Here is a 57,671-nt window from a genome sequence, read left to right on the forward strand (position 1 = left end):
CGCCCTTCGCGGTTCAGTTTTACTGCAAGGTCCGCCAGGGATTCGACTTTAACCGCCACGAATGCATGGGAAGCGCGCAAAGTGCGCAGCGTCCTAAACCCCCGCTCCGCAGCATTTCACCGCGACCTTTGCGTATTCTTCGCGCCCTTCGCGGTTCAGTTTTACTGCAAGGTCCGCCAGGGATTCGACTTTAACCGCCACGAATGCATGGGAAGCGCGCAAAGTGCGCAGCGTCCTAAACCCCCGCTCCGCAGCATTTCATCGCGATCTTCGCGTGTTCTTCGCGCCCTTCGCGGTTCATATTTTACCACAAGAAGCGCAAGCACCCCACAAGGTCAGGCTGATAGCTCCTTATTGTAACGCTTCTTGTATTCAAAAGGCGTCATACCGGTAAATTTCTTAAAATGGCGGTAAAAATTGGACACATTATTAAATCCGCATTCATAGCAGATCATAGCAATGGGATACCGGTCTTCAATGATCATCCGGCAGGTATGACTGATCCTTACTTCTGTAAGAAAATCTAAATAGGTTTTATTGGTCACGGTTTTAAAATAACGGCAGAAGGAAGTCACACTCAGGTTGCCGACCGCAGCTACCTCCTCAAGGGATATTTCCCTTTTAAAGTTGGCCAGCGTAAAAACCAGCACGTTGTTCAGTCGCGCCGATTCATGCTCACTGGGTTTGTAAAATGCATGCGCGGATGCAATGGTTGTAAACTCCTCCCGTTCACTGATCACCTGTAATATCTGCAACAGGAGCAGCACCCGCTCAAAACGGGTTGCGGTTACAGACTGGTACATCAACGCCTTTATGAGCTCCGCCGAGGTCCCGTGAAAAAGCAAGCCCTTCTTTGCCAGCTCAAAGATCCGAGGCAGTAAATAGGCTTCCGGTAACTGAAAGAATTCCCGGCCCAGGCAATCGGTCGAGAACTGGATTACGATGGCTTCCACCCAGGATGCATCCATTACAGCTCCGGCTCCGTTCTCCTTTCCTCTCCAGGCGTGCGGCAGGTGTTCGCCCAAAAGGATCACCTCCCCTTCTTTAAAATGGGCCACATTATCGCCGATTAAACGGATCCCCTCGCCCTTAATCGTAAAATGCAATTCCAGCTCGGGATGATAATGGAGTGGTTTCCCAAAATTGGGTACCCGATCGTGCCTTATCGAAAATGAATCCTGCATCGGCACCGGCACTTTGTGAAAGTGAAGTTTCATAAACGGCAAACGTTAAGCATTTAAACAGGCAAACCGCGCAACAACATATTTATACAAAATTACCAGGAAAAACCATCGTTGTTATTGCATCTATCGATACGAATATAAGGCTAATTTCCGCGAAAAACCAACTTATTCAGCCATAAAAAATCATCATTTCCATCAAGGCACTTTCTATGCACAAGATGATAAGATCGTACAACAAACAGATAATTTGCGCAAAGAACGGTTACTGCTTAACACCGTAATGCATGAAACTACGGGTATAAAAACCGCAGGCGTTGCAGATGGAGGCATTTATCTTTTATACTCCTTTGCAGGTTTATCTTAAAACAAACCGCAGTGCTGTATCCCTGCCAACGCCATCATAATACAGCAATTGCCATTGGTCTTAAAAAGCAATACCCCATATAACAGCTAACGGCAGGATAAGGCAGGTTTTTCATTTCCCTGTTTCAGGTGCAATGAGCACGACAATATCTCTCAGATCAAAAAGTTCCTTTCTATTGTCTTTTTGCGCTCATCGTTTCCCGAGCTTTGAAGGGTCGATAACTACAAACTTTATACACTTCCGGTTCCAGGTATACGTGATATATACCAGGCCATCCCTGCCCTGGATGATCGCAGGATAGGAGAACTCCCCATTTTCGTTTTCGAGGGTAATTATACTGTTCCAGCTCAACCCATCTTTGCTCACTGCAAGATTCAACGGCGAACGTTTGCCACCCCACTGGTTCCCGGTTTTGCCTACATGATTATAAACCAGCAGCTGCATTCCGTTGCCGAGTGTAACCGCATCCGTTCCGGAATTCGGGTTGGGCAATACTTCCTTTTCCAATGCAGACCATGTTTTTCCATTGTCATCGGACCAGCTGCTCACAACCCCATCATCCATACTCCGGGCAAGCAATTGCAACCGTCCGCCTTTATGAAACAACACGCTTGGCTGAATCGCATTCACAGGCGATGCTGTATCAATCTTTTCGGTAATGCTCCAGGTTTTACCTCCGTCCTTCGTCATCTCAAAATGCATACGCCACCCGCTGCCCGAAGTCACCTCAGTACTTGAAGCACATAACAGTGTACCATCCTTTAATAAAACCGGTTTATTTTTTACGGGGCCCAAAATATCTTCCGGAAGGCGCCGCGGAGCCGACCAGGTTTTGCCATGATCCTTTGAGGTTATGAGCTCACCCCACCAGGCCTGGGGGCTTGGTCCCACTTTATAGAACAGCATCAATTCGCCGCCCGGAACCTGGTACAGGACCGGGTTCCAGCAGGGATACCGTTTTTTTGTATGCTGGATCCCGTTGGCTACGGAAACAGGTGCCGTCCAGCGGTCCTTCACATTGCGTTGTACCCATATTTCCACATCCGGATCCCTTTCTTTTGTTCCACCAAAATAGGCAACCACCAAACCCGCGGGTGTACTGGCAATCGTTGAAGCATGACATTCCTTAAACGGCGCTTTATCAAAAAGGAGCTGCTGCTTCAACACTGCTTTTTCCTGGCCCTGCACCAGGGAACTAAAAAAACAGAAGATAATACCTGTCGTAAACTTCATAAACGTTGATTTTATTAGCCGGATTTGCGATCCATTTAATTGAAACCTTGGTTGCTATTGCCCCTGCAGAATGGACGTTAACCCCCAAAGGGTCATCCGTTCACAACAGGTGCGGCCTTTTTCGTGATCAAAAAGCACCGAGGCATACGGTCGTTATTTTACAGCTACCGTCATGATCTGCAGATACTGTTGCGGGCCGGCAGGCCGGTACTGGTTATATACCAATAAATGACCATCCGGCGAAAATGAGGGTGCGCCTGCTATTTTAAGGTCGCCCGGTTCATTAAACGTCAACCGCATGTTCGCATGCTTCAGCAGGTCATACAAATAAACATTGTTATCCGTTACATAAGCGATCCGGGTTCCCTCTTTGTTCAGGTTAAACGAATAATCTATCGGGGTCGCATTTTTTGTAATATAAGTTGCCTGGCCACCGCTCACCGCATAACGTACCACCTGGGCAATACCCTTATCATCCGGAGCCAGTGCATAAATAAAGCGTCCATCGGGCGAAGACCGGAGCCAGTGTCTTACATGCGACAACCCTCTTCCGGTTCTACTGATCCGTTGTACCCTTACTCCCTTTGGAACGTGTGGTCTTTCCCCGGCAATACCAACGGCCGCGGTATCTTTCAGAATCTCTTCGGGATCAAGATCTGCAATAAACAGTTCGGTAATGGTCTCCCCTTTTTTATTTACGGTGTTTCCCTGAAAGGCAATGGCATAAGGGATCCGGCGGCCGGCCCCGTCGGTATAGCCGTCCTTACCCACCCAGCATTCATCAAATGCCTTACTGATTTCGTCGGATCCCGATTGCGGATGTGCCACCACATCAGCAACCACAGCCGCATACAACTGTCCGCTGTTATTCCCATCAAACGCATTTACTAAAACCGGACGCCCCGCGTCAAACATCACCCCTACCGTTCGAAGCTCCGGTTCTATCAGTGCATCGTTATAGGTAAAGCTGATCATGTGCCCGTCTCCGCTCCAGCAATGAGAATGCGTGCCCCCTCTTAAGGCACCCGGTGTATAGGGCGCCGTTATATCTCTTGCATCCATAAAAACCGGCTGCAACGGACGTTCCAGATCAATGGCCACGCCGGTTCGCCGGGATATGTCGTACGGTTTTTCTTTATCCGCATTGGCCAGCCCGTGAATAAATATAACCCGGTCTGCTACCGGACTAAACGAAGCCGCGCCCACCCCCGGCCCATATCGGGTAGGATTTTTCGTTTGATAGAGTTCCTTCTCTTCGCCCGTTTTTACATGCACCACTCCAATCACCGATGTTTCCCCGATCTTGGTATCGTCATTCCTGCCATCAAAAACAATCCACTGACCATCTGGTGAAAAAACATTGTTGTGATGAAGGGTATGTCCGCCGGCCGTGTGTGTTAATTGCAGGACGGTATTTTCCTCCTTTCCCGATGCACAACTATTCATTGTCATAAAAGTCCCTATTATTGCCCATACAAAAAAACGATTGCTTCTTAACATTGCAGTAATGATTCATTTATAAGAATCGGTCTTCATAAATCCATTGCATTCAAAAATACTATGTTGTTCTGTTTTTTTGCCCACCTCTTTGCCTCCCCGTTGTACGATCCATGCCTGATGCTACTTCCTGAAATTTTTAATGCGGTGAAAGGTTAAGAAATTGGCATCATGATTATTGTGTGCGTTTTCCTTTCCGTCAAAATACGCGGTACGGCATAATACAATCATATCATTGCCTTCAAACGACCAGTCTACATACTGAAATCCGTGACGCAATACATCATTATGCTCCAGGATTGTTTTCACATCCTCCCAATGAACCAGGTCAGCCGATCTCCGCAGTACCAGCACATTCCGGAACGAGGCAGGATTGCGCGTAGGGTACTGGTTGCGGTACTTTTGGGGAATCGAATTGGTTAATGTGTAATAATAATGCGAAACGCTATCATACCTGATTACAAATTTCTTGCTGCCCCCGTCAAAAGGAATAAAGCCTTTTCCCGGATCAAAGCGCAGCTGCTTACCATCAGAAGACAGCGCCACCATGGCCGCCTTTTCATCAAGGCTGGCCTTGTTATCTACCCGCAGCATATCCCATAACTGTCCGTTCTTATCCACTACAAAATTGCCTTCCAACCAGCCACCAAAATTACCATCCAGGTATGTGCTATCGTAATACATTACATTGCTGGTGCTCCAGGATTTTGCGTTCAGCAGATCTGCGTCCACCGGTGCCGACATTACCATGGCACCATAGCGTTTTCCCCATTGCAGTATGGGGCCATGCGCTGTTTCCATCGGCCGCCATAACCGGCCATTGTACTCCACTACGGGCATGGGCGCACAATGAAACATCCCCTGGAGCAACAGCCCGTTGCCTGCTCCCGTAGGCTTTGTCCATGTGGCTCCGCCATCGTCCGACCTGCGGATCAGCACCGTACCATGATGACGATCCGGACCTAAAAGGTAAAGAGCGCCTTTATGCACAAACAAACTGGACCAAAACGCACCAGATATCTCCCCCACCTGTTTCCAGGTTTTTCCTTTATCCGCTGAGCGAAAGACCCTGCTAACCGCCTGTACAAACTCGGAACTATTGGGGCCAAAAAAATCATGCGAAGCCACATAATCCCCGTTGGGGAGAATGGCCAGACTGGGCGATCCGATGTATTGCATACTGCCGGCAGGGCTATACGTAACAATGGTACCCGGCACCTCCTTAAACATATGTTGCTGCGCACAAACAGCTCCATATAAGCACAGGAACAGGGGAAGCAGATAAAAGCGATTCATTTTAAAATACTGGTTATTATTATTTGATTTTTTGGTCACCGATAAAACGCTTCCCCAAAAATACGTGGAAGCAACAGATCCGAACCTATAAAATGTTACCCTGTTTTTATGATTTCTTAGCATGCCCAACAAGGCCTGTATATCCCCGCCTGTTTTCAACGGATCCGTCATCGGATAACCACTCCCGATATCTGATCCGCCAGATCGCGGCACCTGCGTTCCAGCTGGTCCATATTATTTTTTATTTCGTAAGACACCTGACCATTTCCGGATTCCCGGGTAAAAACCGAGATGTTCATTCCCTTTTTCCACAGGTAGTATTTGGCGGATTTGGGATAATCCTTATGCATCACTTCCATTTCATCCCTGAAGAATTGCTGCACCAGGGCCACTTCCCGTTCCATACGGGGTTTATTATAATTGCTGCACAGCCACACGACCAGCTCCGGAAAATAATTTCCCTGGATACAGGAAAGCCCCGCAGAACCGGACCGGAGGGATGCAACGGCATGCACCATATAGGCATCGTATAACCCAAAGAATGGTGCCCCCGCACAAAGCCGGTTCTTCTCCCCTACGCGTTCTATATCGAGGCAGGTATCCTTGTGATAGATCACCCTTCCGGTGCCCGCAAATTTTGCCAGCAGCTCCGGTGCCAGCAATCTTTTATATGGCACCGGACATTCGTAAAAACCAAGCGGTATTGACCCTGTTAAGGCAAGCAGATCTGTGATCCGTTGCTCCAAAACAGTGTCTGATTCATCTTTGTGCGCCAGCAAACCGGTTAATGCAATTACCGCCTGAACACCGGTATCATAAACGGTCTTTATAAATCGGGCCTGGTGCTGAATGGAGTCTCCAAAATTGCCGGCCGCAACTACCGGTACCCGGCCGTTCGCTGTTTTCAACACCTGTTTTATTACCTGTATCCGTTCCCTTGGTGTCAACTCAAACATTTCACTGGACTGGCAATTGGCAAAAAGTCCCCTGGCGCCGGCATCCAGGTAACATTCCGTAAGTGCCGCCAGCCCCTCAAAGTCTACCGACCCGTTTTCTTTAAACGGGGTCAGCATTACCGGCACAAAGCCTTTTTCATTCGTTGTCATATTTATTTTAACCTTTTATCCCTAAAAAAACAGCAACACCTTTGTTCTATAGCAAGATGTATCCACAGGCCATAAAGAGTCCTTATGATCACGGATCATTTTTACCAATCCCTTTTTGAATGACCGGGAACGGGATACCGGATTGTACATGAACCCGGCACGTAACGCCGCATCAACGCAGTATCCTAATGCTCCTTTTTTTGAAAGCGGGTGAACAGCAATCCCGTCAAGAAGATCACCAGGGTTCCTACCACAATGATCATATTCGCGTGCAACGCACTTTTTACATAATAATATTTTTCCGGGATCCAGGCAGAGAAGGTCATCCACAGGATCACAATGATGCCGGTGATGGTAGCCAGCAACGCCGCGGTATTGCCTGTTCTTTTGCTGATGATTCCCAGCAGGAACAGGCCCAGCATGCCTCCTGCAAAAATGCCGGAGAGCTGCCACCAGATATCCAGTACACTCTTAACCCCAATCATCAGCACACCGGCAATCATCCCTAAAAGGCCAAATACAACGGTGGCAATATGCAATAACCGCAACCCCTGCTTATCATCTACATTCTGCTTAAAATATCGTTTATAAATATCCTCTGCAAATACGGTAGCAGACGCGTTCATACCCGAACTGATGGTGCTCATACCGGCTGATAATATCGCGGAGATGATCAGCCCTACCAATCCCGCGGGGATCATGGTTACCATAAAATGCGGCATTACCTTATCGCCGTAATCAGCCGGCGCCAGGCTGGCGGCCAGTGCCGAAACCTGTCCGGGGGCAGCACCCTGCCCCAGCCGCTCTGCAGCCACCTGTAATTTCACTACATCCAGCAACGCCGGATTCAACTGGTAATAGGCATAGAGGCAGGTGCCAATAATAAAGAACAGCAGCGATGCCGGGATATAGATCCATACACAAAGCCAGATTGATTTTGCGGCTTCTTTTTTTGAAGTAGCCGTATGATAACGCTGCACATAATTCTGGTCCATCCCAAAATTATTGAGATTGATAAAGAAGCCATATAGGAGCACCACCCAAAAACCGGAGCTGGTAAAATCCAGCGCCATTCCACCCAGGCTGAACTTATGATCCGCCTTCCCGATCTCTATGATCCTGCCAATGCCACCGTCCACGTTTGAGATCACCAGGTACACAATCAATATCGCCCCCAGCGTTTTCAAAACACCCTGTACCACCTCCGTCCAGATCACCGCCTCAATACCCCCCATAACCGTATACAGGATGATACAGGCCCCGGTGATCAACATAATGACCTGCATATTGTACCCCGTAAGCGCCTGGAGGGTGAGTGACAAGCCAAAAAATATGGAGCCCATGCGGGCGATCTGCGTCAGCAAAAAACAAATGACGGCATAGGTACGCGCCCAGGGGCCAAACCGTTTTTCCAGGTTGGTATAGGCAGATACGGATCCTTCATTCCGGTAAAACGGAACAAAATACTTTGCTGCCACCCAGGCTGCCAGGGGCATGGAAAGACTGAATGCAAAAGCATTCCAGTTGCCTCCAAATGCTTTTCCGGGCACTCCAAGGAAGGTATTGCTGCTTAAAAAAGTAGCATAAATAGAAAGTCCCACTGCCCAGCCCGGTATGCGGCCGGATGCCGTAGTGAACTGATCTGCATTTTTATTCTTTCTTGAGAACAGATACCCCACCAGCACCATGGCCACCAGGTAAAGCAGGATCACACTTAAGTCAATCAAAGGCAATGTCTTCATTTGTAAAATTTATCGCTCATTGGAAGCTTGCTCGCTCAGAATGTAAAAGTATCACAGTAAACGTACCCGGCAATTTAAATATTTGTCCATTTTTTATACGATCCTGCCCTTACCGGCAAAAAAACCGCTTCTTCCAACCCAAGCGGCGGGTTCCTGGTCTGCGGTGAAACAGCCCTCTCGCAAACACGGATATTTCCATTGCGTGCACTAACCGTTTTTATCTCGTCCCCCCCAAAAAAATAGGTGGCCCAATGCCACCCATTACTATCTGCTTGTTAAAAAATGATCCGTCTTACTCCCAACCCGGGTTCTCGGTTACCAGCGGTTCCAGGCTCCGGATGGTTTGCCCGATGGGAAACAACAGCAGGTACTGGCCTGCTTCTTTTCCCTTTAGCGAGGGTACCATCTTAAATGCCTGGTCAAAACGCACCAGGTCCCACCAGCGTTTGCCCTCCGTACAAAGTTCCAGTAAGCGCTCTTTAAGGATGGCAGCGTCGTTGCTTTCTTTTGAGCCGTTCACAAATATATGTGAGGGATAGCTGGTTCCGTACGCCCGCTGCCGCACACTGTTTATTTCAGCAGCAGGATCCTGTCCCAACGCATTCTTTGCTTCGGCAATCAGCAGCAACACATCCGCCAGGCGGTATAAGATCACATCGGTAAAAAAGCTGCGGGCGCCTCCATCCACAACGCCTCTTCCCTTCATGGTAATGGCCGCATAATATTTATTATCCTTATCAAACACTTCATAGAACGTGGCCGCACGGCGCTGATCATCGGATGTGAACATGCGTCTTACGGTATCCGCAATCTGCATTACACTGCCATTACCACCCTGTACGCCCACCACTGACTGTATGGGTGCGGGGAGCCCGCTCAGGTTGATGATGTACATATTGGTGTAATAGTTATTGGGTGCCTGATCCAGTAACTGAAAGCGTACCGACATCAGGATCTCGGCATTGTTCTTATTGGTATAACTGAATATATCCGCATAGTTGGGCAACAACTGAAGATCGGCGCCTTTAGCATCATTCAGGGCGGTTAGCGCCGTTGTAAAATCGGCTGCACCGCCATTCATCCGTTTGCCCGTCCACAGGTATACCTCACCTTTCAGCGCGTTAGCCGCCGGCTTATTCCAATAAGAACGGTTACTGCCAAAGGCATTATCCGGGTACAGTGAAAGCGCCTGATCCAGGTCCTGTTTAATAAGCTTGAACACATCCTCTGCGCCGGACCGGGCCACCTGGATGGTAGCAGGATCATATTTCTCCGTAGGCTCCGTGCGGATGGGTACCCCGCCCCAGGTTCTTACCAGTGAAAAATAAACAAAGGCCCGCATCGTATATGCCTGTGCCAGGGAACTTTTTTTTACGCTCTCTGATGCAAACGATATATCCGGCGCATATTTCAGGATCAGATTGGCCGTGTTGATCACGGTATACAGACTCATCCAGTTAGGCCCCGGGTTGGTCACATTGAGGGTGTTGTTATAATACCTGTCGAACCCCAGGGTTCCGGCTGCTGCTCCCCGTAATACATCACTTCGGCCTTCGCCCATAAAGTACAGATCACTGGACGCCGGAATGCGCAGCTGGTAATACATACCCCGCAGGGCACCCGCCACATCGTCCTGGGTTTTGAAGAATGTTCCCGGGGTAATGATACTTACCGGGTCTGTTTCTATTCCTTTTTTGCAACCGGTGGCTAAGATGAAACCGGTGATGATCGTGATCAGAAATTTCATTTTCGTCATTGTCGTCCTGATTAAAAAGTTGCACTAATACCCAATGTATAATTCCTTGTAATGGGATAATGACCATTGTCCTGGCCGCCATCTTCAGGATTGATACCGGTGAATTTTGTAAAATAATGCAGGTTGTTGCCCGACAGGAATACCTTCAGGTTCTTCAGATGGGCTTTACGGATGAAATCGGGAAAAACATAGCTTACAGCCACCTGTCGCAGGCAAAAGAAGTCTCCTTTTTCATAGTAATTGTTATTCCCTCTGAAGATATTTAACGGCTGGTCCTGCCAGGTATAACGGGGCGTATTGGTAATATCACCCTGCTGCTTCCACATTTTGTCGATATAACTCTGGAAGGGCAATGCATCTCCCTGCGCCTGGGCATTGGCGAAGGCTGCGGGATAATTATAGATCGTATTGCCCAGTGTAAAATCGGTCCGGATGGAAAGCCCGAATCCTTTGTAGGTAAAATAATTATTAAACCCACCGGTCCAGTCCGGGTAAGGGTTGCCTACATAGATCCGGTCGCGGTTGTCGATGAACCCGTTCCCATCAAGGTCGGCCCATTGCACATCTCCCCCACGCTTGAACTTTTCTGCAGTGGAAGGCACTCTATCCGGCAGGGCTTTGGCAGCTTCTTCATCGGTGGCATAAACACCTACCTGTTTGTAAGCAAACATATCGCCAAGGCGCCCGCCTTCCTGTAATCCGCCCAGGTAAGCATAGTCTCCTATGGACGCATCCCATACATACTCGCCGCCTATCCGGTTCCTGGCGATTCCGTTATCCGGCAGCTTCAGGATCTTATGACGGGTATAGCCGGCATTAAGGGATACGTTCCATTTAAATGCCGATGCAGCAGGGAATACATGTCCGTTTAGCTCAATTTCAAAACCCTTGTTCTGCAAACTTCCCAGGTTGGTAAAAACAGCGGTAAAGCCCGTGGATGCCGGCAGGCTCACGGTGGTAAGCAGATCGTCGGTGGTACGGTTATATACATCAAAGATGATGCTGGCCCTCCCGTTCAGGAACCCGATGTCCGCTCCCAGGTCGATGGTTTTGGAGCGCTCCCAGCGCAGATCCTGGTTAGGCAGTATATCTGCACGGATGATAGACTGGCCGCCATATAAACCGCCGGTGGTGATGTAACTGCCATCCGGCTGAAAATCGCCCAGCCCGGATATATTCCCGTTCACCCCGTAGCTGGCTCTCAGTTTTAACTGCAATACATCTGCAACAGACTGGAAGAATTTTTCCCGGTCCACGTTCCAGCCCAGCGATACCCCCGGGAAGAAACCGAATTTATTATTCTCGCCAAGATTAGAGGCGCCATCATAGCGGGCATTGACAGACAACAGGTATTTTCCCTCATAATCATAATTGATCCGGGAAAACAGGCTTTGGATCGCCAGGTCGGATATGGTGCTGCTGACTCCGGTTGGAGTTGCAGCACTGTTTAATGTGGAGATCAGGTCTGTGGCCGCATTCTGGCCGCTGGCAGAAAAAGTGGTATTCCTTCTGAAATAGTGCGAGAACCCGCCCTTTGCTTCTAAGCTGTGTTTACCGGAAAATACATTGGCATAGGTCAACACGGCATCTGCCTGGTACTGCGTGTTCCGGGTACTGCTGGCAGAAGTATTGCGCGTGGTCACCATCGGGCCGATTCCATTGAGCATGGCCGCCGGCTGAAAACTGTAGGTGGGCACAAGATCCCTGTTGAGCGACAGCAAGGGTTCAAATACCAGTTTTTTGGAAATATCCCATTTTGCCCTCAACGAATAGGTTGAGGTTTCAAATTCCGTATTGCCCTTGGGTGCATATGTTCCTTTAAAATAGTAATCCGGGTTACCGATGGACTGGTTCTGTCCCGGAGCCATGGTACCATCTTCAAATTTGTACTTTGCCGTACCCGGTAATGAGGCTGAGCGGTAGAACAGGTTGGCCAGGCTGGATACGGTACGGGTATCCCGGTTGGTATACTGAACGCCACCCAGTATCTGGAGATTGTCCAGTATTTTATAACTGGCATTGATATTCAGACTTAGCCGGTTGTAATCCGTGATGGTGGCGGTGCCCTGCGATTTTGTATAGCCCAGTCCTGCATAAAACGACGCCTTATCATTGCCGCCCGAAGCATCCAGGTAATGGTCAAAGGTATACGCGTCGCGATAGATCAGGTCCTGGTAATTGGTTTCTGCATAAATAAGTGTTTTTGCGGGATCAATGGGATCCGGCATGCTCTTCCACCCTTCCTGTAGTTTGTGCTGGTTTTCCGGGGTTAGAAACATGACCGTATATGCCGTATTATTTGAAAGATCATTTCCGGTACCTGTCGCATTTGGCAATCCAAGCCGGGAGATCAGATCGGGCCGGTATTCCGCAGCAGCTTTTACCCCCAGCCGGTTATAATAGATATAATCCCGGGCATTGGCATATTGGATCAGCCGGGTGGGCTGCCCCACAGAGCCGTTAAAGCTATACGAGATCTGTGTTTTATTGGGTTTGCCCGATTTGGTGGTAACGATCACCACCCCGTTGGAACCACGGGTTCCGTAAATAGCGGTTGATGCGGCATCCTTCAACACCTGCACCGACTCTATGGAAAATGCGTTTACATCATTGAGCCCGTTCGGGCGGATCACACCGTCAATAATATACAGCGGTGCTGCACCGTTGGGATTTTGAATCGATGTACCTCCACGCAGAATGATCCGGGGTGCCACACCGGGCTGGCCGCCACCGGTAGACATTACCTGCAGCCCCGGTATATTCCCCTGCAGGGCACTTCCCACATTGGTGTAGGTTGTATTCTGCAATACCTTATTATCGAGCTTCGAAACAGCCGTGGTCATTTTCTGCCGCGACTGGGAGCCGTACCCGATCACCACTACTTCCTCCAGTTTGGATACGTTTTCCTCCAGAACAATATCGATGTCCGTTCGCTGTGCCACCCGCACCTCCTGCGTAGCATAACCGGTACTGCTGAAAACCAGTACGGCGTTGCCGCCGGTGACCGCAATGCGGTATTGTCCCTGTTCCGAAGTCATGGAAGAAACATCACTTCCTTTCTGATTGACGGTTACACCAGCCAGGGGTTTTCCCCCGGCATCTTTTACCATCCCGCTGATTGTTTGCTGTGCTATGGAAGTGAACGCAGAACAAAGCAGCAACAGCAGCATTACGCACTTTGAAGTATTGCGTTTCAGCGTACACATTAAATGGCTGAATTCCCTCATAGATAAATCCTTTTACTGTAAAAAATCATTTGGAAACCTGTCTTCCGGGGCATTATTCCAGTTAGCATGCGCACCGTTTCCTTAATAGCAATAATACGATGACGAAGCGAGGAAAGCTGGTATTATCCTGCTGCATTGTTGTATTTTTCTTTTCCCTGCACCACCCCGGCCGGCTGGTAATTACCAGCCGGTATGATCATGAATAAACCCGATGAGGCTTTTTGCCATAGCGGCATGATCCTCTATGAGGGGGTGACCGGCCGTGCCTTTATAGGGAAAGAAATGTGTATATACTTTTTCATCGGCCAGCGCCTGCACAGCCTGCTGTACGTACCCCGGCCACGGCGATCCCGTACGGGTAATACCCATATTCCCCAGTACGCAAACAATATGCGCCTTTGGATAATGCCGGCGTAAGCTCCGGATAAAATCCTGGTATGCCGCAATGATCTGTTCTGCCGCCGGCGCCTTTGTTCCAAAACGTTTTTTAAATGCATCACTCTGTGGGTTGCCGATCACCGCCTCGTCGTTCTGTAACAGGTTTACCACAACAATATCCGGCTGGTAGGCAGAAAAATCCCATAAACGGGATGCGTCAAACGGGTTAACGCGGTTGTAGATCTCCGGCATCAACTCCTTCCGGAAACCGGCCAGCAAGCCGATCCCGCTCTCTGAAATACAGCGGTACCGGGCCTCAAAATGTCGTGCGGTAAGCGCTGCATAAGAGCGGTAATTATTTTCATACAGACTGGCCCCGGAGTCGCTGCCGGAGCTGTCTTCAATGGCATGCCCGCAGGTAATGGAATTTCCGTAAAACTCCATTTTCCTTTTTTGAAAGGGCGGCGGAGGCAGCAGCGTGGTTCCGGAGGGCAGCTCCAACGCATAGAACTTTGTATACCCCCGGTTGTATTCTTTGTTGATCTGGGTGCGCTTAAACAATTCGATGGTGTGGTTCCCCGGTGGCAATCCATCAGCCAGCAGGTACCATTTCCGGGCCGTGTCGATCCGTATTTTTTTGATCGCCTCCATGTCTCCGTCAACGATCACATTAAAATAGTTCTGTCCGCTATAGTCCTTCAGCGATACACGGACACCCGTTCCGGAAAAGCGGAACCGTACCGTGGTGCCAGACCAGCAAAGCGTTGCCGCCTCCGGGTCGCCGTAATCGATCCGTCCCTCATATTGAATACGCCGATCATTGAAAGCGATCAACGCTACCTCCTGTTTCCCCGGAGAAGCTGCATGTTTATTTATGGTACAATTCGTTTGCATGATTGTGATTATACCCACCAGGGTGTGCAATATTGCCGCCTTACCAAAATGTTTTCTTTTAATCATATTGTTCTTCGTGAACCGGCTTCTAAAAATTCAATTATACAGCGGTTGTGTCAAAAACTGTTTAAACCCTGTTTCCGTTCCATCTGCCGAAGCAGATCTGCATCTGTTGAGCACTATTTCTTTTTAGATGCTGAACAAGCTGCCAATAACAGGCGCACTGCCGCTTTGAAGATCAATCTTTGTCATGCCGAACAATGTCAAGCTGAACTGGTTTCAGCTTCTATTCGGCATCTATGCATGATCAAAGCGGATCCTGAAACAAGTCCGGGATGACTAAAAGCATCCCCGCCAATGACGCTGCGATCTTCATGTGCGCTGCCATTAGGCGTTAAACCCCGTTTCAAAAAATTCCGGCAATAAGGCCCGGCAGCGTTCCCGCACCAGTAATGCCTCGGCTTCCGTTACGCCCCTGTAGGGCCAGCGCAGCCGGAGTGGCGTATTGCCCCAGCCGGTGATCCACGCCAGCATTTTATCAATGGCCTGTCCCGGGTAACGCCGCTCCATGATCAGCGGAAAGATATGCAGTTTAAAGAATACGCCGATGCGTTCCTCAAACTGTACCGCCTTTTCCATATCGGTACACATATCGTTATACCAATGCTGCGCTATAACGGGATGCAGGCAGGCAATATTTGAATACGCACCATGTGCGCCCGATCGTATTCCGGATGCCAGCCGGTGCCCCGGCACAAACAACGAGAGCCCCGGGATCGCGCGCATTTGAGCATACCAGTCTTCATCTCCACCCGCGGTTTTGCAGCCCACTAACGGAATACCCTTCCTGATGATTGCAGCATAGTCTTGCGGTACCAATACCCGCTTGGCATGCGGTGGATTATACAATACCACGCCGATCCCCGCCCCGGCATTACAAACACCCTCCAGGAAAACCAATACTTCATCGGGAGAAAGCGTACTCCAATCCGGCAGGATCACCTGTATAGCGCCCGGCTTTAACGAACGGATCCGTTTAATGCGTTCCAGCGTCTGTTTGGGACTGGTGCAGCTACACCCGATCTGAAAAGCCATACCCGTCTGATTGCACGCATCGGCCAGCATCCCGCTGATGACATCAAACTCTGCTTCCGTTTGGTTATAAAATTCACCGGCCGTGCCGTTGGAATAAATTCCATTCACTCCTGAGGCGATCAATGTTTTCAGCTGCTCCTGTAGCGATTCATAAAGAATCGATTCATCCTCCGCTATAGGCAACAGCAAGGTACCCCAGGTACCGTATATGTCGCTTGCTTTTAATGGTTTCATCTTTATTATTTATACCCGCTCCAGCATAATGGGATACGTGCGCCCCGAATTCCACTGGCATACGTAAATATTTTCGTCATCATCCACACATACATCATGCGGGTGCACAAAAACAGCGCCCTCTTTTTCCTGGGGCAACAACCGGCCATCCCGGTACACCGGTGCGCTTGCTCCCGGTGTAGCCACCACCCTGTTATTGGCATCCAGTATGGTAATATATCCAGAACCTGCGTTGGTATTGGATCCCGACCGGAAAACAGCGGCATAAAGCTCCTTCCCTTTGATCACCGGGCGACATACAAAGGAACCAGGCAGTTCGATGGTTTCGAGATAGGTGCCGTCCATCGTAAAGCGTTTGAAGGCATTGTGGTTCCGGGACGTGATCAGCAAACTGGCATCGCCGTTCCGGTAGTCAATAGCAATTCCGTGGGCACAATCAAACTGTACGGCTCCGTTCCCGCGGCCGCCCCAATGCCGGATATACTGGCCCCTGCTGTTATGCTGGATCACATATTGTAATCCATAACCATCCGTAACATAGATATCGCCATTGGGCGCTACCACCGACTCCGTGGGCAAAAACTGATCTGCATGCTGATATACACCGGCTGCTGCCGGATAACCGATCTCGAGGATCACCCGGCCGTTGAGGTCGGTCTTGATCACCTGGTGCCGTTCGATATCGCAGATATAGAGCATCTGCGTACCATTTTCATCATGAATACTTAAACCATGCGCCCCCGGAAATGCATGTCCAAAGGCATCCAGTATTTTTCCGCTTTTATCATAAACGATCAGGTTATTACGGGTTTCATTCGTCAGTAAAATGATGCGCCCCCTGGCATCCATCACCATCTCATGACAATCATTTACAGGATAGGTTCCGGGCTGAGGAAGACCCCAATGCGGATCAACGTTGTAGCGATGTTGATAATGCCCGATGATCATAGCTGCTATTATTTTAGTTTGTTGTTTCTATCAGCAATATCTGGCTTTCAAAAGAATTTTTTACGGGCCATTGAATACCGGCTTCCATTAAAAAGTTTCCGGGATAAACCGTACCCTTATCATCCGCCGCTTCCGCATTTTTTACCCGGTACTGACGGTCGGGGTCCAGCCCCTTTAATTTTAATACCGTGGAACCATTGTCGATGTATTGCGCCCCTTTGAGATCCGCAGTTTTTGAATACCCCCCGGAAACATAGGCCGCCAGGTTATAGCAGAAAACAGTTGCCGCTTTTTTGTCTGTACTATTGTATTGCAAGGCACAGCGGTTATGCTCATACGGAGATACCAGCCTGTAAAGATCACCCTGCTGCACCAGGGGCCGGATCCGCTTATAGAGTTCTATTTTCCGCTTTGCCAGCGTACGCTCTGTTTCTGTCCATTTACGGATATCATATCCGATGCCCAGCACGCCGCTCATGGCCACATCAAATTTATACGGCAGTGGCGGGTTCAGCTGTACCTGGTTGGCAATGCCCTCAATTACCCAGGACACCATTGTATTGGCGGGTAAGGCACCCAGATACCCGTATTGAATGAACAACCGATCCACAGCAGTGCTGTTATCGCTGGTCCAGGCCTGATCCATCCGCGACAGCATGCCCAGGTCTACACGTCCGCCGCCACTGGCGCAGCTTTCAAACAGCACCTCCGGAAATTCCTTCCGCAATGCATCCACCAGCCGGTAAACATTACTGACAAACCGGATACGGACTTCCAGCTGCATTTCGGGAGATGCTGCGGCCCAACCCGGATCGGACAGGTAGGTATTCTGATCCCATTTGATAAAATCGATCTTGTTTTCGCGCAGCAGCCTGCTCAGCGACTGGTATAAATACTGGTACACATCTTCTCTTGCCAGGTTGAGGAACACACGCCCCGGTACCTGCCGGCGTCCGGGAAACTGCAGGATCCAGTCGGGATGTTTTTTATATACATCCGTTTTGAGCACCACACTTTCCGGCTCCACCCATATCCCGAATTTCATGCCCAGCGCATGTACTTGATCGATCATGGGCTGCAGGCCGTTGGGAAATTTATTCCGGTCTACCTCCCAGTCGCCCAGTCCTTCGTCACTTTTATTCCGGTTCTTAAACCAGCCGTCATCCATACAAAACAGTTCTACCCCCATACCGGCAGCGATCTTTGCCATTGCTACCTGCTCTTCCTCTTTCAGGTGATAGGTGGTGGCATACCAGCTGTTAAACAATACCGGCCGCAGCACATTGCGGTGCGTTTCCGGTAATATTGTTTGCCGTACATAAGCGGCGTTTAACAGGGCGGCACCCGTTTCGCCTTTTTGCGTAAAGCCGGTCGAGAACTTTGGCGTGGTAAAGGAAGCACCCGGTTTTAATAGCCATTCGGTATCCCAGAAATTGATCCCGCCCAGGATCTGTAAGGCCGTATTATAAGAACGCTCCATTTGGTTATCAAAGATCAGCTTCCAGTTGCCGCTATAGTGTACCGAACCAAACCAGGCGGGGCCCTGATCCATACCGGCGGTACTCCTGGGCCGTACCATAAACCAGGGCATATTGCGGTTTGATTTGAACAGCTTGTTCTCAATGGTCTTTACACCGGGCGTGAGCACCGAACGGAACGGCTTAAATTCCGCCAGTTCCATCCCTGATAGCTGGGTCAGCTCGTATTCATCGGATGGCAGGAACAAACTGCCGGATAAAAGATTCTGTATACGGATATTTCCTTTTTTACCCGTATGGGTCACCTCCACCCATTTTTCCAGGATATCAAACTCCGCCAGCACCCGGATATACTCCGTAACCTGCAGCGGGTATTTCCGGTCCTTTTCGATGATCCTGAGGGTAGGACGCCCTTCTATCGTCATCACCTCACCGGATACATATTCCAGGTCGGCATCCCTTACCTGATCATTAAACACTACTTCCAGCAACGGTGATTTTGTAGGATAGCCGCCCCGTACCGGCAGCTCCTCCACACCCTGCGTCCATACACCCGACCGCTTTTTAAATCCGGCCTGGGCAACCGGTCCGTAATAAACGGGGTATACCCGCTTATCCTGGCTGATCAGCAGTTGGTAGGCTGAAGACTTTGTGCGGATCAGCCAGCCGCCATTCGGGTCCGGCACCGGAACCACCGGAGCAGGGTCTGCCTGCGCATGTAACAGCAGGTGAATGCCCATAAAAAAACACAAAACGCACGTTTTCATTTTTTGTATATCTATTTTTGATTGATTCAAACCCGCTTCTTCATCCGATCCGCATTGCAGGGTCTTTTCTTTTTCCGTCCCCTGCTCCGCTTCATTATTTTGTATACGTTACCCATACCGGCGATCCCCAGGCCATGGCCCCATCCTGCTGGATCACGCGTACATAATAATAACTTTCACCATCCTTCTTATCCTGGTAACGTGTATCCTTAAATACAAATTCAAATGCACCGGTACCGGGCTTATAGGTTTGCACAACCGCATTGTTCCTGATAATATCCACCTGTTCAATGGCTGCCGTGCCAATAATGGTTCCGCTGATCCGGATGGGTGAAGCACTTATAAATGAGGCCCCCATCAGGTAGGTTCCTGCAGACCCAGTATGCTTTATATCCAGGATGATGTTATCGGTGGCCGCATAGGTACGCCGGTTGCGGATGGCGTTACCCAATCCTTCCGGCGTAAGGCTTTCGGCGATCAGGCAGGCATAACTGAGATGGGTGGAAATATGATCGGACGAAGCAATAAAGCCGAGCTTATAACCCTTCGCCAGTGCATTCCATGCAAAGCCCAGAGGTTTAAAGGAAGGACTCCGGGGTGCCGAAGAGGCGCGCCCTACCGGTTGAGTACTATCCGGGAGTGTATACCGTTTATACGGACGCGGGCTGCCGGCGTATTCATAACTATCACGCATGCCCTGGTAAATTTCCATTAACGGCTCTACCAACGGATCATTGTCCCGCCAGTCCGTGCCACTGGTGCGCCCGGTGGTATGCGGAATGCTGAACCCGTTGTGGCGGCGCAGGTACCAGTACAATGCGCCGCTGCCTACATAGCCACCGCGGGCTTCAAAAGCGCCAATGGGGTAAATATAGGGCGTACCTCTTTTTGTAAAAAAGATGTTGCGGTGCCCATTGGGATACTCCACAGAGCGTTCGTATCCGTAAAAGGAAACAAAGGCATCGGGGATCTGGTACAGGTCCTGCAGTTTTTGTGTGTTCCACCAGTTGTATTCATCCCATACCGCATCCGTATGATTGGAAACGCCTAAAAAGTCCAGGGCGGCGGCATCCCGTGCATAGCGGTAGGCATCCAGTATGGAGCCATCATTGCTCCCGTCTACGGAGATATCGGTATGCCGGTGCAGGTCGCCCCGGTAGATGGCGTATTGTTTGGTACCGTTTTGAATGCGGTAGTTACGGATCCGTTGCACCGCTGCTTTTTCCAAAGGATCAAACGGCTTATAATCCGTTATACGTGTTTCATTATAAGCAGCCAGCTCCGGTGCGTTGCTTCCCCGCCATTTCCCGATCTCGCCCAGCGCCACCTGCAACTGGTTATGCTGATAGGTTTTCCGGTTGCGCAGGTCTGTGGCCCAGGCGGCCCAGATGTTTCCGTCAGCATCTATTGCCGTAGCCGGCAGCATGTCGTTCCGGCCCGCGCTCTGCGGGACACAAACCGGCGGGCTCCAGCTCCCGTTTACATACTGTAACGCCTGTATCTCAAAAAGCGCCAGATCAATCGGTCCCTCCAGGGGTGTATCCGGCTCCCGCATTACCAGGTGCCGTACCAGCAGCCAGGGATTGCCCTGCGCGTCTATTTGCAATTGCGGCAGTTCCCAAAAATCTTTCGGAGCTAACACGGCTGATAACGGCTGCCTGGTAGTGAGCACGCGGTCTCCATCCAGACAGATCAATTTCACGGAACGCGATTCATGCAAACGGGTTTGCTGCCGGTCCAGCAAAAAGCCTACGTCCTTGCCCCAGTTTTCACCCGACTCATCCCATGCCAGCCAAAGACGGTTCTGCTGATCATAGGCAATGGAAGGGTGCGCTTCAAATTTCCCGGTTGCGATCACGGCCCGTTCCGCCTGCCATTTCCCGTTTATATACTGCCTCAGGTAAATATCATAGCTTCCCTTTGCATAACCATCCCAGGCAATAGAAACAGTACCATTGGGGGCGGCAGCAACCACCGGCCACCAGTTGTTACCCCCGGCAGATGCGCCGTTGCTTACCTGCACTACCGGTTTCCAAACACCTTTTTCCAGCTGCCGTGCGCAGATCCGGCTATTGCCGCTTCCCGTTTGCTGCCATACCAGCCAGATGTTTCCCCTGGAATCGGTGGTCATCCGGTGATACAGATTCCGTACAGCCCCTCCTGTTGTAAGGCATTGGATTGCCGACCATTTGCTGCCATCAAAGCGGCGCGTATACAGGTCAAACCGGTTCTTTACCTGCATGGCCCATACCACCCATATATGACCGCCCTCATCTTCGGCAAGGGCCGTGGAAAAAATATCTGCATGCTCCGCAATTGTTACCGAAGGAAGCCATACGCTGCCCCGTTTGCATTGCACCACCAGTTTATCAGCAGTTCCATCAAAAGCCTGCCGGGCCAGCCAGGTTGTTCCGTTCTTTGCAATCAGCAACGCAGGGTAATCTTCCTGGTCTTTGAGCGATGTTGTTATGGGCGCTGTAACCGGTACCACTTCTACCCGTATACTGCTGTCCAGGAAATACGCTACCCGTTCCTTTATTATTTCATCGGGTACAAAATGAAAATCACCGCGGGCGGTTTTAATGGATACGGATGTTGTCAATACAGGATTTTTAAGCCGCAGGATGATACTGGGACAAACGATTACCGGCTTCAGCGCGGCTTCCCCGTAAAGACTGTCCAGCTGACCATGATCATGCCATTCTGTAGTAGGCCCATGCAGGGGCGAAGGACGCGTGCTGCAAATCCAGGAGCTGCTGTTTGGAAGATAATCGTTGGGGAAGGGCGGATCCGGCAATTTGATGCTGATGATCCCTTTTGACCAGCCCTTGGCCTCGTACTGATGATCCCGGAACCAATCTGCCTGTACCGATAATTCCTGACCGGCCGCAGGGATCACCTGCCCGTTCCAGGCCGCTGGCTCTTTATCCCTCAGACCAAATACAATCCGGAAAGACAGTTCCTTCCCCGCAGCCTGGGCCCCGGCCCCGCAGCTCACCAGCAGCAATATGCTCATAATGATCAACCTCATGGCCTCATTTAATTTATGCAGGCAGTAGACGTCATTTATTACAAAACCAATTGCGTATTCTTTACTGCACTTATTGTTTGCGGATGGTTACCGGGCGACCGTACGTATAACGCCCTTCCTTATAGCCCCACCAGCCCCAGTCGTACACCACAAAGATCTTATTGTCTTCCTTTGTTTCTTCTACGGCCATGTAATGGGTGGTAGGAATACCGGAGGTCAATTGCTGTACATTGCTCCAGGTATCGCCGCCATCGCTGCTTACCGCGATGTAGTTGCCGTTCCATGGATGATTGAACTTTTGCCAGCAGGCTTTTGCCGGAATACGAACGCCAAAAGCCGCCACCAGCAGCCCGCTGCGCAATACACAAAGGTCCGGGTCAACTACCGCGCCGATGATCTCAACGGCGTTTTCCACTACCGGGATCCCCTTTCGTTTTACCTCTTTAAACATCTCCTTCCATTTCTCTGTAGCATAAACATCCCGGTCTGCAAACTGGATGGGCTCCGGTTTACTCCAGGTTTTGCCTTCATTATCGGAATATGCCTTAAACAGTTCCCTGCCGGTACGCATAAAGCAGATCAGCCGGCCCGCATGTTTTCCTTTATTAACGCGGTTCAGCACCGGTTCGCCAAAACCTTCTGTTTGTGCCTGTGGCATGGTCGTAATGCTGGATACATATTTCCAGTGACGTCCTTTGTTGGAGGAACGGAATACCATTACCCGGGTCTTGATCATACGCACCTCGTAGTCGGAAGGGCTTTTATCGCCTTTCTGCCAGCCATAGATCGTTGTCATAAGATCGCCGTTCGGCATTTCAAAGATCCGGCGATGCAGCCGCATGGCCACATGCGGACGGCCGCCATCATCAGAAGAAGCATAAAAATTGGAATCAGGCATATCAAACGTAACCGTAACCGGCCCCTTCACCGTTTTCATATCATCCGTTGAATAAAACATCAGTGATTCACCGGTATCCGGTTTACTACCCGGTGTTACGTAGGTTTCCAATCCCATGATGGTACCATCTTTCAGCTGCACGATCCCACCTTCGATATTGATATCATTTTTACCAGGCAGCAAGGCGATCTTTTGCCAGGTGGCTCCTTTGTCGCGCGACACTACCGTATCTACCGCAAACGGATAATAGATCCGTTGCTGCGGCTGCGGCTTATTGTGGTTCTGCGCCTGCACCACGATGGTATCATTGCGCGTAATGAGCATGGACGGCTGCAACCCATCGTCCAGCACCATGCGTTCCTCACCGTATTCAAACTTCAGCCGGTTATCCGTTAGCACGGTAACCGGCGTATTCTGCGCTACGCTCCATTGTGCCTGTGCTACCGGTTGTTTTCCCGGAAACAGTGTTGTATGTACAAACGGCACACCAGCCATTACAATGCCGGTTTGTTTTAAGAATTTTCGTCGGGATGATTGATGATTGTTCATATCCTAAAATTGATTGGTATGTTTTTAGTTGGATGATACTTTCAATAGTTCCTGTCCGTAAACCGGCAACACCAGGCTCACGATCCCTTTCTGAAGTTGCCGGCCCGTATAGCGCCCCATTTTTTTACCGGCAAACAAGGCGGTTACCGTATAGTTCTTTTCCGGTTGAACCCAGGGGATATTGATGATGCGCGCGCCGGCGTCCGCCGTACCCCGGATCACCACCACCACACCTTCGCCCTGCTCATTGAGCTTACCCCACCAATGCCAGCCGGTTTCGGTAGGTTGCGGTACTCCGCTGTACTGGAAATACTGGTAGATATTGTAGGTTTGCTGCAGGCTTTTGAGCAGGTCAACCCGTTTCCGGTAATGCAGGATCTGCTCCGGTGTTAAAGAAGACAGGTCTCCGGCAAAAACGGTAGGGGCACCCATCAGCCAGCTGCAAAGCTGCCGGTCCTGCACCTGCGGGGTTAAACTGCCTTTTATGTTTACAGCATGCGCTGCATAAAACTCCACGGAATACAGCGGCAATCCCCTGTGGCTGAAATAACGCTGCCGCGCTTCCCAGCAACTATCGATCAGCTGCTCCCGCATTTTCAACGGGTCATAGGGCCAATCGGGGCTTACGCGCTTGCTGCCATTGCCCGATCCTTTATAAGTATTGGGTGTGGTATGAAACGCACAGGCATATTTGAGTACGGCAATATCAGCCGGAGGGCCCGGTGTACGCCAGTAAAGCTCATGTGTTAACTGCGTCCAGATATCCGGTGCCATCATGCCTACCCGCTTCGACATTTCCAGCAAACCCCGCAGCCCGCGCAGCAGTGATTCTTTTTTAGTGCGGCTCTCATGCGCCGCGGCGATATCGCCTTTGCTGATATTGGTCAGGTCTACCTTTACATAGGTCATCCCGTATTTATCCCGCATATACAACAGGTCGTTGGCGAAATAATCCCGCCAGGGCCCGGAAAAGCTCATACCATAACCCCGCTTCGTATTTTGAAACAGCGGAAGCGATCGTCCATCCGGAAGCGCTTTCAGATCCTTTGCTTCACCGCCGCGGAAACAGGAGATCCATAGCCCCAGCTGCAGGCCCTTGGACCGGATATAGTTGCAGGTAGCCACAAAATCCGGGAAACTGCTTCCCGGTTCCGATCCACCCGGGGCCGGTGTTCTTGCCCAGCCTTCATCCATCTGAAACGTTTCAAAACCGATAGCGGACGCTATATCCGCCTGCTGCCGCATATCTGCATCATTCAGCTTATCCAGGAAATGGGTATACGAGCACCAGATGGGCGCAGGCACCTGTGCTGCGGCTGCGCGCAGTCCTACACTCCCTCTCAGGAAATCTTTGAAAGGCGTTTCCACCGCCCGGTCCAGTGGTGTGGAAATTCCACTGATCGTTGAAACAGCCGCCCCCGAAAAGCCAAACTGGAATACAGGTTCGGTTGCAAAATGTTCGGAAGGGCCCAGTACCCATTCAAAATAATCATCCGCATAACCGGTACTTCCGGTTGCACGGATTGTGCGCACTGCAGAAGGCACCTCGCTGGTTATGATTACACCTTTTGTTTGTGTTGCATTGCTGAATGCCACCATACTGCTCTCCGCTCCCTGCTCCGCCGGGGTTAGCGGTGTTATTGTACGGAAACCGGAGGCGATGGCAATAGCGTCTATTGAAAACCGGTCGATCTTTAACCAGTGCCTCCCATTATTGATCACCTCCATCCATTTGCGGATAGCCGGATAGCCTTCATATACTTCATAAAAGATACACAGACTTACGCCCTGCAACGCCGGATCCGCAAACGCAGCCGCCCTTAACTGCAGCCGGGTAAGCCCCTTACCGGGATGTGTAACCTCTGTTGCCACCAGGCGGAACCGCGTTGCCAGGTCTGGCCCGCCGACCACCGCAACCGGGCTCCAGCTTACCGGCTGATTGTCGCCTTTGGCGTTTACAACGGAGCCATCGGTCCATTGCATGGATCCATCGGACTGTAACCGTATACCTGCCGGTTTTTGATCGGGTGTGGCTTGGTAAAATGCCAGGCTGAAGTCCTCCGCAGCTTCCTCAAGCAACGACGTCCCGTTTACAGAAAGGCTCCGGGTTACCACCTGCCCGTTGCGGATATCTAATACTCGTTTAAGGATGCCTGCATGAATGGTTATACATGCATCCTCCAGGCGAATGGTATAATCCTCCTTTTGCAGCAAGGGAGCAACCTCCTTCCCACGCTGTGCAGCCAGGTTTACCGGTAAACCTGCCAGCGGTAAGGCGCCGCCCAATACCGTTGCCTTTTTTATAAACTGTCTCCGGGATCTGCTGTCCATTATTGAATCGGTTATTTTTTATTTCCGTATAAGTATTCAGGGTACTTCCACTGCATGTTTTTCGAAACGCGCATCGTATCATTCTCCTGTGTTAATTTGCGCAGTTTATCCGGGAACCGCAAGGGGTCATCCGTTTCCTCCTGCCAGCGCAACAGTACGTTTACCAGGCGGTCTTTGATAGTAGTATACCTTGCATCGGCGGAAAGGTCGTGAAACTCATAAGGATCTTTTTCCAGATCGTACAACTGCACTTTCGCCGGCTGTACCCAATCCCGGTAGGCCTTCTGTATCATCTCCGGAGCCGTTTTCAGTTCTTCCAGCGTTGGGGAGCCGGCTACGGCATCTGTACGCGGTTTTGCACTGTTGCGGGTATAGTTTACCGCTACTTCGTTTTTGCGCCCGTCATCGAGTAACGAATAAATGATCTTATAGCGGCCATCCCTTACCGCCCTGCGGGGATAATACATACCGATCTGATCGGCGTTCTTTTCTGTAAAGAGATGTTCCCTGAAATGAAGGGCCGGCCTTGCAAATAGCGGCATCAGGCTTTTACCGCTTAGTTCCGCCGGTTTTGAAAGCCCGGCCAGCTCCAGTACCGTTGGCACAATATCAATGGTAGACACCAGTGCCTGTGACTGCGTTCCGCTTTTAATGACGCCCGGCCAGGAGGCGATAAACGGTACTTTATTCGAGGCCTCATAAATATCAAATTTTCCCCGCGCCATTTCATCACCATGATCCGATAAAAAGATCACCAGCGTGTGCTGTTCTTTTCCTGACTGCTTTAGCTGTTGCATCAGTTCTCCAACACATCCATCCAGCCGCAGCATACAATTGTAAATACTGCTGGTATAGCTGCGGATACGTTCATTATCGAACCCGATATACGGGAAGGAACTTACCTGTGCCGGCGTCACCGTTTTTGAGGGGCGTCCCTCCACCTGGTCCTGGAAAGGCCAGTGTGTATCCGGAAAATTCACCATCAGGAAAAAAGGTGCATCCGAAGCCCGCATAAATGCACCGGCAAAGGCGGCATATCGTTCCAGCCCTTTCTTTTCATAGTTGGGACTTTGGATGGGATGCATATCCATCGGGAAAAGCGATTCCGGCTCCAGGTGCAGTTTACCGATCATTCCCGTACGGTATCCTGCTTTTTTTAACAAGGTATAGATCGTTTGCACCGGACCCACATAATGAAAGCCATGTGTGGTCAGCCCCAGGTGCCCGCTCTGATGTGGGTATAACCCGGTAAGGATACTGCTCCGGGACGGGCTACAAACAGACTCTGTTACATAAGCATTCCGGAACAGGATCCCCTGCCGCGCCAGTTGATCGAGATGCGGCGTCTGTATATTCCTGTCGCCATAACAGGACAGGTGCGGACCGTGGTCTTCAGAAACGATCAATAACACGTTAGGCGTTGTTTTGGCCCGGGCGTTACTGTGCAGCGGCCCGATGACCACACACAGCAACGCAACATAGATAAGACCGATCGCTTTCATGCTTTATTCCGTTTATGAACCGGCTGTTCTTAATTTCCCTCAGGGCTTCCAATAGGTAGCGCCGATATAATATTTGCCAAAAAGATTAAAATAATACACGGTCATGATCCGGCCGTCCTCCATTTCAAGCGACTCCGGGTAGCCGATATCCCAGTTTATAAAATCATCCCGCAGCACTACTTCATTTTTAATATCCCAGGTCTTCCCGTTATCGGAACTGAAACAGGCCCGTATGCCCCCTGGTTCTGCATGCCGGCCTGCACCTTCGCGGATCCCATAAGTCGCCATGATCCGGCCGTCCTTAAGCTGCACGAGGTCTACTGGATGCCCGATCATTTTTGTTTTGAACGGCGGCACCCAGGTTTTACCTGCATCATCGGAATAACTGATATAGATCGCATTCTCATCCGCATGATTGCGCAACCCGGCGATCAGCCTTCCGGTTTTTGTGCGCACCAGTCCAGGTTCCAGGAATCCTTTTTGCTTGCCACCCGGGTCACCCGCAATGGTAGACACATAGTTCCAGGTCTTTGCTTTATCTGTAGAGCGTAATAGAACGGCGCCGATATTTTTGGAATCGCCGTTAATACCATAACCAATCACACCCATCACAATACTTCCGTCCGGCATTTCAACCGGTGCGTCCGTGGGCCCTTCCACACCGGTAAAGGGTTTACCCTTCATATCGATAAACGCCCCCTGCTCCCATGTTTTGCCATTATCCTTCGAGGTAATAAAATGCGCCCCCAGCCTTGCGCGGTTCAATGGCGCCAGCTTTACCGTTCCACCCCAATTGTAGGTACCGTCCGGTATGTACAGCTCATTATAAAAGATGCCTACCACGATGGTGCCATCTTTTAGCTGGATACCGCAGCCCTCCCGCTCATCCAGGTCCTTTATAGCGCTCACCACTTTCCGGTCGCCCCAGGTTTTACCATTGTCTGTTGACCGCAACATCACAATATCCCCGTCATTAGCAAAATGTTCCGTAGCCTCTCTTGTAAAAAGCAGGATATCACCGTTCTTTAATTTAATGATATCTGCAGGATGCAGGTGGCGATAACCGTTTGTATAAATGAGCTGGTGTTCGTACTGCTTGTTTCCAAGCTCCTTGCTGTATAACTTGGAGGCCAGTATATTGGTCTGCTCCAGCAGCAGGTTTATGTCTTTCTGCATGCCATCGATCCGTTTTTCCAGCTTTTGCACGGTGGGCGCCTGTAACACATCCTTATACGCTTTTACCATGAACCAGCCATGATCCCAGCCATCGAAGGGCAATAACTCAACCGCTATGGTAGCAGCCTTTCCCGGCTCCACAACCGAAGCCGGAACGGTTAATTGATAAATGCCGCTGTTTCCGTTCAATGCAAACTGCCGGTGTTCGCCGGTGTAGGGAAATTCTGTACGCTTGGAAATGTATTTGAGCTCAAATGCTCCTTCCTTCCAGGTAAAATCATGTGTTTTCCCGATATTGAACGTAAGCGCATACGCACCATTCACACTTAAGCGCAATTCAGGACCGTTGAGCATAATAGCCGGTAACACGGCGCTGGAACCAATAAAGCTAAAGGTCGTGTTCACCTTCTCCGGTACAACCGCTGTTTTCCAGGACAACCAATTTTTTTTTATTTGCCCCTTTGCCCACCAGCCTGCGGTCATATACCCTTTTGTTTGTCCGCGAAAATCACGTACCGCTGCTGCCCTGTTGGCATTATAATGAAAAGCGACCGTATCGAACCCTTCCACCTGTTGCGCCTCCTGGGCACACACGGATCGGGTAATAAAACATAACAGGAACAGGTAAAGGATTGGTTTTGATTGTCTCATATTTTATGTTTAAATAATCAATGCTTGTTTTTAAAATACTGATCCAGGAATACCCAGGTGCGCGCATAGGAATCCATACAACTTGTGTGCGGGAGATCAGGATAAAACCGGTACGTTTTTTCCCCGGCCGGTATCCGGTCATATACTGCTTTAACGGTTGGCGCCGGACATAGTGCATCCTTACCTCCCGCGCTCATGAATACCGGCACGCGGATACGGCCAGCCAACATATACGGATCAAAATAATCCAGCGTACGGAATGCCTTTTGATTGTTATTGCCCGCGCGGTCCAGCAGGTTCTTTGCAAGTGATGGCAAAGCTGCTGCCCTCCGCAGATCACATAAGAACGGCACATGTGCCACTACAGTCTTAATACGGTTGTCCAATGCGGTAACGGCAAGTGAGATCCCGCCGGCCTGGCTGGTGCCCACCATTGCGATGCGGGTAGTATCAATATCCGGACGTGTAACGATATAATCGATCATCCGGATAATGTCCATATACCCACCCTGGTAATAATAGCCTTCGGGCGAAGCCAGGTTGGTGCTGAGCTTATCACTGTTAATCGTGAAGTAATTTGAAGAAATGCCCTGTCCTCTGGGATACACCTGTAATACGGCATAGCCCCGCTGACACTCACCCAACTGCACCCCCTGGCCATTGCCGCTGTATCCGCAGGTGGTTACCAGCAACGGCCAGGGCTTTGCCGGAGTTTCCCCCTGAACGGGGATCGAAAGATAACCGGCTACCGTAACCTTGTTAAGACTTTTTACCGTAATAAAGTATTTTTTATAAGGCAGTGCTTCTGTTACCGGCTCCGTTTTACCGTCGATGGGTATGGCCGACAGTTGTGTACGCGTTTTTTGCCAGAAGGCATCAATGCTATCCGGTAGATAGCTTACGTTTGCCCATACACGGACACTGCTGCAGAGGGTCAGCCACACCACCCCCATTATCGTTAACATATATTTCATTTCACCCCTATATTTTTATTTTATTTATAGGGCAGATGCCCGCGTGACCGAACCTTTAGGTACCTGCGCTACAGGGAACATAAGATGCAACTTTCTGATTTGTAAGCATACAAATCAAGGCTGCCGTGCATGGCTCCGACAGGCCTGCAGCTATGACAGCTTCACGCGCCTCCAGGAAACACATTACCACCCAAGTTCAACCTTATTTTCCTGTAAGCGCAGCGGCTGACAACTCGTTTAACAATGGCTTCCCGTTCCGGAGACGTTGTACATTTTCAAAAAAGATATCCCACACCCGTTCCAGAAAATGCGGACTGGCACTGGAACCCGAAATATGCGGCGTGAGGATCACGTTATCCATTTCCCATAACGGATGTTCCGGCGGCATGGGATAATGATAATGCGTGTCCAATGCCGCACCGGCAAACCAGTTTTCCTGCAACGCACGAACCAGGGCCGCCTCTTTGATCAGCGGGCCCCGCGCGGGGTTTAGCAGGAACGCAGACGGTTTTAACAACCGTAACTCCGCTTCCCCAACAATCCCCTCAGTGCTTCCGGTTTGCGGAATAGCCATGATCAAAAAATCGACCGATCTTAAAAATGCGTCCTTTTCATCCATTCCAAATACACGATCCGGCAACAAGCCTTCCGGATCGCCGGTTCCGGGTACACAGTAGGTATGGTGGCGTGGTTTTAAACCCGAGCGGCTCAATACATGTACGGTCATTCCAAGGGCCCGGGCCAGCCGTGCCGTTTCCCGGCCGATACCGCCATACCCCCAGATACCCACCACCCTGCCCCTTATTTCATCCTGGAAACGTGCGGAGCGGTCCCAGACCTTTTGCTGCTGATTGCGCTGCATGCCTTTGAAATCCCTGGCAAGATGAATCATCATCGCCATGTTCCATTCTGCAATAGGTACGTCAAATACGCCCAATGCATTGCAGCAACGAATATTCCGTTGGGCAAACCCCTGGTTAATGAGCTGTGTATAACCCGCAGAGGCGATCTGTACCAGTTCCAGGTTTTTCATTGCTGCATGATTTTCCGGGGGAATGGTACAAAGCAATACGGTGCCATGTTCAATTTCAGCCACCGGCAGCGTTCTTGCTACCACCGCCGGCTCCGGAAGCAGGTGAACGTTTATTCCATCCAATTCCTGTATCTTTTTTAAAACAGGCATATATACCGGCAGGTCAATAATCAGTTCCATCATCCGATCAGGTTGTAAGTATTTTACCCGGCACGCTGTTAAACTCGCCGCTTCCGGGCACAAAGGGAAAACGTGCTATCGTTGCAGTTGTGAGCTCTATCCCAAGTCCCGGCTTCTCGGGGGGCAATACGAACCCATCTTTTATTTGCAGGCTGTCCCCGATCAGCTCACTGTGCAGGGGACCGTAGGCCGGCGCCACTTCCAGCATCACCGTATTAGGACATGCAAAACCGGCATGTATATTCTGCATCTGTGCCGCACCGGCACCCCAGGCATGTGGGGCGATGCTATTGTTTTTTTGTGCCAGGCTCGCCGCAATTTCCATAAATGGTCCCAGGCCGGATACAAAGGCTGCATCGGGCTGGCCGATATGGAAACAGTCCTTTTCAATGAAGGTTTGCCATTCGCTTGCTGTGGTAAGGCACTCGCCACCGGCAATACGTGTTTTTGTATGGCTGCAAAGTTCCGCATACCAGTCGGGACGGGTATAGTGCAGCGGTTCTTCCAGGAAGAACAGGTCTTCCGTTTCCACCGCTTTCGCCACCGCCAACGCCGTATCCAGGTTCCAGGTGGCCGCAGCATGATTGCCCATATGCGCATCCAGCATCAGCCACAGCTCCTTTCCGAAACGTTCTCTGATAAAGCGGAGTTTTTCTACTTCAAAAGCAGCGGCAGCTTCCGGCTCATTTGAAATCACAGATCCTTGCTCCTTGTAATACGCTCCGGCACCTACTTTCACACCTTTAAATCCAAGCGAACAATAGTATTCGATTTTACCGGCCAGCTTATCCAGCGGATAGTTGCTGGGCCCTCCCGTTGCATAACACGGCAGCTGTTCGTGTTGTTTTGCTTCCCCGAAATCCTTCCCGTAGGCTTCCTGCAACAACCGGTATACCGGCAGTCCTTCAGCCTTTCCTTTCAGATCCCAAAGCGCTGCCTCGATACCTGTAAGTGCAATAGCACCCAGGCCTACCCGGCACCAGAAATTGCCGCAGTGGTACATGCGCTGCCAAAGCGTGCGGATATCCCCGGCATCAGCCCCAATGAGAATGGGCTTAAAAAAATCCACAATCGCGGGTATGGACTCCGGGAAAAAATAGCCCCCGTAAGTTTCGCCGATACCCGTAAGTCCCTCCTCTGTTTCTATCTTTATAAAAGCGGCGCTACGTAATTTGCGCGCCTCCGATAAATAGGGATCCAGGGTGCAGGGACCCGTGAGCAATATGGTGGTAACGTCTTTAATTTTCATGCAACTGCTTATCTCGTTAAAACGGCATTATCGTCATCGTTCAAAAATACTTTAACCGGCTGCAGGATGCTGATACTTTTTGATATTGTAGTAGTATTTTCTTTTAGCAGGCAGATCGAATATCTTCTTCGATGCTGTTTCAAAAGTCCTTCATTTGTCATGCCTTCCCTATAGCCGTCGGGATAGTCCTTTCTTTACAAAAAAAGAAGGTTTATTGCTACTAACGATATCCGGATCGCAGCCATAGCAAAACAACACAATCCGATTTTTATTACCTGGTGCAAACATTTTAATAAAATTGAAGAGCTAAAAACCAACGCATGGTAAAATCATCCCGACACATATACTGTAAAGAACAATACTGGAACGGTAAAGCGACTTAGGAAACAAACAAGCACTGACGGCAAAAAATGCGTTTATCTGCTGTTTGCTGGCTCCTTACTTCTCACTAAATACGGTATCAAATAAAAAGGTTGGAATTTTGAGTACGGCGAGCTCCTGCCGCCTGTTTTTAATCAGATCATTTATAGCGGTCCACAAGGGTCTGTTAGCGAGCCAGAACTCCGGATCAATTAAAAGAATGTTCTTTAGCAGATCTCCCGGAAAACAACTTCCCTCCGCAAAGAGATCTGCCTTCAAATATCCGGTTGCCAATGGAATAAGATAGCACAGAGAAAATCCCTGGCCAATCATTAAACGCAGGTCTTCAATGGCAAATTGATCAAGCGGCACCTTGGTCAGATAGATACAACGCCGGATCATGCTTGTGGGAGCATCCTCCGGCCTTCCGAAGTTGTGTTGCTCCAGGTCCTCAATGGTTTTATGATGCCAGTTATTCTTCAAGTTCAGGTTCACTTTTGTGGCCGCAGGGCAGCACAAAGCAATTTACATCATTTTTACACATATTTGCACTTATCCGCTTTACCGTCCGGGATCAAAAACCGGGATCTTCATCCGTTCACCGCCCTTTAAGGCAGAGGCGTGGGCTACAATACCGGGAACGGTATAGGCCAGCGATTCATAGATATCAACGGCTGGTTTCCGGTTGTGTATCAGCGCATCTATGAACTCGTGTGTGATAAAGGTATGGGAACCACCATGCCCGCTGTTATGCCGCAGCGGGGCGGGCAGCAGTTCCGTTTGCCACCAGAGTTCCTGTTTGTACGGCTCGGTAAGAGGCGCTTTATGTATAAACCCCGCATCATCATATCCTACCCGGTCTGCATACCGGACTATGAGATTGTCCTTCGGATCGGATTCTGTATGTGCCATATAAAAGCTCATTTTTTCGCCCTCCCATTCAGCACGCTCAGCGTTCCGCACTGCTGCGCGCCAATCCACTTCTACCTTAAAGGGATGGCCCTTATCGGTTTCAAACAACGCCGTTTCATTCCAGAAAGGGTTTTTGTAAACATTCTTTTTCAATATAGGGCTATCATCACCCCAGCCCATACAGCTTACCCGGGTCAGCCGTTCTCCGGTTACAGAGATCAGAAAGGCCGTGCAATGTGTAGGGTAAAGCATGGGCGGCAGTCCGTGCCTCCAGGTAGGTTTTTTATCTTCATCAAAATACAGTGCCTCCAACCCCGGGTGATGGTATGCTCCCGCAGCTCGGAAGATGGTTCCGAAATCACCGTTCCGGTACAGCTTCCGCACAGAGATGGTCTGCTGGCGGTAATAACTGGTTTCTGCCATCATATAGGTAAGACCCGTTTGCTTTACGGTTTCCAGCACCCGGCGGCAATCTTCCAGCGTTAATGCCAGGGGCACGGCGCAAAGCACGTGTTTCCCTGCCTTCAGCGACTGGATAACATGCGTGGCATGATCCGGCGCCGGTGTAGCAATAAATACGGCTTCTACGTTTTTATCCTTTAAAAGTGCCGTAAGGGAAGGATAGCTTTTGGTGCATTTATACGTTTGCATCAGGTGCTGCCGCCGGTCTTCCCTTAGATCACTAACAGCTTCAACCATGCAATCCGGATGCTCATGAAAATGAAAGGACGCTCCAAAACGCCCGCCTACAATACCCATCCTTATTTTCTTTCTGTTGCCGGAACGGTTAATGGCAAAAGCGTTACCCGGGGCCAGCAGTACCGATGCAGTTGTGGTACCTGCTATAGCAAGAAAGGACCTTCTGTTCAGCATAGCTTTTATTTATTCTTTAATGCTTCCGTTATATATGCAGGCACTTTCACAGGCGCTTTCATACCATAGCCCATCAGCTTCCAGGTATTGCGTGCATACATATTTCCCATATACATGGGCTGTGGCAACCATACCCGGTAAAGATTGGCATCGCTCCACCGGTTGCCTGCGGATGCATAATCACACATAATGATCTTCTTTTCGCGATGAATATGAAACACCGGACGGTCTACAAACGGCACTTCAAACGTCATCCAGATATCGCTATCCGGAACAGTAACGGGTTTCAGATCAATATACACATCCTCCTTCTGACTGTCGAAATCATTGTTCGGATTTACAAACCGGTACCTGGGATTGTTGGGAAACTCCTCAAATTTACGGGAATCTCCGATCAACCATACCGATGTATCCTGCTCCGGCACCAGCCGGTTGTCCAGCGCCAGTACAACGGGTCCGCGTACCACTGCCTGATCCGTTCCCGACGGAGCATGTACCACACGCCCCCGCATATCCAGGGTCAGTTCGATCCGGTCACCCTCTTTCCATACCCGGTTCAGCAGTGCATAGCGTCCCGGGGTTACGGCGATATGCGTTCCATTTATGGTGAGCGTTGTTTTCCTGCTCCAGGAAGGAATGCGTAATTGCAGCGGAAAAGAAACGGAGCGGTCTGCATGTACCGTAAACCGGACGGTTCCGGATGCCGGGTATGTTGTTTCCGTTTCCAGTCGCACGGTTGCGCCATTTTTTAACCGGTGGCTGATATGGCCTGGTGTATAAAGATTGATCGCCAGCGCGTCGTTCTGCATTTTCATGGCCATCCATTCCGGTGTGATCAATAACCCTCTTGGCCCGCTCGATACACAGCAACTGATATCGCAGCCCTGTACCCGGCTGGGCATGCGTTGCCCGTTTAACTGCGAGTGATAGGCCCACCATTCCCCGCGGGGCATCATAGCCCCCAGCAATCCGTTGTATAATGATTTTTCCATTTCATCCGCCCAGTGCGGATTGCCGGTAAGACGCAGTAACTGGTAGCAGAATTTTATCCAGGTAGCCGTGGCGCAGGTTTCATTGGGCTGTTCCAGCACACCCGTTTGCGCCAGCGCCCCGTTATACCACATTTCATGATTGCAGACTGTACCCGTGATCATGAGTTCATACCGCTCTATTGCCCCGGCAAATTTAATACAGGCATCCAGGTACCGTTTATTGCCCGTGGCCCGGTACAATTCGCAGAGTCCTTCAAAATCAGACATCAGCGTATAAGCATGCCGTATTTCATAATTCACCGGCGGCAGACCCGCTTCTGCATTTTCGATCAGTCGCACGCCTTTCGGGGCATATTTACCGGGCTTATTCCAGCTTTCCACAATGTACCGGCTGTATTGCAAATACCGTTTATCACCGGTGCGCTGATACAGCAGTACCACCGGCTCCAGGATGGAAAAGTTAACGCCTCCCTTATGAAAGGCCGGTCCATATTCTTCCAGGCTCGTTTTTCCGGGTCCGGTCTTTTCCAATAAATAATCGGCGCTTTGCTGCGCCGCCTGGAGGTATTGCCGGTTACCGGTTTCATCATACTGGGCAATCAGGCCCAGGAGCACGTATTTCTGGATCCAGATATCCCACACCTTAAATGCATCCGGGGCATTATACGTACTGATGTAGCCTCCTTCGGCAGGTGCATGGATCAATTCCTCCATGGCAGCGTTTGCTTTTTCTGTTAACCCCCGATCCGGCCGATAACGGCAGGCCAGTGCGGCTGCGGCGGCCCATTTACCAATAAACTCGCCCCAGTAGCCGCCCGGGTCCAGGTTCTTGGTTTTAAAGATCCGGAGAAAAGGCGCTGTGGGTTGCAGCGCAATGCGGTTGCCGATGCAAAGGTCGATCTTATTACCCAGGTATCCCCCGATACGTACAGCACCGGCGGCCAGCGGTTGCAGCCGGTCCTGAACGGCAACTGCTTTATTTTGCTGCGCTCCGGCAGTAAGGGCAGTCAGTCCAAAAACGATCATGATACAGCCGTAACGGATAGCGTTGTTGCTATTTGAATGAAAGCACATCTTCATACGTATCAAAAACCGGCGCAACTTATTTTTCATTTTTTTCAAATCGTTCTTCGTTTAACTTTTGCTGATAGGCTGCTTTTGCATCCAGGTCTTCTTTTGCAGATCCTCCGAAATAGATAAACCCGAGCGCCTTGCGCGAACGGTCACTCTCATTGGGGTCTGTGCGGTGAATGGTCATGGCATCGTGTACCAGCAGGTCGCCCGGTTTTGCACGAAAAAATATTTCGCTGGAAAAATCGGCATCCGAATAATCTGTTATGCCTTGTGAAAAACCCAGTGTTTGGGTACGGCCATGCGGACGCATGCCTTTTAGATGCGATCCCTTGATATAACGTACACAGCCATTGGTTTCATCCGCCTCCTCCAGCGCCAGCCACATAGTGATAGCCTTACAGGGCTTTAACATAAAATAATACCCGTCCTGGTGCGCAGGCGTAGCCTTGCCGATATGGGCGGGTTTATTAAAATACTCCAGGTTGCGGGGAACAGTTGTATCCTCCAGCAATACACCCGCCAGTTCTTCAAACCGGCTGCCTTTTAATATATCGTTGAAGAACGGGCTGTACTGATGAATATCCTGCAGCTGTTTTAATGTTGCCGGATCATTTTTATCTTCGTAAAACACATAGCCCGCCGGCATTTCCGGAACTTTTTGTTCAATAAACCGTTGCAGCTCCGCTCTGATCTCTTTTATTGCATCCATGTCTAAAAAGCCGGGGAGGTAGGCATATCCATCCCGGTCATAATCCGGTTTTACAGCAGAAAAATCGTTTGAAATCATAATTAAATATTTTTGGTATCGGTAATATCAAATTTAGCCTCCGTTCGCCGGCAGAAACAGTACTATTTTGTTTACTATTAATATTTTTATACCCTTCATCGATTATGGTTTATTGAGCTAATAATAAAGCGCGGCCGTATAGTGATCCCCATGTTAAAAATCCGCCCATCGCAGCGCATTCCTTACCGGTCATTTCCGGATATAAATAAAAATCAACCGGGCCATTCTTTCGCAAATCAGGTACTTTTATGCCAGCTTATGCTGTTGCTTACTAAAAAAATATATTTTCAATGAATCCGTTTCTTTATGTAAAACGAGCAGCAGCCGTTCTTTCAGTTTCTTGATCATTCATTTTAACATTCAATCGCCTATGCGTTACCTTGCTTTTTTTATCGCTTGTGTCTTTACCATTCAATACGGGTACGGCCAGGCCGATACCACTACCTATCTCAACAACATTAAAGCCGAGCTCCGTAAAGAGTGGCCAAAGAACCGCACCATCAACCTGGTATTCCACGGCCATTCTGTTCCTTCCGGATATTTTAAAACACCGTTCGTTAATACGTTCGATGCCTACCCGTACCAGGTACTGAAGCAATTGAAGGAGCGCTATCCCAACGCGGTGATCAACGTAATCATCACGGCCATCGGCGGAGAACATTCTGAATCGGGCGCAAAAAGATTTTCCACCGATGTACTTCCACATCGTCCCGATGTATTGTTTATCGATTATGCACTGAACGACCGGATGATGGGAACCGAACGCTCGCGTATCGCCTGGGAGAAAATGATCCGTATGGCGCAGGAACAACATATCCCAATCATCCTTCTTACACCAACTCCTCATCAGCAGTTCCCGATGACCGGTGCAGCAGCGGCCTACGCTCCTTTTGCAGCCGGTATCCGGAACCTCGCAAAAAAATACAATATTGGTCTGGCCGACAGTTACGGAGCATTTGAACAAAAGTTAAAGGAAGGGCATACCGTTGCTGAATATATGTCGCAGGTGAACCACCCCAATAAAGAAGGACATGCCGTGGTGGCCCATGAAATCATGAAATGGTTCTGAGCTGTGCACGGTGGTTCAGCAGTATTGCCGGTTCGGGCGATGTAATATAGTACCACAATCCCAAAAAAAGTAAGAGGATTCATATTCCTGTATCCGCTATCTTCGATCCGATGATTACCCATAACGATTCCGAGCAATATCAAAAACCCATGCGTGGTGCCTGGCTGACTGTTCTCCTGCTGTTCCTGGTTGGCTTTCTGAACTATCTCGACCGGATCATGCTGACCACTATGCGCGAGTCCATTGTGGAAGCCATTCCGATGACCGATGCCCAGTTCGGATTGCTGACCTCCGTGTTTCTGTGGGTATATGGACTGCTTAGCCCGTATGCAGGTTTTCTTGCAGACCGTTTCAGCCGGAGCAAAGTAATTATCATCAGTCTTTTTGTATGGTCTGTTGTTACCTGGCTGACCGCCCATGCACAAAATTTCGAACAATTACTGGCCACAAGAGCACTCATGGGGATCAGCGAAGCCTGCTATATACCGGCAGCATTGGCTTTGATCGCCGATTACCACCGCGGTAATACCCGCTCCCTGGCTACAGGTATTCATAACGGGGGCATCATGATCGGGCAATCTATGGGTTTTCTTGGCGGGTTGATCGCTGAAAGCCATCACTGGACATCCGCCTTTACATTATTTGGTCTTTTTGGTATCGCATACGCCATACTGATGTTCTTCCTGTTAAAAGATACGCCCGGCCGCCGGGAAACAATGCCTTCAATACAGGGCTCCGATGTGCAAAAGATCAGCTTCCTCAACGGAATAAAAATGCTTTTTAAACAGCGCAACTTTATTTTGCTCGTCATTTTCTGGGGCCTGCTGGGTGTGGTGGGATGGATGATCATCGGCTGGTTGCCGACTTATTACAAAGAGCATTTTCAGCTTTCGCAAACCAGGGCAGGCGTATATGCCACCTGGTACGTATACCCGCTCAGTTTTGTTGGAGTGATCCTGGGCGGATTTATCGCCGATCGCTGGCACCGCTCGAACCGCTATGCCCGCATCCTACTGCCGGCCATCGGTTTACTGATTGCTGCACCGGCAGCCTTTATTGCCGGCTCTACCGATATTTTAATGGTTGCCATCGGCGGATTTATGATCTATGCACTCACCCGTACGTTTACCGATACCAACCTGATGCCGGTACTCTGTATGATCGCCGATGAAAAGTACCGCGCAACAGGATACGGAATCTTAAACATGTTCGCCTGTATCGTAGGCGGACTGGGCATTTACGCCGGAGGTGTGCTGCGGGACGCATCGGTAAACACACAGGTTCTGTTCAAAACGGCCGCAATCACCATGGTTATCTGCGCCCTGCTCCTGTTTATGATCAAAGCTTTTTATGCCCGCACAACCAACCCTTCAAAATAAATATAATGAAACTGTTTGTAGCAATCTGTACCCTTTCACTATTAAACCTTTCCTGTATGCAGCCCTGCAAAATACAAGACCCCTTAAAAGAGCAAGCATTGACGGAACTGCACGCCGTATTAAAAAACAACACCCAGTGGGTGAAGGTGCATGCGGCCGAATACCTGGTATGGCTGCACAAAGACATGAGCGAGGTTCAAAAGATTTACCAGGAAGAATACCGTCAATATCAGAACGAACCTAAATACCGTATTGGTATTTCACGGGTTTTATATCAGACCGAAACAGACCCGGCAAAGAAAAAGGCCTGGCTGGATAAGGTGCTTACTGTTTTCGGTGATACTACTTCTCCAGACCGTATCCACGCGGCCGAAACCCTGGCCAAGTTAAAAACATCCCCGGCTGCTTTATATCCCCAGGCTACTGATGCGTCACTGCAGGATACCAGCCGGATCCTGCAAACCTACACCTTATGGGCTACCTCTTATACGTCAAAAGAGATGGAAGAAAAAAACAAGCAGGCATTTATCCGGATGGCGTTTGAAGATACAGACCCCATCATCCGGAAAATCAGCGCCTATGTATTGCTGAAATCAAAAGACCTCACGCCTGAGGAGTGGAAGGCGTTTGCTGCCAAAGCTCTTGAAGAACCGGCTTCCGGCGGGCTGCGGAACAACCTCCTGCAGGCAGCCTTTGTAACCTATACCGGCGGCGATGCAACCATTCATCAAAAGATAAAGACCGAAATAACCGGCAACTGGAAGCAGTTTACTGCCGGCGAACGTATTGAACTGGCGCAGGCACTCGCCGAAAAGGGAGGTTGTGAAGATGCGGCCATCCTCGCTGCCTTTTTAAATAATGAAGAGCACGATAATCTTTATGATGCCAAAAGTTCCTCCGGTGCCGATGTACGAGCCGCGGCGGCCTATGCCATTTTAAAAATAGCCGGAAGAGAACCTAAATAATGTGTATTTTACAAGTATAAAAATGAGAGCAAGCAAGGTATTACAGAAACTAAGAAGCGGCGGTTTTGCCAGCTGTATAAAAATCAACATCTCGAATGCCCAGGTGGCTGAAATAGCCGCCCTGTGCGGGTTCGATTGTGTATGGGTAGACCAGGAACACTGTACCCCCGACTGGGATGTGCTCAACAGCCAGGTATGGGCAACCAAAGCATACAATGCAGACCTGATGGTACGCGTGCCACGGGGCAGCTACAGCGATCTGATCAAACCCCTGGAAATGGATGCCACCGGCATCATGGTGCCACATATCATGAGCCTGGAAGATGCCCGGAGCGTGGTGCAGATGACCCGCTTTCATCCCGTTGGCAGAAGACCGATCGACGGAGGTAATGCAGACGGGGCCTATACCAATATGGATTTTCAGGAATACCTGGCCGCTGCCAACAAAGAGCGGTTTGTAGTATTGCAGATCGAAGATCCGGAACCACTGGAGGAGCTGGAAGCCATCGCCGCACTCGAGGGATATGATATGCTCTTTTTTGGTCCGGGTGATTTCAGCCAGGGTATCGGCGCGCCCGGTGATTTTACCCATCCCCGGCTGCTGGAAACGAGGGCGCGCGTGGCAGCACTTGCACGGAAATATGGAAAATTTGCCGGTACCACGGGAAGCATCGACCACCTGGAATCGTTTAAACAAATGGGATACCAGTTTGTAAGTGTGGGTGCCGATGTGGTAGGCCTTTCCGCTTATTTTAAAAACCTGGTCAGTAAGATTCATTCATCCGTAACTGCAGAACAAAAAGGGAACGAAGCCTATAAATAACCACCGGGCGATACAACAGCGTACCGGCCTGCAGCCGGTTAATCTTAAAATCAAATGCATCTGCCCATCCTGGAATGGAGCAGGATCGTTTTAGCGGCCTGTAACTATGATGAAGATTTTTTAAAACCAGAAATATCCCTGAAATAACAGGAACGCCATCTCAAAGAAAAGACCCGATATCATACCTGGCTACACCCCTCACACCTATCCGCTCTCCAGGAGCCGCAAATGTATAGCCTTTACCATTGAGGGAGGAACCGGGCTCCGGAGGTGCCCCGTATGGATACCCGATGCCTTTCCTAATTAAATTTCAACGAATACAGATCGGCATCCTTAAGATGGATCCGGAGCCTGACCGGATGACCAGCCAGTGCAGTAAGATCTGAATTCCCGTTCCATGAAACAACCCGCCGGATTTCATTACCAATGATCTCCTTTGCTTCTTTAACCGTATACCCGGGCAGCGGATCGCCCTTCGCATTAAGTATTTCGATCTTTACAAAACCTGCCGCTGATGTGGCATAATTGATCTCCAGTTCCTTCCCTTTAAATATAAAGGGCCTGGTAAGCATATACCCTCCGCCAGCATCTCCGTGCAGGGAAGCAAAGCCATCCAAACGCAGCGAATAGCGTTTTATATGCGCTGCCGGCTGCGCATAGCTTTCATTCACGTATACCGACAGCTCCGCAGGACCGGTTTGCACTACGTTCAGCACCGGGTAGTTGGTCCGCGATACCCAGTTCTCAAGGCCGATACCCGGGCGGATAAAGGACTCCATAAAGGTGCGGTCGTAGGTATTACCGCCCCTCGTGCTCATGAGAACGGCATCCGAACAATCCCCGAAATACTTCGGATCCACCTGCAATGCTTTTGCTGCTGCGCCGCTCAGTACCTGCCGGCCCGCCATGAACCGCGCACCAATGGCCAGGTAAAGCTGCGGAGCCCGAAAATAGGGACTCGTTTGCTGGGTATAAAGATGCTCCGGGAGTGTAGCACCAAAGCTCATTTTTACGGGGGCCGTCCAATGTATAAAATCGCTGGAGGTTGTTCTGCTTACCGACCGGAAACCTTTATACCGGGTAAAGCCGCCGTCACTCCAGGTACGGAAATAGCAAACATACTGCTGCTCGCTTTCTGACCAGAAAACCACGTTTTGCGAATCAAACACCCCCGTCCTGAACACAGCAGTATCCCTGAGTTTTTTCCAGTGAATGCCATCGGCCGACACAAATGCCAGCAACCCCGATTTATCGATCCCTCCCACGGCTTTATACCGTTCACTTTTTTTAACATGAGGATTGGTATCCAGAAAAGGTGTAAAATTATGCGTGGCAGGCGCCGCATGTGCCAGGATCACATTATTTGCTGCAGTACCGTTGATGGTATAGATGCCCAGGCTGGGTTTTACCCAATGGATCCCATCGGTAGATTCGGCATAACAGGTCACTTCATTATCGCCACCGTCTTTGATCGCCTGCCGCACACCCCGGTAATACATCCGAAACGTATGTGCATCTTTTATGATGGTGCCATACCCGCAAAAGTTGCCTTCCCAGGGATGATCAAACGTCAAAACTACTCCTTCATTATGCGGATGCTGTAATTGCTGTGTAAGCTGATGCAGCGAATCGATCAGGTATTGATCTACAAAAAGCTCGCGGTTGTTACCAAGCATAAGCGGCTGCCCGGTTGCCGCGGTCAGCACCGATAAAAAGCCTGCCAGTAACTGCAGTTTCAGGATACAGATACGCCTGATTATTGAATAGCCGGTCATTGTTAATCGATTTCCAGGATGGTACCCGCAATATGCCGTATGCCATCCTGTTTATTAAAATAATAAACCACCAGTACCTTGTTATGAGTTAGTTGCACCGGCCAGGAGTAACCCAGATCCCGGCTGCCCCCGTCATCTCTTAATATGATCTCCGGTGCCGTTGCATAATCGGTGCATTCGGCATTCAGGATCCGTGCCCGGATCCCAAAGGGCTGGTGCCGGTATCCATAGGTAAGCAGTACCCGGTTATCCGGCAGGCGCAGGGCGTTGAGCGGGTGTCCCTGGAAGCCCATCTTTTCCCAGCGAAATGTTTTACCACCATCCACAGAGCGGGCAATGCAGGCCTGATCATCGTAAAACTCCGTTCGTATAAACGCCACGATATCGCCCTTGGGTGTTTCATACACCGATGTTTCACTGAAAGAGATACTGTCGTTCCGGGCCACCGGCGCTGCATACTTCCAGGTGCTTCCTTTATCATAGGAGATCAGCAGGTGCGTGGCATTGATCAATGGTTTTGTTTTATCAATACTTGCCGCTACCCAATAAAGCTGCCCATTTTTGCCTTCATACATCGCTCCCCTGTTGAACGCCGGCAACGGATTACCAAATGCATCATTATGTTGTTCTGATGGTATGTGCAGCGGCTCGTAAGGTCCCTGCCATGTTTGACCACCGTTAAGCGACTGCAGCAGATAACCGCCATTAAAGAAGGCATTTAGCGTATAGTGAGCAAAGTACGGTGGTTTTAGCCTGGCATCAGCCCGGGGAAATACCCAGGAGTAGCTGGCGCAAAGAATAGATCCATCACGCAGTTGCAATAAACAGGGGTCCTGTGAACCTCCAAAAGGATAGGCATATAAGAGCTCCGGTTGCCGGGGCCAGCTGAAGCCATCCGTTGAACGCATCATTACCAGGTAGCTGTTGGGATCCACATGATTGGTTCCCTTTTCTCCCAGCCGCTTCCGCTCCGGCGCTCGTCTGAATGCCAGCAGGAACTCCCCGTTTGGCCGCCTGATGATAGAGGGAAACGAACTGTAAAAGCGGGCATCCTCATACAGTACGATATCTTTTATTTTTTTTACGTCTGATTTTTTTTGCTGTGCAGCCGCCATAATCACCGGCAGTAAAAAAAGCAATAGTAATCCGTTTCTGACCTCATGCATAGCTGCAATTTTTATTCTTAAAAAATGATCGTTTATCTTCAGGTTCACCCGGTATCAATCCTGCTTTAAAGACCGTTCGGATAACACAACCGTCACTGAATAATGCTCTTTTTGTTCAGGAAAACAGCTCCGCTACATTGGACTGTAAGCCGGGTTGGGAGCGGGGTATACCGCTTTTTCCTTTTTCAGCCAGGCCTGCAGATCCGCCTGCATCTTTTGCGCAACGACTTTCTTAACCGGCGCCAGGTCATGTGCTTCTGCCGGGTCATCCTTCAGGTTGTATAGCGCACAGCGCGCATCTTCATACCAGTATATCAGCTTCCAGTTGCCGGACCGGATGGCAGATGCCGGGCTTCCCTTTTGATTGCCGTAATGGGGGTAATGCCAGTACAGGGAGCGTTCCGGTGCCTTTCCTTTTGTTAACAGGGGCAGAAGATTAACGCCGTCTTTGTGTTGCGCACTGTTCTGCGGCAGCCCGGCCAATGCCAGTAATGTAGGATAAAGATCCGTATTGATCACGGGTACATCGATCACCGTGCCCTTGTTATTCATCGCCGGCCATTTCAACAGAAACGGCACACGGATCCCTCCTTCGTACAGCCATCCCTTACCTCCACGCAACGGTCTGTTGGCCGTGGGCATTCCCTCTGCCGTGGAAAGCCCGCCATTATCCGAAAGGAATACAACAATCGTATTCCGGTCCAGCTGCAGTTCCTTCAGCTTTTGCAGTATGAGGCCCACCGCTTCATCCGTTTCGAATACCATCGCCGCATACCGCTCATGATCCTGCTTTACCCGTTCTTTGCCCCAGGCACTTGCAACAACGGGCTGCTGCAGCTTCAACCGGTCTTTTTTGGCTGCATAACGGGCGATGTTTTTCTCCCCGGCAAGTACAGGAATATGCACCGCATAAAAAGAGATACAGGCCAGAAACGGCTGGTCCTTATGCTGCTCCAAAAAACGGGCGGCCTCCCCCGCAATTTCAAAGCTGCCCTTTGACGGATCTTTTGCCTTTCCTTCAAAATAGTGATCGAAGCCCTGCGTTAAAGGACTGTTCGCCGGACCCGAGCCCAGATGCCATTTCCCGGCCAGGAACGTTGCATAACCGGCCTGTTTAAATACCTCCGCCAGGGTTACCTCCTGCTGCGGAAGGTAATCTCTGTAAGGCGCCGGTAACAACCTGGTGATCTTTTCTTTTCTCGTTTCTTTTGCCGCTTCACCAGGCTGTATTGCACCAAACCAATCAGTGGTTTGCATGGCTACCGGATACTTACCCGTCATGATACCGGATCTTGCCGGAGAACACACGGGTGCCGATGCATACGCATTGGTAAAACGTGCCGATTGCGCAGCCAGTGCATCAATATGCGGCGTATCGTAAAAAGAAGAACCATAACAATGCAGATCCCTCCACCCCATATCATCTATCAGAAAAAAAAGAACATTGGGATGTGGGCCCGGCACTACAGAGCGCGTATAACAGCTTCCGTCCTGTGCATGTGTGGTAAGGAGCAACAGGCCAAAAAACAAATGCCTCCAAACACTGTATAATTTGATCATACTTCCCGAAGTTGTTTTACTGTTCTTATGTTGTCGGAGCTCCCTAACCGCTTCAACTTACCGGAACTGCGCCTATAACATCATCCTTTTAACTGCCAGTGCGTTGTTACAATATTGGTGGGCTGACCGCTGCCGGGAGACTGGTAATAAGCCGTTATGATGGATCCGTCATGTAACTGCACAGAGGACGGATACCCCATATCGCCATTGGGCGAGCTGGTTAAGATCACCTCGTTTTTGAGATCCCAGGTTTTGCCCTCATCATACGAAAGACAGGCCCGCTGGCTATAAGCAGGCTTCCTGTGACCATAGGTAAGCAACAGCGTATTATTCTTTAAAAGTGTCAGATGAGGGGGATATCCCCAAATACCCGTTTCCCTGGCCACCGTCCAGGTTTTACCGCCATCATAACTTTCAGATTGCAGCAAATAACCGTTATGAAATTCCTTCGACTCGTTGCGGATCATGGCCAGCAGTTTTCCCGATGGCAACTCGATCACGTGGGGCTCCGAGATACTCTTCGCATTTTCCGGCAACGGAATATTTCCGATCACCTGCCAGCTAACGCCATCATCTGTTGACCGTTCAATCAATACCGGCCCCATCGATTTGTACCGGCCCGTTCCCACATATAAAAGATGTCCGTTTTTCAGATTCACGGGGCCGTGCGGGGCTGTACCCACTGTACGGGAAGGTGACTCCCAGGTTTTACCACCATCCGGCGATCTTTTTGTCCAGTTACCCAGCCATTCTTTTTTTGTTTCCGCACCGATCTTTTCTCCGATACGGGCATATTTATTATACGCCCCTTTCCAGGCCGGATTTTCAAAAGCAAGCGAGGTAAACCAGCTCACCACAAGGGTGCCTTTTTTTGTTTGAATGATTCCGGCATCCCGGTCATCCAGCGGCGTGTTTGTGATCGTTACGGGAGCAGACCAGGTTTTACCATTATCCGCCGATCTTAAAAGCTGCGTTTTACCAAACGGACATACATGGCTGTCCCTGTCGCCGGAGTAAACAATGATCAACTCGTTGTTTTTTGTCAATACAATGGTAGGCCATCCCAGGTAACGGTTGGGTTCGATCTGGTTCGTTACCTGAACGGGATGACCGTTTTTATCAATGCCATTGCACCCCGCAGGAAACCTTCCGGGTTCTATGCAAATCGTTTTGGTTTCGAATATTTCTGCAATTGCCTGTTCAAAAGTGCCGGTAACCGGATGCGGCAACTTTACCTCCGTACCGGTACTGTTCAGATCTGCAAACCTGGCAACCAGGGGAGATACGCCGATCAGCCCCAGGAAATTTCTTCGGTTATATGCTTTGCTCATAATTTAATGATTCTTTTTTTTAATTCCACTGTTCCTGAGACACCGGTGAACAACGGAAGTTTATTACTGCCTTCAGGAATTGAATACCGCCGGTTTATCGTTTATCCACCACTACTTCGCGCACTTTGATGGCCTTACGAATGGTGCCCTCCGGTGTCTGATAATGAAAATCGGAATAAATGATCAGTAATTTATTGGAACCGGCCGGCAGCAATCCGGTATATCCGCAGGATACCTGGGCAGAGCCCCCACTCAATTCTTTTTTGAAGTCCATATCATGTGGCAACATCTCAAATGCCCTCGACCACTGCATCCCCCTGGTATCCGTTGTGAACCGCAGCTGTACGCCTGGTCTTCCGGACGACATCACCAGTACCCCATTGGATAATTGCAGCAACCGGGGTAATACCCCCGCCGGGGTGATCACGCGCGGCACCGACCAGGTTTTGCCCTGATCCCCGGAATAACTGCCATACATCGGCCCAATGCCCGCTCCATCCGTGGTCCGGAGTACACAAAGGAACGTGCCATCTTTTAATATTTCAAAGGCAGGTTCTGTATATCCCATACGCTTTACAGACACGGTATCGCCGGCTGTATCCAATTGAAAAGGGATCCTGCCCAGGATGCTCCAGTGATGGCCATTATCCGTAGACCGGTAAAAGAAAGCCCCGGACCGCGGATCCGTTTTCCCGTTCTTATCGACCATGAAACCGGGATATATACCTGCGATCAGTGAACCGTCCCGCGCTGTTTTGATATCGCCCCACCATACAATCGGCACCAATCCGGCCAAACTGTACCGCGCCGCCTGCGGATCATCCAGTGCGGCCTTCTCCAGCTCCCATTTGGAGGCTCCTTTTTTTAAGCGTTTGAAATATACACCCTGCCTGCTTTCCGGAAGTTCGCTTAACCGGTAAAAATTAAAATTGGATTTCCGGTAATTTTCAAGTCCCACGCCAACCGGCGCCGGCAATTGCAGTTCTTTTTCGGGGATCGGTTTGGGAGTGTAAATAGCCAGGCGGTCACCATTGGGCAACAGCACCGCATTACCCGGTTCTTCCGAAGGCTCCAGATGCCAGCTTTTACCCCCATCGGCGGAAACAGCCGTACCACGCGTATCATTCCCATAGGCTTCTATAGCATCCTGGGTAAGGTTCCACTTTGCCACTATATTTCCATCGGTCATGCGATCGATATTCGGAAATTGAAAAAAGCCCCATTTTTCCGGCCTGGAAGCCACGGAGATCACCACCGGTTCTTTAAACCGGATATCAAAGGTGATCTTCCCCTGTTGTTTATACCGGATAGTGGTGGCACCATAGGCCGGAATCCCGTCCCTGAGGCCCCTGCCCTCACCCGGCGAAGGGTCGTCTACAACCACACTGCGCTTTGAAGATGGCTGGGCCCCGCAGATGCCCGTTACAAAAAATAAAAAAAGGATTAAAGAGGTGCGCATTTTATATATTTTAAAGTTCAGCACTATTGCAATTCCATGGTAATGGTTTGTGCCAGGGACAGGATCATGTTATTGTCCTTATCTGCATTGCTTTTGTCTACTGTTTTGCGGGTATCCTGTACCCATGCCAGCACGCGGCTTTGCGTGCGGGTCCGGATCACCACACCCGTGGCCGCATCCACCCATTGTTCTCTCTTAAATAAAAGCTTTCCGCCCCGGTCATTAAAATACTGATAATGCACCAGGTTGGCCTTATCTATGGTGGTGGCATTTAACAGGTCGGATACGCCAATGCCCAGATCTTTTAACCAAAGCTCCTGCGCCGTACGTAGCAGCCTGCATTTTACACCGTTGACCACCACATCCTGTACATACGTAACCGGCATTTCCAATGTACGCACCGGGGGCTGATCGGTACCCTGAAGCGCCGGGATACGCAGGGCTTCCAGACTTTCCCATTGATCGCCGGGCTGCAACCCATCCACGGGTAATAATGCCACCAGGGAAGCAATATCCGGTGCCAGCCAGGCGGCTTCCCTCCCGTTGGTTTTTACGCCGGTTACCTTACCCTGACGACTGGCGGTAAAACGGACTGACTGCCCGGTGGTGTTCACGCTGCTATCGAACCAGCTGAAGTCACCAATACGTGCCTCCAGCGACGCCGCTTTTTGCTCATTAAGTCCATTGCTGCGTAAGCTAAGTATTGCGGTTCCTTCCAGGTAAGGCATTCCCGTTTTCTCTCTTGGTTTAAAAAGGCGGTAAACCGGTTTGGGCAGTGCGGATAAGGAATTGGCCACCGGTATTGCCTGCAAACCGGCTACGGTTACTTTATACGCCAACGCTTTCCCTTCCGGGTATTGCGCAGGTATTACATGGCGGTCCGGTTTCAGATACCGGAACAACTGTTTCAGGATCCGCTCATTCTCGGCCCAGGGGCGCGACATATTACCCGTCCAGGAGCCGATATCCCCTACCAGCACCACTTTCCCTTTGCCCGGCCGTACCTGTATGATACCCGGTCCGCGCACATGACGATCCGGGTAACCGGCATCAGAGGCTACCTCCATCAACACCTCCGGCTTTACCGCACCCGGCAATAGCTTCAGGGTGCAACCGGCACCATAATGAAAAACCGGAACATCATAAAAATGTGCATGCCCTTCACCGATGGGTACATCCGAATAATGGGTATCATCATAATTCCAGGCCAGTCCGAAAGCATTCACCAGCTTTTTTAACTGCACACTTTCAAAATCTTCGGCGGCGCGATCGGGCGTCGTAGCATTGATCATGATCATCAGGCTTCCACCCTTTTGCACATATTCAACCAGGTTCCGGATCTCTGTATCGGAAAGGGCCGGCACTTCGGGCACCACTTTCGGATTATCAGGATTGAGGATCAAAACAGCATCCTGGTCTTTCAATGTTTCTTTAGTAAAGGGTGCACGGCCTATTGTAATAAAGTGCTCCCGGCCCAACGCCGTAAATACCGGGTCAAATGTATTGGAATGCACAAAATCATCCCAGGCATAACGACCGGCGCCCGCGATCCAGCTGCCGGTAACCAGGTGATTCCCCACCTTTGTATTGGGCAATGAATGATGATAATAATCAAAATAAATCCTCAGCGGTTTTGCAGGTGCGGAACTGTACGCAATTGTTCCCGGAGACGGTGCTGTTTGTGCCCACGCGCCCAAGGGTAGCAGCAACCACATCGTTACTTTAAAGATTTTGCGGATCATAATAGTTATTTTTTATAGAAGCGGTTTACATTACTTACCGGTATTACTACCGGCATGTGATGCATTATAGAAGTTTAAAAAGACATCAATGTTCAATACGATTCCACAGCCGTTCTTTATATTCCCTGTTAAACCGGTTGCACCGGATGAAACAAACAAAGAATAGCTTACCAATCATTTTGTGCGGTTATATTACAATATCAGTAACCACTCCCCTGTTTGCGCTTTACTGCACAATAATCTTAATACTTTTTGTAACACTCCCGTACGTTGCCGTAATTTTCCCGGTTCCTTTTGCGGTGGCGGTGAATGTTCCATTCGAAAAGCTACCGATCGCATTGTTATCCAGGGCAACCGTTGCGGGTACAAGGGCGGTATTTACAATAAGACCGTATTGATTCATGCCATAAAAAACGGGCGTGAACGTATTTCCCGCTGTCAGCCGCACCAGGCTGTTTGCCGGCGAAAAAGCGGCAACCGTGTTATCTTCCGGTGCAGCAGACACCCCAAAGATCCCCTCACCATTTACATAAGAAGTAGTGCCGCTGTTCGGACGGTTCATCAGCCCGGTATTGTTATACCCGGCGTTCTTTACAAACATAGTCGTTTCATTACCGCCTATCAGATTTAGAGCGTTATATACTCCGTAAAGCTGCATCAGCTGGGCCACTTCCTTGGTAAACAGGCCCGGATTATCTACCGTGCACATATATACTTTGCTTTCATCCTGCGAAACACCGATGGCCGTTCGCTGCAATTTTGAAATCCAGTTGGTATCATTTAGTATTCCATTCCGTATGATCCAGGAACGTCCGCCGATCATCTGGCTGAAACTGCGGCTGGGTGCGCTTTGAGGATATACCTGTATATTCACCTTAACGGTATCACCGTTTGCCAGTTTGGTTACCGTGGTAATGGGTGTGGTACCGCTGATGGCCTGCCCCGGATAGCCCGACAGTACAGCTCCGTTAGCCGGGATCGCCATACCTGTTTGTTTGGCCACCACACTTCCGTTCACCACAAATGAAGTGGTTTTATTAAACCCGAACGGAAAAGAGAAGCCCGTAACAGGCAGTAATGAGGCTTCGGCTCCGGCATTGGACTGCAAGGTGGAAGCTCCGGTATATCTGGTCATGAGCATGATATACATCCGGGCTTCACTAAGGGTACCAAGACGGATCTTATTTACGCCATCAATGCTCATAAACTGGGTTTTAGAACTGGCAGAACCATTGTAAACAGCATAATCGATGAAGAGCTTTTTGCCATTTTCAAAAAACGCATGCGCATCTACCCCACCCGTGTTCACATCCGATGCTGTAAGATAGCTGGGACTTGTAACCAGGTCACCATCAATCACCAGCCCCTGCACGGGTTGTCCGTAAAAATTATCGGTGGTGGTCCGGAAAAAGTCACCGCTGGTACCGGCGAAATAAACATTACCGGGTGCTGACTTCCTGGAAGCCATGGAAAGCACGGTTTCTGTAGTAGGGATCTTATCATTTGCCAGTACCGGTTTAAAGGTGAGATAAGGATTGGAAACATCATACACCAGCATGTTGATCTTTACCGGGGCATATGCAAATCCCGTATCATTTAATACCAGCTGCATATAACGCGTGCCCGGGCCCACATCAAAAAGCGCTGCTGTATCCAGTAAATAATAGCTCCCCTGTATATTGATGATCTGGCCAAGGCCGGCCGTTCCCTGGTCGATTGTCTTATAGGTAAAGGCCACGCTGTTTGAACTATATCCCCCGTTCCACACTTTTATATATACGCTGCCCGATCCCTGGGGAACCATTACTTTTACATACGTATCGCCCGTCTCGACCACCTTTGCACCATTGGCACCAAATAATACTGCTGCATTTTTTGCAAAACTTTGCCCGCTGATGGTCAGCGTATCTCCAAACACTCCCAAACCGGTGGAAACACCGGTTATGAACGGTGTGTCACGGGAAACCGATCCCAATTCCGAACCGGTTCTCTGTTTATTGCAGGCAGCAAGGGTTACCATGCATAGCACAACCACCGATAGTTTTCGCATATGTAATTTATTTAGTCGCATGTATTTCTTTTTCAGGTACGGGTAATTAGGGGCGCAGCATATCTTCAAATGTTGGAGATTCATACCGTATCACATCCCCCGAATAGGTGTAACACACCAGGTCTCGCTGGTACACACTGAATGCCTTTGCATACCTTGCCCCAAAATCCGGATAAGAAGCGGGTGTTACGTAATTATATACCGGGTAGTTGCCCGCCATCGGATCATAGCTTGCATAGATCAATGCCACATCATCTGTAAGGAAGAACTGCCGGTCATTAATGGTACAGCCCGATTTTATACCAAACCCCCAGGAGTTCTGATCCTTCCGGTTGGTAACAGACAGCTGGCCATTAGCATCCAGGCGGTTGAATTTTGAATGCCACAGGCTGGTGGCCGTGGTTGTGCGGGGCGGATAATAGATCACGTGGGTAAACCCGTTGACGCCCGCAAAAAAGCGGCGCCTTTTCTGTGCAGTATACAGCTGGTACCCCCAGTCTTCATTATACGTGGCGGGGCTGGTATTCGACAACTGGTGCACATTATTGGTTAACCGCCTGGCCGGGCCCACGGTAATATTAGGATAAGGCGTAACGGCAAAGCTATACGGATGGCCGCATCCGGTGGCGGCGGAGCTCCAGTTGGATGAACAGGGACTTTCCGTATCCACTCCAAAAATCATCTGGTAAAAAGGATGAAAAAACAAACACTCATACCGTTTAAAACCGCCGGCTATCATAACCGGCTCGCCCATTTGCCGGTTGCCATTGCTTTCCAGTGGGATGAACCACAAATTACCCGCCGTATCCTTCATCATCAGGTCTCCGTAAAAATCGAAAAGATCAGCTCTCGGATCTGCCAGTTGCGGTATGTTGCCGATCTTAAGTCCCACCTGCAGGGTGCGGCTGCTGATAAGGATATATTTGATATCCTTTTCCAGGTCTACTTTGAAGGCGGCATCGGAAGCCGCTACCCGTATCGGCAATACATAATCGGTAAGCGGCAGCAGTTTATCCTTATAAATAATCAGCGGCAGCAACCCTGTTGAAGCCTGGCCGCTATGGATCACCGTATCTGTAACCAGTTTATAGGCATCTGCCGGAAGCGGTAAATACGTGCCCACATTATCATTATCAAAGGCCTGTACATAGGCTTCAGGCAATACCGTAAATGTTACGGGTATATCGTGAGGCGCCAGGAAATTTCCTCCGATATCCACTTTGTAACTGAATACCGTTGTATCTCTGTTGCCCACATTTGTGTTAACACGGATCTTGGTAGAAAGTGCGGTATTAACATCTGAAAAATACAATTTGTTATACGCATCATCATTATTCTTGTCAACAGGCAGATTTTCCTTTGCGCAGGAAAACAATGTTGCCGGCAACAACCACATGAGTGTATAGTAAAGAATATGGATCTTCATGTTGATTTATCTATTTTGCTTATTTCAGAAATTCGATACCAAACCGGTCAAGCCATAATTGCCCTTTTTGCACAGCAGCGGATTGTGGCACCTTCATCCAGTAAAGCAGCTGCGGCGTCAGATCCTGCTGTAACACGTTAATTGCAGGGTTTGTAAGCGAAAGATCCTGTGATTTGAACATCGGGTTATACGCCACGAAAAAACCGGGAGTAATCGGGGCACGATCCACGCCACTTCCACCCTGCGTAGTGGTGATCACTACCAGCCACTCCTCATCATTATATGTGCTTCGGGATTTGAGCGCATTCAGGATTTCCCCGATATACCCATCCGCTCTGGCAACCGCCTCCGCATAGGGCGCAGCATCGTTTGAAAAACCATATTGCACGCCCTTATTGTACACATCGCCGAATTGCGTTATAATAACTCTGGCCGAATCCGTTTTCAAAATACGCACGGCCTGGTCCTTTGTATCCGCATCGCCCCCCGTTACCAATCTCACATCGGCATCTTTAAGCATCGTATTCACCAGATTGCCCCAGGAGGATATAGCCGCCGTGCGGAAGGTACCGGGTTTATAATTGTATAGCAGCCGCAATGCGCTCAGGTTCGGAGAAAGCGGAGTACCGGCAGACGAATCAACAGGCCTCGGATAAAAAGAGCTGTCAAATACACGATGCTGGCTGATATCATTACCCGTTATCATGCCCGCCCATGAGCCGGCATTACCACCGCTGCTCAACAGATACTTGACCAGGCGCCATTCCGCCAATTGCAAATAACCCGTAAAATTGATGGCCACAATGGAAGAAACAACCAGCCTGTAAAACCGGTATGGTGTGGTATTCGAAACCTCAAACCGCTTCGTTTGACCACGGGCGGAAAAAATTTCACCGGACCGATTGTCCAGGACCTTCCAGGGGCCATTGACATCATTGGCGGCTTCAAGCGTCCATGTACCGGGGTCCCGCCAGTTCTGAGAGCTGGCTTCCGTAGCCGATGTCATGGTATAGGCCTCCACCACCGGCAGGTTGGCCTTATATTCCTGCTGCGCCCACAAATTGGGCAGGTATGGTTGTATGGGGCCACAGGAAAAATAAGAAGAAACATTATTATCTACCAGCTTGGACGACCCGTTGGCTGCAGCAGCGCCACTTGCATTTTCAAAGGCGACCGTCAGTGATCCGTCAGCCGTCACATCCTTTTCCGTCCGGATCACCGGCAACGCCACATTCCATGAATACTTGGCATTGGGTAATAATCCTGAAATATTGGGCGGAGCGAGGGTCTTCAGTGCTGCCGCCGGCAGACCATCGATGCCAATGACGAGCACATGTCTTTTGTTAACGGCCACTGCTGTACCGGTGGAATCCGGCTTATACACATGCTGGTCCAGCACCGGATCATAAAACTTTTTACACCCTGCAATGAGCAGCACAGCCAACATCAAAGCAACGCCCATTTTTATAAAGACTTTCATTTTCCTGATTGCTTTTAAGGTTTAATGACTCCAAATTCCGCAAGTGAACAGGCATTATTAGCCGAAGCAGTAATTACATCCAGCATCTCGAACCGCACATAACGAACACCCTTATAAACCATCCCCAACGAATAGGTATTAAAGAGGTAAACATTATCCACCCCATTAAAAATCTGCGGGGTGGTCCACTCCAGGTTATCCGTACTAAAAGAGATCGCTACCCGTTTCGGCCGCCAGGTATGCCCGTTTACATAGTAAAAGCCCGATACGTCGTAATACTTATTCATATCATATACCATATAATGCGGCAGGTGGTATTGATTGGTTTCATAGTCTACGTACTGCGAATGCCAGTAGGTATGATCATCGCCATCCAGCGCCAGGTTCGCATAGTTTCCGGTTGACACTTCCTGGCAGCAAAAACCGGTAATACTCCATCCCACCCTGGGTATCCGTTTGTTCTCAGGCATTGCAGCCCGCTTGCCTCCGGTATCTAATACAGGATTGTAATTATATACATCGTTGGGCATCAGCTCATAGTTTTTTGCCCGGATAGAGTCCCTTGATGCATCGGTTGGCAGCAGGCCCCATACATAGAAGAACATATAAAGATCCTGCTTTGCGTAATCGGAGGCGGCCTGGTAAATGAAATTTATTTTCTCCTGGTCCGTCATTACGGCCTTATAATAATACCGGGCCCTGTAATCGAGGCTATCGTACAAACCGTAACCATATGCATGAAAAAGCTGTACAAAGGGCACCAGCCGCACTATGAATGCATTTGAAAAATTGGGGACCTTTCTGGCAAAATCAAACGGCAACTGGCTGGCAAGTGATTGCCGCACATAATACATTGCATTGGCAACCCCATCGGCTACGGAAGGGTTCATCTGCTGAATATTGAAACTTTTCCGGTTGGCAAATTTGAGGCCGTAGAGCTGATGAATATTGGGGAGCGACGCAGGATACCATCCTGTAGAGCCGGAGCCTATATTGTTTGAACCGATTGCGCCCATCGTCCACCAGGCGCCTTTTTGCCCGGTTCCGATACTGATGATCTCATTTAAATAAATATTTTCATCCACCGGAATCACAACCGGATAACCACCATGTGCGTATGCATTTGAAGGCTGCACATCCATGATTACCCGAACCGGCAGCTCGGGCGCTCTGTTCAGCGAATCGGTGGTCACATCACTAAGACCCTTCCAGTGATACACGTCCTTTTCAATAAAATCATCCCACTCCTGCATAACGGCCGAAGGATTGGCGATAGGGTATTTGTCCACCAGGTATTTCGGCAACTCAAATATGATCTTCCGGCCTCTCAGCTGGATCCAGGGAACGGAGGATTGCTTTACCTGGTCGTTCCAGTCTGCATCGCTGGTTTGGCCCAGTACAAAATCCGGCGACCTGGCTACACCGGAAAACGTGAGCGTTACCTGGTCGAGATTAAGGTTCACCGCCTTCCTGATATAAATGGAGCCGCCATAAAGATTACGGACATAATTTCTGCCGGCCACCAGTTGTACCTGGTTGTAAAGTACCGGGTCGCGCCCCTGTATCGCAGTATTCGTAATATTATCCGTCCATCCGCCTATCTGAACTGTCAGCCCCGAAACACCTGCCGGCACATCCACGGTAACCATTTCCCCCGCCGGTGCATACAACCCGG

38 protein-coding genes (1 of these 38 running past the window's edge) are annotated in these 57,671 nt (G+C 49.9%); 4 read left to right on the plus strand and 34 right to left on the minus strand.

Annotated elements, in window-relative coordinates:
• Window positions 1–335 precede the first annotated feature (335 nt).
• The 24 genes from LQ567_RS07745 to LQ567_RS07860 all read right to left on the minus strand — a co-directional run bounded on the left by LQ567_RS07745 (window position 336) and on the right by LQ567_RS07860 (window position 37,771).
• The gene (locus LQ567_RS07745) at window positions 336–1,217 is read right to left on the minus strand and encodes an AraC family transcriptional regulator (RefSeq protein WP_231003844.1); all 882 of its coding nucleotides are present in this window, start codon (window positions 1,215–1,217) and stop codon (window positions 336–338) included.
• Between the two features lie 520 nt (window positions 1,218–1,737).
• Window positions 1,738–2,781, minus strand: coding sequence for a sialidase family protein (locus tag LQ567_RS07750; RefSeq protein WP_231003845.1), 1,044 nt, complete (start codon window positions 2,779–2,781; stop codon window positions 1,738–1,740).
• Window positions 2,782–2,934: 153 nt separating this feature from the next.
• Complete coding sequence (locus tag LQ567_RS07755; protein WP_231003846.1) at window positions 2,935–4,233, minus strand: DUF3748 domain-containing protein; 1,299 nt, start codon at window positions 4,231–4,233, stop codon at window positions 2,935–2,937.
• 168 nt (window positions 4,234–4,401) lie between these two features.
• Window positions 4,402–5,574, minus strand: a complete 1,173-nt coding sequence (locus LQ567_RS07760) for a sialidase family protein (RefSeq protein ID WP_231003849.1) — start codon at window positions 5,572–5,574, stop codon at window positions 4,402–4,404.
• A gap of 167 nt (window positions 5,575–5,741) precedes the next feature.
• A complete protein-coding gene (locus LQ567_RS07765) occupies window positions 5,742–6,680 on the minus strand; it encodes a dihydrodipicolinate synthase family protein (RefSeq protein ID WP_231003852.1) in 939 nt (312 codons plus the stop codon).
• A 185-nt stretch (window positions 6,681–6,865) separates the two neighbouring features.
• Window positions 6,866–8,422 carry a sodium:solute symporter gene (locus tag LQ567_RS07770; protein ID WP_231003854.1) on the minus strand — a complete coding sequence of 519 codons (1,557 nt, stop codon included), beginning with the start codon at window positions 8,420–8,422 and terminating at the stop codon, window positions 6,866–6,868.
• A 292-nt stretch (window positions 8,423–8,714) separates the two neighbouring features.
• On the minus strand, window positions 8,715–10,178 hold the full coding sequence (locus LQ567_RS07775) for a RagB/SusD family nutrient uptake outer membrane protein (RefSeq protein WP_231003856.1): 1,464 nt from the start codon (window positions 10,176–10,178) through the stop codon (window positions 8,715–8,717).
• 11 nt (window positions 10,179–10,189) lie between these two features.
• On the minus strand, window positions 10,190–13,405 hold the full coding sequence (locus LQ567_RS07780) for a SusC/RagA family TonB-linked outer membrane protein (protein ID WP_231003858.1): 3,216 nt from the start codon (window positions 13,403–13,405) through the stop codon (window positions 10,190–10,192).
• 180 nt (window positions 13,406–13,585) lie between these two features.
• Window positions 13,586–14,677 carry an SGNH/GDSL hydrolase family protein gene (locus LQ567_RS07785; RefSeq protein WP_231003861.1) on the minus strand — a complete coding sequence of 364 codons (1,092 nt, stop codon included), beginning with the start codon at window positions 14,675–14,677 and terminating at the stop codon, window positions 13,586–13,588.
• 387 nt (window positions 14,678–15,064) lie between these two features.
• Window positions 15,065–16,006, minus strand: coding sequence for a dihydrodipicolinate synthase family protein (locus LQ567_RS07790; RefSeq protein WP_231003863.1), 942 nt, complete (start codon window positions 16,004–16,006; stop codon window positions 15,065–15,067).
• 9 nt (window positions 16,007–16,015) lie between these two features.
• Window positions 16,016–16,954 carry an NHL repeat-containing protein gene (locus tag LQ567_RS07795; RefSeq protein ID WP_231003864.1) on the minus strand — a complete coding sequence of 313 codons (939 nt, stop codon included), beginning with the start codon at window positions 16,952–16,954 and terminating at the stop codon, window positions 16,016–16,018.
• Between the two features lie 13 nt (window positions 16,955–16,967).
• Complete coding sequence (locus tag LQ567_RS07800) at window positions 16,968–19,199, minus strand: alpha-galactosidase (RefSeq protein ID WP_231003866.1); 2,232 nt, start codon at window positions 19,197–19,199, stop codon at window positions 16,968–16,970.
• A gap of 94 nt (window positions 19,200–19,293) precedes the next feature.
• Complete coding sequence (locus LQ567_RS07805; RefSeq protein ID WP_231003868.1) at window positions 19,294–22,230, minus strand: CehA/McbA family metallohydrolase domain-containing protein; 2,937 nt, start codon at window positions 22,228–22,230, stop codon at window positions 19,294–19,296.
• A gap of 70 nt (window positions 22,231–22,300) precedes the next feature.
• A complete protein-coding gene (locus LQ567_RS07810) occupies window positions 22,301–23,677 on the minus strand; it encodes a sialidase family protein (protein WP_231003870.1) in 1,377 nt (458 codons plus the stop codon).
• Window positions 23,678–23,701: 24 nt separating this feature from the next.
• On the minus strand, window positions 23,702–26,008 hold the full coding sequence (locus LQ567_RS07815; protein ID WP_231003872.1) for a twin-arginine translocation signal domain-containing protein: 2,307 nt from the start codon (window positions 26,006–26,008) through the stop codon (window positions 23,702–23,704).
• 11 nt (window positions 26,009–26,019) lie between these two features.
• Window positions 26,020–27,510: a sulfatase family protein gene (locus LQ567_RS07820; RefSeq protein WP_231003874.1), complete on the minus strand. Its 1,491-nt coding sequence runs from the start codon at window positions 27,508–27,510 to the stop codon at window positions 26,020–26,022.
• Between the two features lie 39 nt (window positions 27,511–27,549).
• Window positions 27,550–29,337 carry a sialidase family protein gene (locus LQ567_RS07825; protein WP_231003876.1) on the minus strand — a complete coding sequence of 596 codons (1,788 nt, stop codon included), beginning with the start codon at window positions 29,335–29,337 and terminating at the stop codon, window positions 27,550–27,552.
• Between the two features lie 17 nt (window positions 29,338–29,354).
• Complete coding sequence (locus tag LQ567_RS07830) at window positions 29,355–30,302, minus strand: acetylxylan esterase (protein ID WP_231003877.1); 948 nt, start codon at window positions 30,300–30,302, stop codon at window positions 29,355–29,357.
• A 211-nt stretch (window positions 30,303–30,513) separates the two neighbouring features.
• Window positions 30,514–31,527, minus strand: coding sequence for a D-2-hydroxyacid dehydrogenase (locus LQ567_RS07835; protein WP_231003879.1), 1,014 nt, complete (start codon window positions 31,525–31,527; stop codon window positions 30,514–30,516).
• A gap of 4 nt (window positions 31,528–31,531) precedes the next feature.
• The gene (locus tag LQ567_RS07840) at window positions 31,532–32,773 is read right to left on the minus strand and encodes a mandelate racemase/muconate lactonizing enzyme family protein (RefSeq protein ID WP_231003882.1); all 1,242 of its coding nucleotides are present in this window, start codon (window positions 32,771–32,773) and stop codon (window positions 31,532–31,534) included.
• A gap of 438 nt (window positions 32,774–33,211) precedes the next feature.
• The gene (locus tag LQ567_RS07845; protein ID WP_231003884.1) at window positions 33,212–33,628 is read right to left on the minus strand and encodes a contact-dependent growth inhibition system immunity protein; all 417 of its coding nucleotides are present in this window, start codon (window positions 33,626–33,628) and stop codon (window positions 33,212–33,214) included.
• A gap of 66 nt (window positions 33,629–33,694) precedes the next feature.
• Window positions 33,695–34,918, minus strand: coding sequence for a Gfo/Idh/MocA family protein (locus LQ567_RS07850; RefSeq protein ID WP_231003885.1), 1,224 nt, complete (start codon window positions 34,916–34,918; stop codon window positions 33,695–33,697).
• Window positions 34,919–34,923: 5 nt separating this feature from the next.
• Entirely contained in the window at window positions 34,924–37,023 is a 2,100-nt protein-coding gene (locus tag LQ567_RS07855) for a beta-L-arabinofuranosidase domain-containing protein (RefSeq protein WP_231003887.1), read from the minus strand.
• Window positions 37,013–37,771 carry a phytanoyl-CoA dioxygenase family protein gene (locus LQ567_RS07860; protein WP_231003889.1) on the minus strand — a complete coding sequence of 253 codons (759 nt, stop codon included), beginning with the start codon at window positions 37,769–37,771 and terminating at the stop codon, window positions 37,013–37,015. The genes LQ567_RS07855 and LQ567_RS07860 overlap by 11 nt, the downstream gene beginning before the upstream one ends.
• A 370-nt stretch (window positions 37,772–38,141) precedes the next feature.
• On the opposite strand from LQ567_RS07860, the gene LQ567_RS07865 reads away from it, so the two are divergent.
• The 4 genes from LQ567_RS07865 (at window position 38,142) to LQ567_RS07880 (ending at window position 42,007) form a co-directional block, all read left to right on the plus strand.
• A complete protein-coding gene (locus LQ567_RS07865) occupies window positions 38,142–38,840 on the plus strand; it encodes an SGNH/GDSL hydrolase family protein (RefSeq protein WP_231003891.1) in 699 nt (232 codons plus the stop codon).
• Between the two features lie 110 nt (window positions 38,841–38,950).
• Window positions 38,951–40,219 carry an MFS transporter gene (locus tag LQ567_RS07870; RefSeq protein ID WP_231003893.1) on the plus strand — a complete coding sequence of 423 codons (1,269 nt, stop codon included), beginning with the start codon at window positions 38,951–38,953 and terminating at the stop codon, window positions 40,217–40,219.
• Between the two features lie 5 nt (window positions 40,220–40,224).
• A complete protein-coding gene (locus LQ567_RS07875) occupies window positions 40,225–41,184 on the plus strand; it encodes a hypothetical protein (RefSeq protein WP_231003895.1) in 960 nt (319 codons plus the stop codon).
• A 22-nt stretch (window positions 41,185–41,206) separates the two neighbouring features.
• Window positions 41,207–42,007: an HpcH/HpaI aldolase family protein gene (locus LQ567_RS07880; RefSeq protein ID WP_231003897.1), complete on the plus strand. Its 801-nt coding sequence runs from the start codon at window positions 41,207–41,209 to the stop codon at window positions 42,005–42,007.
• A gap of 299 nt (window positions 42,008–42,306) precedes the next feature.
• Here the strand turns inward: LQ567_RS07880 and LQ567_RS07885 are convergent, their stop codons facing one another.
• The 10 genes from LQ567_RS07885 to LQ567_RS07930 form a co-directional block, all read right to left on the minus strand.
• A complete protein-coding gene (locus LQ567_RS07885; RefSeq protein ID WP_231003899.1) occupies window positions 42,307–43,782 on the minus strand; it encodes a glycoside hydrolase family protein in 1,476 nt (491 codons plus the stop codon).
• A 2-nt stretch (window positions 43,783–43,784) separates the two neighbouring features.
• Window positions 43,785–44,948, minus strand: a complete 1,164-nt coding sequence (locus tag LQ567_RS07890) for a sialidase family protein (RefSeq protein ID WP_231003901.1) — start codon at window positions 44,946–44,948, stop codon at window positions 43,785–43,787.
• Window positions 44,949–45,080: 132 nt separating this feature from the next.
• A complete protein-coding gene (locus LQ567_RS07895) occupies window positions 45,081–46,508 on the minus strand; it encodes a sulfatase (protein WP_231003903.1) in 1,428 nt (475 codons plus the stop codon).
• An 80-nt stretch (window positions 46,509–46,588) separates the two neighbouring features.
• Window positions 46,589–47,839 (minus strand): sialidase family protein, encoded by a 1,251-nt coding sequence (locus LQ567_RS07900; protein WP_231003905.1) that lies wholly within the window; start codon window positions 47,837–47,839, stop codon window positions 46,589–46,591.
• A gap of 94 nt (window positions 47,840–47,933) precedes the next feature.
• Entirely contained in the window at window positions 47,934–49,298 is a 1,365-nt protein-coding gene (locus LQ567_RS07905; protein WP_231003908.1) for a sialidase family protein, read from the minus strand.
• A gap of 23 nt (window positions 49,299–49,321) precedes the next feature.
• Complete coding sequence (locus LQ567_RS07910) at window positions 49,322–51,040, minus strand: motility-associated ABC transporter substrate-binding family protein (protein ID WP_231003910.1); 1,719 nt, start codon at window positions 51,038–51,040, stop codon at window positions 49,322–49,324.
• A 226-nt stretch (window positions 51,041–51,266) separates the two neighbouring features.
• Window positions 51,267–53,090 carry a phosphodiester glycosidase family protein gene (locus LQ567_RS07915; protein WP_231003912.1) on the minus strand — a complete coding sequence of 608 codons (1,824 nt, stop codon included), beginning with the start codon at window positions 53,088–53,090 and terminating at the stop codon, window positions 51,267–51,269.
• A gap of 46 nt (window positions 53,091–53,136) precedes the next feature.
• Complete coding sequence (locus LQ567_RS07920; protein WP_231003915.1) at window positions 53,137–54,516, minus strand: DUF1735 domain-containing protein; 1,380 nt, start codon at window positions 54,514–54,516, stop codon at window positions 53,137–53,139.
• Between the two features lie 19 nt (window positions 54,517–54,535).
• Window positions 54,536–55,996: an alkaline phosphatase family protein gene (locus LQ567_RS07925; RefSeq protein WP_231003916.1), complete on the minus strand. Its 1,461-nt coding sequence runs from the start codon at window positions 55,994–55,996 to the stop codon at window positions 54,536–54,538.
• Window positions 55,997–56,010: 14 nt separating this feature from the next.
• Window positions 56,011–57,671, minus strand: the 3' portion of a protein-coding gene (locus LQ567_RS07930; RefSeq protein WP_231003919.1) for a M60 family metallopeptidase. 313 nt of this gene lie beyond the right edge of the window; only the last 1,661 of its 1,974 coding nucleotides appear in the window; the start codon falls outside the window, past its right edge; it ends in the stop codon at window positions 56,011–56,013.

Source organism: Niabella pedocola (genome assembly GCF_021044425.1).
Lineage (GTDB): Bacteria > Bacteroidota > Bacteroidia > Chitinophagales > Chitinophagaceae > Niabella > Niabella pedocola.

What these genes read in the sequence shown, in the direction of transcription:
- LQ567_RS07780 (WP_231003858.1), bottom strand. Translation starts at nt 13,405, where the DNA reads ATGAGGGAATTCAGCCATTTAATGTGTACGCTGAAACGCAATACTTCA.
- LQ567_RS07840 (WP_231003882.1), bottom strand. Translation starts at nt 32,773, where the DNA reads ATGAAAATTAAAGACGTTACCACCATATTGCTCACGGGTCCCTGCACC.
- LQ567_RS07745 (WP_231003844.1), bottom strand. Translation starts at nt 1,217, where the DNA reads ATGAAACTTCACTTTCACAAAGTGCCGGTGCCGATGCAGGATTCATTT.
- LQ567_RS07890 (WP_231003901.1), bottom strand. Translation starts at nt 44,948, where the DNA reads ATGCATGAGGTCAGAAACGGATTACTATTGCTTTTTTTACTGCCGGTG.
- LQ567_RS07805 (WP_231003868.1), bottom strand. Translation starts at nt 22,230, where the DNA reads ATGAGGTTGATCATTATGAGCATATTGCTGCTGGTGAGCTGCGGGGCC.
- LQ567_RS07800 (WP_231003866.1), bottom strand. Translation starts at nt 19,199, where the DNA reads ATGAAAACGTGCGTTTTGTGTTTTTTTATGGGCATTCACCTGCTGTTA.
- LQ567_RS07785 (WP_231003861.1), bottom strand. Translation starts at nt 14,677, where the DNA reads ATGCAAACGAATTGTACCATAAATAAACATGCAGCTTCTCCGGGGAAA.
- LQ567_RS07925 (WP_231003916.1), bottom strand. Translation starts at nt 55,996, where the DNA reads ATGAAAGTCTTTATAAAAATGGGCGTTGCTTTGATGTTGGCTGTGCTG.
- LQ567_RS07820 (WP_231003874.1), bottom strand. Translation starts at nt 27,510, where the DNA reads ATGAAAGCGATCGGTCTTATCTATGTTGCGTTGCTGTGTGTGGTCATC.
- LQ567_RS07865 (WP_231003891.1), top strand. Translation starts at nt 38,142, where the DNA reads ATGCGTTACCTTGCTTTTTTTATCGCTTGTGTCTTTACCATTCAATAC.
- LQ567_RS07750 (WP_231003845.1), bottom strand. Translation starts at nt 2,781, where the DNA reads ATGAAGTTTACGACAGGTATTATCTTCTGTTTTTTTAGTTCCCTGGTG.
- LQ567_RS07790 (WP_231003863.1), bottom strand. Translation starts at nt 16,006, where the DNA reads ATGAAACCATTAAAAGCAAGCGACATATACGGTACCTGGGGTACCTTG.
- LQ567_RS07830 (WP_231003877.1), bottom strand. Translation starts at nt 30,302, where the DNA reads ATGTTAACGATAATGGGGGTGGTGTGGCTGACCCTCTGCAGCAGTGTC.
- LQ567_RS07915 (WP_231003912.1), bottom strand. Translation starts at nt 53,090, where the DNA reads ATGCGAAAACTATCGGTGGTTGTGCTATGCATGGTAACCCTTGCTGCC.
- LQ567_RS07885 (WP_231003899.1), bottom strand. Translation starts at nt 43,782, where the DNA reads ATGACCGGCTATTCAATAATCAGGCGTATCTGTATCCTGAAACTGCAG.
- LQ567_RS07795 (WP_231003864.1), bottom strand. Translation starts at nt 16,954, where the DNA reads ATGATCATCGGGCATTATCAACATCGCTACAACGTTGATCCGCATTGG.
- LQ567_RS07825 (WP_231003876.1), bottom strand. Translation starts at nt 29,337, where the DNA reads ATGAGACAATCAAAACCAATCCTTTACCTGTTCCTGTTATGTTTTATT.
- LQ567_RS07910 (WP_231003910.1), bottom strand. Translation starts at nt 51,040, where the DNA reads ATGATCCGCAAAATCTTTAAAGTAACGATGTGGTTGCTGCTACCCTTG.
- LQ567_RS07760 (WP_231003849.1), bottom strand. Translation starts at nt 5,574, where the DNA reads ATGAATCGCTTTTATCTGCTTCCCCTGTTCCTGTGCTTATATGGAGCT.
- LQ567_RS07875 (WP_231003895.1), top strand. Translation starts at nt 40,225, where the DNA reads ATGAAACTGTTTGTAGCAATCTGTACCCTTTCACTATTAAACCTTTCC.
- LQ567_RS07905 (WP_231003908.1), bottom strand. Translation starts at nt 49,298, where the DNA reads ATGCGCACCTCTTTAATCCTTTTTTTATTTTTTGTAACGGGCATCTGC.
- LQ567_RS07770 (WP_231003854.1), bottom strand. Translation starts at nt 8,422, where the DNA reads ATGAAGACATTGCCTTTGATTGACTTAAGTGTGATCCTGCTTTACCTG.
- LQ567_RS07870 (WP_231003893.1), top strand. Translation starts at nt 38,951, where the DNA reads ATGATTACCCATAACGATTCCGAGCAATATCAAAAACCCATGCGTGGT.
- LQ567_RS07850 (WP_231003885.1), bottom strand. Translation starts at nt 34,918, where the DNA reads ATGCTGAACAGAAGGTCCTTTCTTGCTATAGCAGGTACCACAACTGCA.
- LQ567_RS07765 (WP_231003852.1), bottom strand. Translation starts at nt 6,680, where the DNA reads ATGACAACGAATGAAAAAGGCTTTGTGCCGGTAATGCTGACCCCGTTT.
- LQ567_RS07900 (WP_231003905.1), bottom strand. Translation starts at nt 47,839, where the DNA reads ATGAGCAAAGCATATAACCGAAGAAATTTCCTGGGGCTGATCGGCGTA.
- LQ567_RS07920 (WP_231003915.1), bottom strand. Translation starts at nt 54,516, where the DNA reads ATGAAGATCCATATTCTTTACTATACACTCATGTGGTTGTTGCCGGCA.
- LQ567_RS07855 (WP_231003887.1), bottom strand. Translation starts at nt 37,023, where the DNA reads ATGAAAAATAAGTTGCGCCGGTTTTTGATACGTATGAAGATGTGCTTT.
- LQ567_RS07815 (WP_231003872.1), bottom strand. Translation starts at nt 26,008, where the DNA reads ATGGACAGCAGATCCCGGAGACAGTTTATAAAAAAGGCAACGGTATTG.
- LQ567_RS07775 (WP_231003856.1), bottom strand. Translation starts at nt 10,178, where the DNA reads ATGACGAAAATGAAATTTCTGATCACGATCATCACCGGTTTCATCTTA.
- LQ567_RS07860 (WP_231003889.1), bottom strand. Translation starts at nt 37,771, where the DNA reads ATGATTTCAAACGATTTTTCTGCTGTAAAACCGGATTATGACCGGGAT.
- LQ567_RS07835 (WP_231003879.1), bottom strand. Translation starts at nt 31,527, where the DNA reads ATGATGGAACTGATTATTGACCTGCCGGTATATATGCCTGTTTTAAAA.
- LQ567_RS07895 (WP_231003903.1), bottom strand. Translation starts at nt 46,508, where the DNA reads ATGATCAAATTATACAGTGTTTGGAGGCATTTGTTTTTTGGCCTGTTG.
- LQ567_RS07880 (WP_231003897.1), top strand. Translation starts at nt 41,207, where the DNA reads ATGAGAGCAAGCAAGGTATTACAGAAACTAAGAAGCGGCGGTTTTGCC.
- LQ567_RS07755 (WP_231003846.1), bottom strand. Translation starts at nt 4,233, where the DNA reads ATGACAATGAATAGTTGTGCATCGGGAAAGGAGGAAAATACCGTCCTG.
- LQ567_RS07810 (WP_231003870.1), bottom strand. Translation starts at nt 23,677, where the DNA reads ATGAACAATCATCAATCATCCCGACGAAAATTCTTAAAACAAACCGGC.